This window comes from Metabacillus niabensis (assembly GCF_020524345.1).
Classification (GTDB): domain Bacteria; phylum Bacillota; class Bacilli; order Bacillales; family Bacillaceae; genus Metabacillus; species Metabacillus niabensis_B.
Genome location: NZ_JAIVLH010000001.1, coordinates 1 through 57,671, shown reverse-complemented (window position 1 = coordinate 57,671; position 57,671 = coordinate 1). Strand labels below are relative to the sequence as shown.

The 57,671-nt window shown below is 36.8% G+C and carries 57 protein-coding genes, 1 tRNA gene, 1 riboswitch and 3 other annotated features (1 of these 62 running past the window's edge); of the genes, 4 read left to right on the top strand and 54 right to left on the bottom strand.

All coding sequences use genetic code 11. The features are described from left to right. The 22 genes from tig to LC095_RS00185 all read right to left on the bottom strand — a co-directional run. Positions 1–213 carry the 5' end (the start) of a trigger factor gene (tig, locus tag LC095_RS00290; protein WP_226526303.1) on the bottom strand. The gene continues 1,077 nt to the left of window position 1, outside the view, so only the first 213 of its 1,290 coding nucleotides appear in the window; the start codon lies at positions 211–213; its stop codon lies beyond the left edge, outside the window. Between the two features lie 264 nt (positions 214–477). Continuing rightward, a complete protein-coding gene (locus LC095_RS00285) occupies positions 478–1,488 on the bottom strand; it encodes a tetratricopeptide repeat protein (RefSeq protein ID WP_226526302.1) in 1,011 nt (336 codons plus the stop codon). A 220-nt stretch (positions 1,489–1,708) separates the two neighbouring features. Continuing rightward, positions 1,709–2,302 carry a 3-isopropylmalate dehydratase small subunit gene (leuD, locus tag LC095_RS00280; protein ID WP_226526301.1) on the bottom strand — a complete coding sequence of 198 codons (594 nt, stop codon included), beginning with the start codon at positions 2,300–2,302 and terminating at the stop codon, positions 1,709–1,711. Between the two features lie 24 nt (positions 2,303–2,326). Next, complete coding sequence (gene leuC, locus LC095_RS00275; RefSeq protein ID WP_226526300.1) at positions 2,327–3,754, bottom strand: 3-isopropylmalate dehydratase large subunit; 1,428 nt, start codon at positions 3,752–3,754, stop codon at positions 2,327–2,329. A gap of 118 nt (positions 3,755–3,872) precedes the next feature. Then, the gene (gene leuB / locus LC095_RS00270; protein ID WP_226526299.1) at positions 3,873–4,985 is read right to left on the bottom strand and encodes a 3-isopropylmalate dehydrogenase; all 1,113 of its coding nucleotides are present in this window, start codon (positions 4,983–4,985) and stop codon (positions 3,873–3,875) included. A gap of 27 nt (positions 4,986–5,012) precedes the next feature. Then, positions 5,013–6,563, bottom strand: coding sequence for a 2-isopropylmalate synthase (locus LC095_RS00265; protein ID WP_226526298.1), 1,551 nt, complete (start codon positions 6,561–6,563; stop codon positions 5,013–5,015). Next, positions 6,550–7,581, bottom strand: coding sequence for a ketol-acid reductoisomerase (gene ilvC, locus LC095_RS00260; RefSeq protein WP_226526297.1), 1,032 nt, complete (start codon positions 7,579–7,581; stop codon positions 6,550–6,552). The genes LC095_RS00265 and ilvC overlap by 14 nt, the downstream gene beginning before the upstream one ends. A 102-nt stretch (positions 7,582–7,683) precedes the next feature. Then, positions 7,684–8,199 carry an acetolactate synthase small subunit gene (gene ilvN / locus LC095_RS00255; RefSeq protein ID WP_026561718.1) on the bottom strand — a complete coding sequence of 172 codons (516 nt, stop codon included), beginning with the start codon at positions 8,197–8,199 and terminating at the stop codon, positions 7,684–7,686. Then, positions 8,196–9,917, bottom strand: a complete 1,722-nt coding sequence (ilvB, locus tag LC095_RS00250) for an acetolactate synthase large subunit (RefSeq protein ID WP_226526296.1) — start codon at positions 9,915–9,917, stop codon at positions 8,196–8,198. The genes ilvN and ilvB overlap by 4 nt, the downstream gene beginning before the upstream one ends. Positions 9,918–10,032: 115 nt before the next feature. After that, positions 10,033–10,284 (bottom strand) — a binding site (T-box leader). Positions 10,285–10,296: 12 nt separating this feature from the next. Next, the gene (ilvE, locus tag LC095_RS00245; RefSeq protein ID WP_226526295.1) at positions 10,297–11,202 is read right to left on the bottom strand and encodes a branched-chain-amino-acid transaminase; all 906 of its coding nucleotides are present in this window, start codon (positions 11,200–11,202) and stop codon (positions 10,297–10,299) included. A 488-nt stretch (positions 11,203–11,690) separates the two neighbouring features. After that, a tRNA-Arg gene (locus LC095_RS00240) sits at positions 11,691–11,767 on the bottom strand. 111 nt (positions 11,768–11,878) lie between these two features. Next, positions 11,879–12,391 carry a metallophosphoesterase family protein gene (locus tag LC095_RS00235; RefSeq protein ID WP_226526294.1) on the bottom strand — a complete coding sequence of 171 codons (513 nt, stop codon included), beginning with the start codon at positions 12,389–12,391 and terminating at the stop codon, positions 11,879–11,881. A 23-nt stretch (positions 12,392–12,414) separates the two neighbouring features. Beyond that, positions 12,415–12,999 (bottom strand): XTP/dITP diphosphatase, encoded by a 585-nt coding sequence (locus tag LC095_RS00230; RefSeq protein WP_226526293.1) that lies wholly within the window; start codon positions 12,997–12,999, stop codon positions 12,415–12,417. Further along, positions 12,996–13,763 (bottom strand): ribonuclease PH, encoded by a 768-nt coding sequence (rph, locus tag LC095_RS00225; protein WP_226526292.1) that lies wholly within the window; start codon positions 13,761–13,763, stop codon positions 12,996–12,998. Before rph ends, LC095_RS00230 begins: the two co-directional genes overlap by 4 nt. Before the next feature lie 104 nt (positions 13,764–13,867). Then, a complete protein-coding gene (locus LC095_RS00220) occupies positions 13,868–14,926 on the bottom strand; it encodes a GerMN domain-containing protein (protein WP_226526291.1) in 1,059 nt (352 codons plus the stop codon). Between the two features lie 148 nt (positions 14,927–15,074). Further along, positions 15,075–15,884: a glutamate racemase gene (gene racE, locus LC095_RS00215; protein WP_226526290.1), complete on the bottom strand. Its 810-nt coding sequence runs from the start codon at positions 15,882–15,884 to the stop codon at positions 15,075–15,077. 15 nt (positions 15,885–15,899) lie between these two features. After that, positions 15,900–16,340, bottom strand: coding sequence for a MarR family winged helix-turn-helix transcriptional regulator (locus LC095_RS00210; protein WP_078433505.1), 441 nt, complete (start codon positions 16,338–16,340; stop codon positions 15,900–15,902). A gap of 175 nt (positions 16,341–16,515) precedes the next feature. Continuing rightward, on the bottom strand, positions 16,516–16,740 hold the full coding sequence (gene gerE, locus LC095_RS00205; protein ID WP_003184172.1) for a spore germination transcription factor GerE: 225 nt from the start codon (positions 16,738–16,740) through the stop codon (positions 16,516–16,518). A gap of 147 nt (positions 16,741–16,887) precedes the next feature. Continuing rightward, positions 16,888–17,340 carry an acyl-CoA thioesterase gene (locus LC095_RS00200; RefSeq protein ID WP_226526289.1) on the bottom strand — a complete coding sequence of 151 codons (453 nt, stop codon included), beginning with the start codon at positions 17,338–17,340 and terminating at the stop codon, positions 16,888–16,890. Positions 17,341–17,557: 217 nt separating this feature from the next. Then, positions 17,558–18,319 carry a succinate dehydrogenase iron-sulfur subunit gene (sdhB, locus tag LC095_RS00195; RefSeq protein ID WP_026561708.1) on the bottom strand — a complete coding sequence of 254 codons (762 nt, stop codon included), beginning with the start codon at positions 18,317–18,319 and terminating at the stop codon, positions 17,558–17,560. Further along, positions 18,320–20,083: a succinate dehydrogenase flavoprotein subunit gene (sdhA, locus tag LC095_RS00190; RefSeq protein WP_226526288.1), complete on the bottom strand. Its 1,764-nt coding sequence runs from the start codon at positions 20,081–20,083 to the stop codon at positions 18,320–18,322. 32 nt (positions 20,084–20,115) lie between these two features. Further along, positions 20,116–20,724, bottom strand: coding sequence for a succinate dehydrogenase cytochrome b558 subunit (locus tag LC095_RS00185; protein WP_026561706.1), 609 nt, complete (start codon positions 20,722–20,724; stop codon positions 20,116–20,118). A 496-nt stretch (positions 20,725–21,220) separates the two neighbouring features. Between LC095_RS00185 and LC095_RS00180 the strand changes: the two genes are divergently transcribed. Then, positions 21,221–21,652 (top strand): YslB family protein, encoded by a 432-nt coding sequence (locus tag LC095_RS00180; RefSeq protein WP_226526718.1) that lies wholly within the window; start codon positions 21,221–21,223, stop codon positions 21,650–21,652. Positions 21,653–21,688: 36 nt separating this feature from the next. Here LC095_RS00180 and LC095_RS00175 read toward each other — a convergent pair whose 3' ends face one another. From LC095_RS00175 to zapA, 13 genes are all read right to left on the bottom strand, one after another. Further along, positions 21,689–22,918 (bottom strand): aspartate kinase, encoded by a 1,230-nt coding sequence (locus LC095_RS00175; RefSeq protein ID WP_226526287.1) that lies wholly within the window; start codon positions 22,916–22,918, stop codon positions 21,689–21,691. Positions 22,919–23,081: 163 nt separating this feature from the next. Beyond that, positions 23,082–23,264, bottom strand: a riboswitch (Lysine riboswitch). A gap of 70 nt (positions 23,265–23,334) precedes the next feature. Beyond that, on the bottom strand, positions 23,335–25,113 hold the full coding sequence (uvrC, locus tag LC095_RS00170; protein WP_226526286.1) for an excinuclease ABC subunit UvrC: 1,779 nt from the start codon (positions 25,111–25,113) through the stop codon (positions 23,335–23,337). Between the two features lie 181 nt (positions 25,114–25,294). Next, on the bottom strand, positions 25,295–25,609 hold the full coding sequence (trxA, locus tag LC095_RS00165; RefSeq protein WP_026561701.1) for a thioredoxin: 315 nt from the start codon (positions 25,607–25,609) through the stop codon (positions 25,295–25,297). Between the two features lie 176 nt (positions 25,610–25,785). Further along, positions 25,786–26,763 (bottom strand): electron transfer flavoprotein subunit alpha/FixB family protein, encoded by a 978-nt coding sequence (locus tag LC095_RS00160; protein ID WP_226526285.1) that lies wholly within the window; start codon positions 26,761–26,763, stop codon positions 25,786–25,788. Between the two features lie 50 nt (positions 26,764–26,813). After that, positions 26,814–27,587 carry an electron transfer flavoprotein subunit beta/FixA family protein gene (locus LC095_RS00155; RefSeq protein ID WP_226526284.1) on the bottom strand — a complete coding sequence of 258 codons (774 nt, stop codon included), beginning with the start codon at positions 27,585–27,587 and terminating at the stop codon, positions 26,814–26,816. A 42-nt stretch (positions 27,588–27,629) separates the two neighbouring features. Continuing rightward, positions 27,630–28,406: an enoyl-CoA hydratase gene (locus LC095_RS00150; RefSeq protein WP_226526283.1), complete on the bottom strand. Its 777-nt coding sequence runs from the start codon at positions 28,404–28,406 to the stop codon at positions 27,630–27,632. 103 nt (positions 28,407–28,509) lie between these two features. Next, the gene (locus LC095_RS00145; RefSeq protein ID WP_226526717.1) at positions 28,510–29,097 is read right to left on the bottom strand and encodes a TetR/AcrR family transcriptional regulator; all 588 of its coding nucleotides are present in this window, start codon (positions 29,095–29,097) and stop codon (positions 28,510–28,512) included. 153 nt (positions 29,098–29,250) lie between these two features. Next, positions 29,251–30,933 carry an AMP-binding protein gene (locus LC095_RS00140; protein WP_226526282.1) on the bottom strand — a complete coding sequence of 561 codons (1,683 nt, stop codon included), beginning with the start codon at positions 30,931–30,933 and terminating at the stop codon, positions 29,251–29,253. 292 nt (positions 30,934–31,225) lie between these two features. Then, positions 31,226–31,630, bottom strand: coding sequence for a DUF350 domain-containing protein (locus tag LC095_RS00135; protein ID WP_226526281.1), 405 nt, complete (start codon positions 31,628–31,630; stop codon positions 31,226–31,228). 14 nt (positions 31,631–31,644) lie between these two features. Next, entirely contained in the window at positions 31,645–34,005 is a 2,361-nt protein-coding gene (locus tag LC095_RS00130) for an endonuclease MutS2 (protein ID WP_226526280.1), read from the bottom strand. A 59-nt stretch (positions 34,006–34,064) separates the two neighbouring features. Further along, positions 34,065–35,789 carry a DNA polymerase/3'-5' exonuclease PolX gene (gene polX, locus LC095_RS00125; RefSeq protein WP_226526279.1) on the bottom strand — a complete coding sequence of 575 codons (1,725 nt, stop codon included), beginning with the start codon at positions 35,787–35,789 and terminating at the stop codon, positions 34,065–34,067. 211 nt (positions 35,790–36,000) lie between these two features. Further along, a complete protein-coding gene (locus LC095_RS00120) occupies positions 36,001–36,540 on the bottom strand; it encodes a CvpA family protein (RefSeq protein WP_226526278.1) in 540 nt (179 codons plus the stop codon). Positions 36,541–36,549: 9 nt separating this feature from the next. Then, positions 36,550–36,822 (bottom strand): cell division protein ZapA, encoded by a 273-nt coding sequence (gene zapA / locus LC095_RS00115; protein WP_372496314.1) that lies wholly within the window; start codon positions 36,820–36,822, stop codon positions 36,550–36,552. A gap of 118 nt (positions 36,823–36,940) precedes the next feature. Here zapA and rnhC point away from each other — a divergent pair, with 118 nt between their 5' ends. After that, positions 36,941–37,873, top strand: coding sequence for a ribonuclease HIII (rnhC, locus tag LC095_RS00110; RefSeq protein WP_226526277.1), 933 nt, complete (start codon positions 36,941–36,943; stop codon positions 37,871–37,873). Positions 37,874–38,049: 176 nt separating this feature from the next. Here the strand turns inward: rnhC and pheT are convergent, their stop codons facing one another. From pheT to LC095_RS00095, 3 genes are all read right to left on the bottom strand, one after another. Beyond that, entirely contained in the window at positions 38,050–40,464 is a 2,415-nt protein-coding gene (gene pheT, locus LC095_RS00105; protein ID WP_226526276.1) for a phenylalanine--tRNA ligase subunit beta, read from the bottom strand. A gap of 18 nt (positions 40,465–40,482) precedes the next feature. Further along, positions 40,483–41,517, bottom strand: coding sequence for a phenylalanine--tRNA ligase subunit alpha (pheS, locus tag LC095_RS00100; protein ID WP_226526275.1), 1,035 nt, complete (start codon positions 41,515–41,517; stop codon positions 40,483–40,485). 67 nt (positions 41,518–41,584) lie between these two features. After that, positions 41,585–41,825: a binding site (T-box leader), on the bottom strand. A 56-nt stretch (positions 41,826–41,881) separates the two neighbouring features. Continuing rightward, a complete protein-coding gene (locus LC095_RS00095) occupies positions 41,882–42,634 on the bottom strand; it encodes a TrmH family RNA methyltransferase (RefSeq protein WP_226526274.1) in 753 nt (250 codons plus the stop codon). A 156-nt stretch (positions 42,635–42,790) separates the two neighbouring features. Here LC095_RS00095 and sspI point away from each other — a divergent pair, with 156 nt between their 5' ends. Then, entirely contained in the window at positions 42,791–43,009 is a 219-nt protein-coding gene (gene sspI / locus LC095_RS00090) for a small acid-soluble spore protein SspI (protein WP_078432509.1), read from the top strand. Between the two features lie 30 nt (positions 43,010–43,039). Here the strand turns inward: sspI and LC095_RS00085 are convergent, their stop codons facing one another. Then, on the bottom strand, positions 43,040–44,125 hold the full coding sequence (locus tag LC095_RS00085; protein WP_226526273.1) for a M42 family metallopeptidase: 1,086 nt from the start codon (positions 44,123–44,125) through the stop codon (positions 43,040–43,042). A gap of 76 nt (positions 44,126–44,201) precedes the next feature. Next, positions 44,202–44,690, bottom strand: coding sequence for a dUTP diphosphatase (locus tag LC095_RS00080; RefSeq protein WP_226526272.1), 489 nt, complete (start codon positions 44,688–44,690; stop codon positions 44,202–44,204). 118 nt (positions 44,691–44,808) lie between these two features. Here LC095_RS00080 and LC095_RS00075 point away from each other — a divergent pair, with 118 nt between their 5' ends. Beyond that, the gene (locus LC095_RS00075) at positions 44,809–45,204 is read left to right on the top strand and encodes a sigma-w pathway protein ysdB (RefSeq protein ID WP_226526271.1); all 396 of its coding nucleotides are present in this window, start codon (positions 44,809–44,811) and stop codon (positions 45,202–45,204) included. 36 nt (positions 45,205–45,240) lie between these two features. Here the strand turns inward: LC095_RS00075 and LC095_RS00070 are convergent, their stop codons facing one another. The 14 genes from LC095_RS00070 to LC095_RS00005 all read right to left on the bottom strand — a co-directional run bounded on the left by LC095_RS00070 (position 45,241) and on the right by LC095_RS00005 (position 57,373). After that, complete coding sequence (locus LC095_RS00070; RefSeq protein ID WP_226526270.1) at positions 45,241–46,137, bottom strand: nucleoside hydrolase; 897 nt, start codon at positions 46,135–46,137, stop codon at positions 45,241–45,243. Between the two features lie 26 nt (positions 46,138–46,163). Beyond that, positions 46,164–46,745, bottom strand: coding sequence for a TVP38/TMEM64 family protein (locus LC095_RS00065; RefSeq protein ID WP_226526269.1), 582 nt, complete (start codon positions 46,743–46,745; stop codon positions 46,164–46,166). Between the two features lie 69 nt (positions 46,746–46,814). Then, positions 46,815–47,084, bottom strand: coding sequence for a DUF1294 domain-containing protein (locus tag LC095_RS00060; RefSeq protein WP_226526268.1), 270 nt, complete (start codon positions 47,082–47,084; stop codon positions 46,815–46,817). A 98-nt stretch (positions 47,085–47,182) separates the two neighbouring features. Continuing rightward, on the bottom strand, positions 47,183–47,542 hold the full coding sequence (gene rplT / locus LC095_RS00055; protein WP_026560854.1) for a 50S ribosomal protein L20: 360 nt from the start codon (positions 47,540–47,542) through the stop codon (positions 47,183–47,185). Positions 47,543–47,574: 32 nt separating this feature from the next. After that, complete coding sequence (rpmI, locus tag LC095_RS00050; RefSeq protein WP_026560853.1) at positions 47,575–47,775, bottom strand: 50S ribosomal protein L35; 201 nt, start codon at positions 47,773–47,775, stop codon at positions 47,575–47,577. A 21-nt stretch (positions 47,776–47,796) separates the two neighbouring features. Then, on the bottom strand, positions 47,797–48,318 hold the full coding sequence (gene infC / locus LC095_RS00045; RefSeq protein WP_169908260.1) for a translation initiation factor IF-3: 522 nt from the start codon (positions 48,316–48,318) through the stop codon (positions 47,797–47,799). A gap of 79 nt (positions 48,319–48,397) precedes the next feature. Further along, positions 48,398–48,524: a sequence feature (ribosomal protein L20 leader region), on the bottom strand. 166 nt (positions 48,525–48,690) lie between these two features. Further along, entirely contained in the window at positions 48,691–50,631 is a 1,941-nt protein-coding gene (thrS, locus tag LC095_RS00040; protein WP_226526267.1) for a threonine--tRNA ligase, read from the bottom strand. Between the two features lie 561 nt (positions 50,632–51,192). Continuing rightward, positions 51,193–52,017 (bottom strand): putative sporulation protein YtxC, encoded by an 825-nt coding sequence (gene ytxC, locus LC095_RS00035; protein ID WP_226526266.1) that lies wholly within the window; start codon positions 52,015–52,017, stop codon positions 51,193–51,195. A gap of 153 nt (positions 52,018–52,170) precedes the next feature. After that, positions 52,171–53,109, bottom strand: coding sequence for a primosomal protein DnaI (gene dnaI, locus LC095_RS00030; RefSeq protein WP_226526265.1), 939 nt, complete (start codon positions 53,107–53,109; stop codon positions 52,171–52,173). A 3-nt stretch (positions 53,110–53,112) separates the two neighbouring features. Further along, a complete protein-coding gene (locus LC095_RS00025) occupies positions 53,113–54,567 on the bottom strand; it encodes a replication initiation and membrane attachment family protein (RefSeq protein ID WP_226526264.1) in 1,455 nt (484 codons plus the stop codon). 84 nt (positions 54,568–54,651) lie between these two features. Then, positions 54,652–55,110: a transcriptional regulator NrdR gene (gene nrdR / locus LC095_RS00020; protein ID WP_026560848.1), complete on the bottom strand. Its 459-nt coding sequence runs from the start codon at positions 55,108–55,110 to the stop codon at positions 54,652–54,654. Positions 55,111–55,158: 48 nt separating this feature from the next. Continuing rightward, positions 55,159–55,557, bottom strand: a complete 399-nt coding sequence (locus LC095_RS00015; RefSeq protein ID WP_226526263.1) for a cytosolic protein — start codon at positions 55,555–55,557, stop codon at positions 55,159–55,161. Between the two features lie 135 nt (positions 55,558–55,692). After that, entirely contained in the window at positions 55,693–56,073 is a 381-nt protein-coding gene (gene speD, locus LC095_RS00010) for an adenosylmethionine decarboxylase (protein ID WP_026560846.1), read from the bottom strand. A 280-nt stretch (positions 56,074–56,353) separates the two neighbouring features. Continuing rightward, the gene (locus LC095_RS00005) at positions 56,354–57,373 is read right to left on the bottom strand and encodes a glyceraldehyde-3-phosphate dehydrogenase (RefSeq protein WP_226526262.1); all 1,020 of its coding nucleotides are present in this window, start codon (positions 57,371–57,373) and stop codon (positions 56,354–56,356) included. Positions 57,374–57,671: the final 298 nt, after the last annotated feature.

Below are 57,671 nucleotides of genomic sequence, written 5' to 3'. Positions count from 1 at the left end.
AATGATGTCTAACGCATCCTGGTATAAAGATTCTACACCAAAACGTTGTTCGAACATTCCACGTGGAATTTTCCCTTTACGGAATCCAGGAATTGAAACTTGTTTTACTACTTTTTTAAATGCTTCATCAAGTGCTTGTGTGAAGTCCTCTGCAGAAACTTCAACCGTAAGAACGCCTTCGTTCCCCTCTAATTTTTCAAATTTAACTGACATATTTGCTGTCCCTCCAAAGATCTATCATGATTTGTGCGAATAAGTGATAGGTAAATTGTGGTTGCTTGTCACAGTTTAAACAATCGCCCACTATCATATACCTGTTTTTATGTACGGTAAAAGTAACCGAATACTAAACATGCTTAGGATTTCGCATAAAAAAGAAGGTCAATTTGTCCAAAATAAATTAGACCTTAATTACGATGATCACTATTTTGCAACCATTTTATTATAACATAGAATGAATTCCTTTCAACATATAGCTCATATTTGAAAATAAGAAATTTCTTCTATTTTATATATTTTTTCACAAGCTTCTTGTAATGATATCGCAGACTTACCATAAATTTGTTCAATTTCTTCATCTTCAATAGAAATTCCATGAAGTGAATAACCTACAACATGTAAAGCTGCAGCCCATAGCTTTACATCCTCAGGCTGTGGTAAAAAAGGGTACATCACATATAAATGTCTGATCCATACCTCTTTTACAGCTTCAAAAAGGGTAGGATTTTCACTGCCTAATGTATCATCTAAGTAATTTAATACTTTTTTTGCAAACGGGACATCAGCCGGATCCTTTAGTTTTGCAGGTACAACATTCATCGCTTCCCCAAACTTTACTACCGTTACTTCCTTCTCTAATTCATGCTCGATCATAACATGTAAGATCATCGATTTAATCGTTGGATGTACTTCTTCTCCTTCTAATAGGAGTCTGAGTGTATTCATATGCTTATTTATATTTCTGTCTCTCAACGAATGCACATATCCCATTTGTTTTTGGGGATCTTGTAATAAATCTTCTATGTAAATTTCTTCATTACTTTCTTCGTCTTCTTCCTCTATTAGTAGCTCTTCACTATTTTGATTCATTCTACGACTAAATTCCAATAACTTATAAAAGTGTTCGGCACTTTCTGCAGGAAGGTGGTTTTCTTCTAGAACTGCTTCAATTGTTGACTGGACTTCCTGGTATTCCCTAAGTTGAATTAAAATTGTTAAATAGATTTGTAGTACGGTAAAATAATGCCCGATATCCTCCTGGAGCATTTTTTTACAGATGTCTTTCGCTTCACTTAGTTCACCGAGTTCCATTAAACAAATAGCCATCCCGAGGTGGATTTCTGCTTTGTCTTCTTTTAATTTTTTTGCTTCTGCGAACATATCTAATGCTGCGTGAAATTTCTTTTCTTTTAAAAGAGCCATTCCTTTATCAAGATAACGCTCTTTTAAATTTGGAAATAATACAACATTGTTCTTTTTTTGTTTCATATATGGTCAACTCCAGCACCCTATCTTTGCATATTAGTGTATCAATCCAACAGGTGGAAAACAAGTTTGTGTGTCATTGAATACGACTAATTACAATGATTTTCAAACTTTATGGGTTTTAAAAAGTTTTTGGTGTGAATCATTTTTGCAAAAAAAGTTCTGCAAAAATGAGAATTAACATACAGCCTATTAAAAGAAGCCAAAAGAAAAAGAGCAATCATTATAAAAATGATGCTCTTCTTTCTTCAAACTGTTTAATTTTCTCATCATAATTTAAAGTTAGATCGATTTCATCTTTTCCATATAAAAGCATATCTTTCCAATAAGGGTCTACCTCAAATGATTTTGACAACCCTTGATTATCAGAAATTAATTGTTCTCCAAGATTAACCGTTAACACATAGTTGTCATCATTGTTTTTCTCACGTATCACATCTAAATCTGATTGCTCTAATGTGATAGGTAATAATCCGTTTTTAAGACAGTTTTGATGAAAGATATCTGCATAAGATGGTGCAAGAATGACTTGAAATCCATAATCAGACAGGGCCCATGGAGCGTGCTCACGTGATGATCCGCAGCCAAAGTTTTCGCCTGCAAGTAAGATTGTGGCTCCTTTGCTTTTTTCCTGGTTTAATTCAAATTCCGGATTTTCAGATCCATCGTCTAAATATCTCCAATCAAAAAATGCAAATCGGCCATAACCCGTTTTTTCTATTCTTTTTAAGAATTGTTTAGGAATGATTTGATCTGTATCTACATTTGCTCTATTTAATACAGCTACTTTACCTGTATGCGTAGTAAAAGGTTGCATGTTGTCCCTCCTAAAGTTGTACTTTTAGATGCTCATCGCATTTTTTTGAATATGACGGACATCCACAAATCGTCCATGTAAAGCTGCTGCTGCAGCCATTGCAGGGCTTACTAGATGTGTTCTAGCTCCTTTACCTTGTCTTCCTTCAAAGTTACGATTTGAAGTTGAAGCACAACGTTCACCTTCTGGAACAACATCATTATTCATACTAAGACACATACTGCATCCTGATTCTCGCCATTCAAAACCTGCTTCTTTAAAGATTACATCCAGACCTTCTTCTTCTGCTACTTTTTTTACTTTTTGAGAACCCGGTACAACAATGGCACTTACATTTTCCGGTACCTTTTGCCCTTTAAAGCTTTGTATGATTTCTGCAGCCTGTCTTAGGTCTGTTAAGCGGGAGTTTGTACAGGATCCAATAAAGACGTGCTCAATTGTAATATCTTCAATCTTAGTATTTGGTTGTAATCCCATATAACTGAAAGCACGATTTGCTTCATCAAGTTCTTCAGCATTTTGGAAATCATTTAAATCAGGAGTTTTCTCATCAACACCTACAGACATGCCTGGATTTGTTCCCCAAGTAACCATTGGTGCAATTTCTTCACCTTTTAACGTAATAACTTGATCATACTCGGCACCTTCATCTGTTCTTAACGTTTTCCAATATTCTACTGCACGATCAAACTCTTCACCTTTAGGAGCATACTTTCTACCTTTAATGTAAGAGAAAGTTGTCTCATCAGGTGCAATAAGACCGGCTCTGGCTCCTGCCTCAATTGACATGTTACAGATAGTCATCCTTTCATCCATTGAAAGACTTTCAATGACTTCGCCTGTATATTCAATAATATAGCCAGTACCAAAGCGAACACCATATTTACCTATTACAGCAAGAATAACATCCTTTGCTGTTACTCCCTTTTGAAGCTTACCTGGCACATGAATATTTAACGTTTTGGGACGCTGTCTCCATAATGTTTGAGTTGCTAGTACATGTTCAACCTCACTAGTTCCAATTCCAAAAGCAATCGCACCAAATGCACCATGAGTTGAAGTGTGGCTGTCTCCGCAAACAATTGTTTTCCCAGGTAGTGTTAGCCCTAGCTCCGGTCCAATTACGTGAACAATTCCTTGATCTTCACTTTGTAGGTCAGCTAACCGGATACCGAATTCTTGACAGTTTCTTTCCAAAGCACTAATTTGGTTTTTCGCTACCTCATCAGTGATCACAAAACGATTAACAGTTGGAACATTGTGATCCATTGTTGCAAATGTTCGGTCGGGTCTTCTTACTTTACGATTTTTCTCTCGTAATCCTTCAAAAGCCTGTGGTGATGTTACTTCATGAATTAAGTGTAGGTCGATATATAAAAGATCCGGCTTTCCCTGTTCTTGTTGGACGATATGTTCGTCATAGATCTTTTCTATGATCGTTCTTGGCTTCATGGTCATAAACCTCCTTTAATAGATGGAAAATGAGGGGCTGACAATAATAATTGTCATACCCCTCAGGTCCTGATGCAATATGCTGAATACCTGCACCCGGATTTTATAATCGGGAAACTTACTTAGAGTAAGCCTCCATAATATTAATAATTGCATGGTCATCGGATATTGCATTTTTTATTTCTTCAGCCATTTGTGTAGTTGAAATAGCTTTTTCGCCATTTGCAAGATCAGCTGTACGTGCACCTGAGTTTAAGACGTTATCAACAGCTTTTTCAATCGCCTTTGCTTCTTCTTCCATTCCAAAAGATTGGCGAAGCATCATGGCTGCTGAAAGAATTGTTGCAATTGGGTTTGCTTGATTTTTACCAGCTATATCTGGCGCTGAACCGTGAATTGGTTCATATAAATGCAAACCTGTTGAAGATAGACTTGCAGATGATAGCATTCCTAGGGAACCTGTAATCATGGATGCTTCATCACTTAAAATATCCCCAAACATATTTTCCGTCACAATGACATCAAATTGTCGAGGCGAGCGGATAAGCTGCATTGCCGCATTATCAACTAACATATGCTCTAACGTTACTTCAGGGTATCTTGCAGCTACTTCTTCTGCTACTTCACGCCATACTCTACTTGACTCCAGAACATTTGCTTTATCAACAGATGTCACATGCTTACGACGTTTCCCGGCGATCTCAAATGCTGTAACAAGAATTCTCTCGATTTCCTTTCTCTTATAGAACAAGGTATCAACAACTGCATCTTCACCATCTTTTACCACACGCTCGCTTGGCTTACCGAAATATAATCCGCCTGTTAGTTCTCGTACGATAACAAAATCCACTCCATTAACATACTCCCTCTTTAAAGGGGAAGAATCTAACAAACTCTCAAATGTTGTAATCGGGCGTAAGTTAGCAAATAAGTCTAATTCCTTTCGCAATGCTAGTAGACCACGTTCCGGTCGAAGTTCAACAGGATTTTGATCCCATTTCGGACCTCCAACAGCTCCAAGGATAATGGCGTCAGATTTTTTACAAACGTTGATTGTTTCCTCTGGCAGCGGATTGCCTGTTTGATCAATGGCACACCCACCGATCAAACCATAATTAAATTGAAATTGGTGATTAAAGTGTTCAGCGACAGCTTTTAAAATTTCTACTGTTACATCTACGACTTCTTTTCCAATTCCGTCACCCGGTAATAATGCGATTGTTTTTTTCATGTTCTATCCCCCTTCATCTTAGGTAGTTTAATTTTGTAGACTTGCTTCTAAGGCCAATTCAGGAATTTCTGAAAATAATGAGATACGATTTACCGCATTGATATAAGCTTTAGCGGATGCTTCTAAGACATCGTGTGCCATTCCCCTTCCGCTTGCTTCACTCTCACCAATTTTCATTTTGACATATACTTGTGCTAATGCATCTCTGCCACCACTATTTGATTGAATGCGGTAATCAATCAATTTAATTGATTTTCCAACACATCTTTCCAGCGTATTGTAGATCGCTTCAACACTTCCTGCTCCAGTAGCAGCTTCCTGAATAAGCTCATGATCAGGATTTAGTAAAGTTACCGTAGCTGTTGGGATTTGCGCTGTACCATATTGAACCTGTAATGCTTTCAATTCAAATGCAGCATCCTTGCTGGCTACTTTTTCTTCAATTAGGAGTGCTTTTAAATCATCATCAGAGATTTCCTTCTTCTTCTCTGTTAATTCTTTAAAGGCAATGAATAACTTGTTAACCTCTTCATCAGCGATTTCAAATCCCAGCTCATATAATCTATTTTTGAAAGCATGTCGACCTGAATGTTTACCAAGTACCATTGAATTTGTTGAAACGCCTACAAGCTCAGGAGAAATAATCTCATACGTTGTTTTTTCTTTTAAAACACCGTCCTGATGTATACCTGATTCGTGAGCAAATGCATTCCTTCCAACTACCGCTTTATTACCAGGTACAACCATACCTGTTAAACTACTAATTAAATCACTCGTACGCTTTGTTTCTTTTAAATATAAGCCCGTTTTTGCCTGATAATAGTCACTTCTAATATGAAGAGCAACGGCTACTTCTTCCAGAGCAGCATTTCCCGCTCTTTCACCGATACCGTTTACTGTACCTTCAATTTGTCCTGCACCGTGTTCAATAGCTGATAATGAGTTAGCAACTGCCATGCCCAAATCATCATGGCAGTGTGCTGATAGAATAATATTATCAATCCCATTTACATTTTCTCGTAGATAAGTAAAGATCTCCCCATACTCTTTTGGAGTAATATAGCCCACGGTATCTGGAATATTAATGACGTGTGCACCAGCCTCGATCACTTTCTCAACAATTTCAGCTAAGTATGGCAATTCAGTACGACACGCATCTTCTGCTGACCATTGGATAACCGGGAAAAATTGTGCAGCATATTTGACAGAATCAACCGCTGTCTGGATTACCTGTTCTTTTGATTTCCTTAGCTTAAACTCTCTATGAATAGGGGAAGTGGCTAAGAAAACATGTAATCTGGGAACTTCAGCATATTTTAATGCTTCCCATGCTGCATCAATATCTCCTTTAACAGATCTGGCAAGACCCGTTACAGAACTATTTTTCACCGCTTTTGCAATTTCCTGAACTGCTAATAAATCACCTTTTGATGTAGCAGGAAAGCCTGCTTCAATAACGTCCATGCCGAGTTTTTCTAGCTGTTTTGCAATCTCCAGTTTTTCTCTTGTATTAAGATTTACACCTGGAGATTGCTCACCATCACGGAGCGTTGTATCAAATAGGTTAATTTTTCGCACTCACACTCACCGCTTCTTTCTGTTTTTGTTTAGACTTTACAAACGGCATCATTGCGCGTAATTTTTTACCTACAACTTCGATTTGGTGCTCATTTTCATTGTTATTAATTGCGTTAAATTGTGGACGGTTTGCTTGGTTTTCAAGGATCCATTCTTTTGCAAATTTACCAGTTTGGATGTCTTTAAGAACTTCTTTCATCGCTTCTTTAGAGCTGCTGTCTACAACGCGTGGTCCTGAAACGAAGTCACCCCATTGTGCTGTATCAGAAATTGAATATCTCATTCCAGCCATACCATCTTCATACATTAAGTCTACGATTAATTTTAATTCGTGTAAGCACTCAAAGTATGCTACTTCCGGTTGGTAACCTGCTTCTACTAATGTTTCGAATCCAGCTTTTACAAGTGAAGTTAATCCTCCACAAAGTACCGCTTGCTCACCGAATAGATCTGTTTCTGTTTCTTCTTTAAATGTTGTTTCTAATACACCAGCACGTGCAGATCCAACACCTTTTGCATAAGCTAATGCTTTATCTTTCGCTTGACCTGTTACGTCTTGATAAATAGCGAATAATGCAGGTACACCAGCACCTTCTTCATATGTTCTTCTTACCAAGTGACCTGGTCCTTTTGGAGCAACTAAGAATACATCAACATCTGCAGGTGGTACGATTTGGCTGAAATGTACGTTAAAACCGTGTGCGAATACTAAAGAGTTTCCAGCTTCTAAACCTGGTTTGATTTCTTCTTCGTAAACTTTTGCTTGTTGCTCATCTGGAAGTAATACCATTACTAAATCACCAAGCTCTGCAGCTTCAGCAACAGATACAACATGATGTCCATCTTCTACAGCTTTATTGAAAGATCCACCTTGACGAACTCCAACTACAACGTCAACTCCGCTTTCTTTTAGGTTAAGTGCATGTGCATGACCTTGTGAACCATATCCAATGATTGCTACCTTTTTCCCTTGTAATGCTGCTTCGTTTACGTCACCGTTATAATATACTTTTGTCATTTTATACTCTCTCCTTCAAATCTTTTTTAGAATAAAATTAGGTTTCTTGCTATATATATGAATCTTTTAAACCTGGCTTAATCAGGCAAGATTGCAAACAAATTAAACAATTGAGATAGGAACTTCTTTTGATGCTCTTTGCGTACCACGCGTAAATGCAGTAGTTCCGGTACGAGCAATTTCTTTAATGCCATATGGTTTTAATAAGTCGATAAGCACTTCAATTTTCTCAGGCTCACCAGTAACCTGCACAACAACACTCTCTCGACTTACATCAATAACTGTTGCTCTAAATGGTTGAATAAGTCCTTGAATCTCCATTCTTGTTGCTGGTGTAGACATTACTTTTATTAATGCCAATTCTCTGGATACAATGGAGTGTGAAGTAATATCTGTTACTTTAAGAACATCAATTTGTTTATTTAATTGCTTCGTGATTTGTTCAACTTCTTTTTCCTCTTGGACATTTACAACAACTGTCATTCTTGAAACACCTTCTGTTTCAGCATGACCTACTGTAATACTTTCAATATTGTAATGTCTTTTTGTAAACAACCCTGTAATTCTATTTAAAACCCCGGTTTGATTCAAAACCGTTAATGAGAGGATTCTTTTCATAGTTTGACACCTACCATTTCATGTAACCCTTTGCCTGTAGCAACCATTGGATACACGTTCTCATCCTTACATACATGAATATCAAGTAATACTGGTTCGTCTGATAAAATTGCAGCTTTTAATTTTTCTTCCCAACCATCTTCTTTTACAATTCGAACCCCAGTCATGCCATAAGCTTCTGATAATTTTACGAAATCAGGTTGTGAAACAAACTTAGAATGAGAATATCTTTCTTCATAGAATAACTCTTGCCATTGTCTAACCATTCCAAGAGCACCATTATTTAATATCACAACTTTTATTGGTAAGTTTAATTCATGTATAACTGATAATTCCTGAAGAGTCATTTGGAATCCACCGTCACCAATAACAGCAATTACAGTGGAGTTACGGTCTGCAAGTTGAGCTCCAATCGCTGATGGTAAACCGAAGCCCATTGTTCCAAGGCCACCTGATGTTACCCATCTATTTGGATTATTAAAGTTGTAATATTGTGCTGCCCACATTTGATGCTGACCAACATCCGTTGTTACGATTGCTTCGCCATTCGTCCATTTGTGAATAAGCTCTAAAATGTTCTGAGGCTTTAACTCTGAATCACTTTCTTTATAAACAAGTGGAAATTCTTTCTTATTTGAAGCCAACTGTTCATTCCACTCTTTGTTATCACCTTGTTTACCATCTTGTTTTAATAATTGTTGAAGAACTAATTTAGCATCTCCCACAATTGGAATCTGAGTTGGAACATTCTTACCAATTTCAGCCGGGTCAATATCGATATGAGCAATGATTGCCTTTTTCGCAAAATGTTGAAGATTTCCTGTTACACGATCATCAAATCTGGCACCAACACTGATCAATAAATCACAGTCATAAATGGCCATGTTTGCTGTGTACGTTCCATGCATTCCGGCCATCCCTAAAAACAATGGATGATCTGATGGGAATCCACCTAAACCAAGTAAAGTATTTGCGATTGGAATTTGCTGTTGTTCTGCATATTGCCTTAATTCCTCATGGCCGTTTGCATGTAATACACCTGCACCAGCCAAAATAACAGGTTTTTTCGCTCGACTTACAGCCTCGACCAATTTACGGATTTGAAGGTAATTTGGCTCATTAGTAGGTTGATATCCTGGAAGATTTACTTCCATATCATATGAGAAATCCCCTTCAATTGTAGCGATATCTTTAGGGATATCGATTAATACCGGGCCTGGTCTTCCCGTAGTGGCAATATGAAATGCCTCTTTAACAATTCTTGGAAGATCATTCACTTCACGAACCTGGTAATTATGTTTTGTAATCGGAGTAGTAATTCCTAAAATATCAGCTTCCTGGAAAGCATCAGATCCAATCACAGAAGATGCAACCTGCCCTGTAAAAACAACTAATGGTAGTGAATCTATCATCGCATCTGCTAATCCGGTAACTAGATTTGTAGCACCTGGTCCAGATGTAGCAATCACTACTCCCGGTCTTCCCGAAACTCGTGCATAGCCTTCAGCAGCATGAATTCCGCCTTGCTCATGGCGAGTTAAAACATGGAATAAACCTGAATCATATAAGCTATCATAGATTGGTAATACAGCACCACCCGGATAACCAAAAATAACTTCAACCTTTTCCTGCTTTAAAGCTTCCACAAGCATTTGTGACCCTGACATTGTGTTTGTACATTTGGCAGTTGAGCTGTTCAACTGTACATTTGTACTCATTTTCTTTCCTCCCTTTCCTGGCATATTAGCCCTTTGTATTTTTCACAAAAATTCAATTAATTCAGCATATAAAAAACCTTCCCACCCCTCATAAGACTCCACATAAATTGTGTGCCAAAGGGGCGAAAAGGTTAATAAACTTTTTCGCGGTACCACCCTTCTTCATGGTCATTGTTGACCACCTTACGAACAGATCAGCTGTTCACTTTGATAACGAGTACCGAAGAATGGGACTCGGCTAACCCTACTATATTTCAGGTTAACACTCAGAGGCGAGTTCATCTTTGGTAATATCACCGGCTTCCAGCTACCCCGGTTCTCTGTAGATACTTTTCCAAAAACTACTTTTCCTCTTCACCGTTTTACTATATGCAAATAATTAGCTTACATGAAGATTTTCAGGTATATTTTCAACCTTGATACCTTCTTCAACAACTTTCTTACGAAAAGCTACTAGAAGCTTTTTCGTTTCCTCTCCAGGAACACCTTGACCAATCGTGCGTCCATCTACTTTAACAACAGCAATAACTTCTGCGGCTGTACCAGTTAGGAAAACCTCGTCAGCTGTATACACATCGTGACGGGTAAATGGCTCTTCGCGCACTTCATAGCCCATTTCAGCAGCTATATCAATAATGGCATTTCGTGTAATTCCTTCTAGAGCACCTATATATCCAGGGGGAGTTAATAACTTGCCATTTTTTAAGATAAAGACATTGTCGGCAGAACCTTCTGCCACATAGCCTTGGTCGTTTAACATTAATGCTTCACTGACGTTGGCCAAATGTGCTTCGATTTTCACCAATACATTGTTTAAATAATTTAGAGATTTTACTTTTGGACTTAATACATCAGGTCTATTTCTTCTCGTTGCCACCGTCACAATTTCAATACCCGTTTCATACAAATGCTTAGGGAAGATTGATAGTGGTTCGACAATAATAACTGTATTTGCCCGTTTACAATTATAAGGATCTAATCCTAGGTCACCAGTTCCTCTTGAGACAACTAATCGAATGTACGCATCGCTCAAACCGTTCTTTTTGACAGTTTCAACGACTAATCCAGTAAGTTCCTCTTGTGAGTATGGTATGGTTAGCATAATCGATTTTGCCGATTGATATAGCCGATCCATATGCTCTTTCATTCTGAAGATATTTCCACTGTAAACTCGAATACCTTCGAATACTCCATCACCGTATAAAAACCCGTGATCATACACTGAAATTTTGGCATCTTCTTTCTTTACAAAATTGTCATTAAGAAAGATCCACTGGTCACCCATAAGAGCACGCCTTTCTTTAAAAAGTTCAAAAATTAAACCACTGAACATTATATTTGTAAAGGAAATTATAAAAGAAATTTTGAATTTTCTATACTTTTTAAAATGTTCGTGTAACTTTTATTTGAACTTATATTACGCTCAATAAATCCAAGTGTCAACAGTGTTTCACGAATTATTTGATAATTTAGATTACTCTTTTTTGTTGTATCCGCTTACATCCTTGGTATGATTGGAAAGGCTATTTTCAAAAAAAATTGTGAATTTTTTAAAAATCCGCATATGTGTAGATCTTTTTATGGAGAATTTTTCAGGGGAACTTTTTCAAGTGGAAAATTCGGCTTTTAATATTAAGAACATCTTACAACTCTTTTTATTTAAACGAAACAAAAGTGTAAGATAATCTAACATATTTTTTGGTGGTGAATCTTGCAATAAAGAAAACAAAAAACCTTCCATCAAAAGATGAAAGGTTGTATGTATAATATGAATGGCGTCCCAGGAGAGATTCGAACTCCCGACCGACGGCTTAGAAGGCCGTTGCTCTATCCAGCTGAGCTACTGGGACATTGTATAAAGGTTAAACGTAAGTGGCAGCGACATTTATTATTATATTTCTCGTTATGATAAAAGTCAATAGATTTTTAAGATTTTTTATGATGAGGGAGAAACATCTCCCTCACTCTATTGAAAATTCTTTCGTAAGATCATTTACAATATGTCCATTTACTTCAAAAAACGTAACTTTAACAAGGTTATCCTTCATTTCCATTATAGCATATGTCTTCTGTCTGCGCAGCACTGGAAGCCGAATGCTGCCCGGGTTTATCAGTACTACTCCATCAATTAACTCAGCACCTGCAATATGTGAATGTCCGTAACAGGCAATTTTGGCATTGGTTTCGATCGCCCGGTATTTCAGATTCATGAGAGACATCTTTACATTATATAAATGCCCATGAGTCATATATAAAGTAGTTCCATGTAAATCTTCAATAATTTCATTTGGTAAATTTGAACCAAAATCACAATTCCCTTTAACACCTATAAACCCGCTTAACTCTTCACAATCATAAGGTAACTCTGAATCACCACAATGCAACATCAAGTCCACTTCATCTTGATGCCTATTTTTAATCTCTATCATTTCTGAGGTCAATCCATGACTGTCACTCATTATTAAAATCTTCATGCTACCTTCGCTCCGTTTTTAATTCATCTCATTAATTCTTTTATTTTTCTTAACGCATCTGCCCGATGACTAATCTTGTTTTTTTCTTCTTTTGTTAATTCAGCCATTGTTTTACCTGTGATATCTGTACAAAAAATCGGATCATAGCCAAATCCACCTTGACCTTTTCTTTCCTTCGCAATATATCCCTCACATGTTCCAACAACTGTTTTAGTTTTTAGCCCTGGTACTGATAAGGCTAATGCACAGACAAATCTTGCCGTTCGCTGATTCATCTCTACGTTCTCAAGCTTTTTGAGGACAGCATCTATGTTTGCTTGATCATCCTTCTCAGGACCTGCATATCTTGCAGAGTAGACTCCCGGCTCACCATTTAAGTAATCGATTTCTAATCCGGAATCATCGGCAATGGTTATTAGCTGATATTGCTTAGAAATAGCCTCAGCTTTTAGGATACTATTTTCTTCAAATGTCTGACCAGTTTCTTCAACATCAATTGAATCTGGAAAATCCAATAATGATTGAACATGATATCCAAGTGGAGCAAGCATAGCTTGAAATTCTTTAACTTTGCCTTGGTTTTTTGTTGCAATGATTATATTTTTCACTTTGACATAACCTGCTTCTTCTCATTTTCTTCGATAAGCAATGAAATGTCTCCCAGTACTTCCTTCTGATGTTCAATAAGTGATTTGATTCCTTTTTCAGCTAGATCTAACATGCTGTTTAATTCATTTCGAGTGAATGTTGCTTCCTCCCCGGTTCCTTGAACCTCAACAAGTTGACCTGAAGATGTCATAATTATATTCATATCTACTAATGCATTTGAGTCTTCTATGTAGTTAAGGTCTAAAATTTCACCAACTTGAGAATCTACTCCCACGGACACCGCTGCAAGAAAACCTGTAATTGGCAGTGATTTGATTTTCCCCGCTTTTACAAGTTTTTCTAGTGCGATAACCATTGCCACATATGCACCTGTTATTGAAGCTGTTCTTGTTCCACCATCTGCCTGAATCACATCACAGTCAACCCAAATCGTTCTCTCTCCAAGCTCATTTAAATTTACAACTGCTCTTAGTGATCTTCCGATTAAACGTTGGATCTCCATTGTACGACCCGTAATCTTCCCTTTTGAAGACTCTCTTATCGTCCGTTGTTCTGTCGCTCTTGGTAACATCGAATACTCGGCCGTAATCCAGCCCTTCCCTTCACCTCTCATAAACGGTGGTACACGATCTTCGACACTTGCATTACAAATTACCTTTGTATTCCCAACAGTGATTAATACAGAACCTTCAGGATGAATGACAAAGTCCTTTATAATGTCAACATTCCTTAATTGATCTGCTCTACGTTCATCATGTCTCATTTTTCTTTCCCTCCAATGAAACTTTTGTAAACAAGAAATAAGAGGTAGCCTTGTTAAAAGCATACCTCTCTATACCCTTTATATAGTATATCAAAAACATATGATTAAAAACTACCCGTATTCACTTTGGCCGGTCTAGTTACAGGTTCTGTTAGTTTTTCCCCATTTTCATTAATTAACTCTGCCTTTCCATTAACAGTCACGGCCACACTCTCAATACCTTCTTGTTCGGTTAATGTTAAGACTAAAGTATTTAATACGTCAGAAGAAATAATCTTTTGTTCTTCATCAAAGCTGCCGAAGATGGATTCATTAAAATCAAGTGTCACTTTTCCATCTTCATATTTCGGAGCACTTAGCAATTCTACACTGTCTTGGAAATCACTCATTAATCCTAATGAAGGAGATGGACCTTCGGTTAGTTCATTCACAGCAGAGACAATTGGATCTGTCTCTTCATTGCTTATACGCTTTGTTACAGGAACATAATACGGTTGACCATCTGACTCCGCCATATAGTATACAGTTAATGGCTTAGTATTTGTTATATCTACAACATCAGTCGAGTCGTGATTAATACCATCTTCTCTACTTACGCCATCCTGAATTGGTGTACTGTTAACAGGCATTTCTTTCTGTTCATGTCCGTTCACCCAAATTTTTACTTTTTCTACATTATCAAATTGTGTTAACGTCCATGTAATAGCTTGAAGGATTTTAGCTTCATCTTCTTTTTTGTAGTTATTAAATTCTTTAGAAAAATCTGCTACAGCAGTCCCATCTTTTATATTCACACCGAGAACTTGCGTATCAGCCGGTAATACCGCTTTGAATCCATTAGGAAGCATATTAGATACCGGCCCTCCCTCTACCAAATATTCTAGTGATTGCTTGGCAACACTATCAGTTTTGGGAAGGTTCATTGAATAAGGAACAACAAAACCACTCTTATCAATTAAATAAAGTTGACTTGTAATCGTTTCCTCAGCTTGATCAGATTTTGCATTTTCAGTTTCTACTTTGGCCCCTTCTTCTGTAATCGTAACATCTTGTGGTGGATCAATTTCTTTTGTTGCTTCTTCCGCATTGAACAATCCACAACCAGATAGGAGCAATGATGAGGCAAGTACAGTAACTGCAATCTGTTTGTTGTATTTAGACATTTCAATCCCTCCAAAGGCAGTTTGTACTACTATGTATACGAGCTATTCTCTATTTTAGACCGACTTTTTGTACAAACTTATTATTTACTTTTGGTGAGAAAAAATAAAAAACACAGTTTCATATTCGCACTGTGTTTTTCGATTCTTTTCAATTCATATTATCTAACGTAATGGACTCAACATGTTGAATCGGATGCTCAAACCATTTTGAAGCTATTTTTTCAAACAACTGCTTTGGACCTGTTGTTAGAAATTTGTGCTGTTTTTCTCCTGATGATTGGTTAAGGGTTTTATTAAAGGATAAAATTGTACTTACCTCACGAGCCGTTTCATCCCCGGAACAAATTATTTTCACAGCTTGTCCCATAAACTCTTCAATTTGGTTTTGAAGAATAGGATAGTGTGTACAACCTAAAATTAATGTATCAATTTTACTGCCCTTAAAAGGTGCCAGAGACTCCTCCACGATCGCTTTTGCTTCTTCCCCTTCATATTCCCCGCTTTCTACTAACGGGACAAATTTCGGACAAGCTAAACTTTCAATAGTAAGGCAATTATTTAATGTTTTAAGTGCTGTTTCATAAGCAGAGCTTTTAATTGTGTTAAACGTGCCAATAACGCCAATAAAATCATTCTTTGTAACCTTTACAGCTGTTCTGGCCCCAGGGAAGACAACGCCAACAACCGGGATATCTACAGTATCTTGAATTTCCTGCAGAGCAATGGCTGTTGCTGTATTACATGCGATAACAAGCATTTTAATATGATGATTTTCAAGTAAGTATTTTGTCATTTCCCATGTGAACTTCCGGACTTCTTCAGCCGGACGTGGTCCATAGGGACAGCGTGCTGTATCACCTAAGTAGATGATTTCTTCTTTTGGTAATTGTCTCATGATTTCCTTTGCAACAGTAAGTCCGCCTACTCCGGAATCGATGACACCAATCGGTCTTTTCAATTCATCGCCTCATTCTTAACTCATTTCTTGTTGTAGTTTAATCAATGATTTCTCTAGAGCATGCAATTCATCTTGATCGAAGTTAATAATCATATCATTCAGATAATGTTGCCTTTTTTGTATGACTTCTTCAATTATCCGTTCACCCTCATCTAACAAGTGAATTCTCACCACTCTTCGATCTTGGGGGTCTTTTACTCTTATCACAAGCTTATTTTTCTCCATACGGTCAATTAAGTCTGTTGTGGTACTGCATGCTAAAAACATTTTAGTAGAAAGTTCTCCAATTGTTAAGTCACCATTTTCCCACAACCATTGTAAGGCAACAAACTGTGGAGGTGTTATATGATAATCATTTAAAATGTCCCGACCCTTTTGTTTAATAATTCCTGATATATGACGAAGCGCCTTTTCAAGATCAGCTACTGTTTTCTTTCGATCATTTGCTTGATTTATGCTGCTCAATCTTTCACCCTCGCTTATATTATTCTTGTATGCATCATTTTTTGTGCACCTTTATATCAATTTTATTTTCCATGTTTTTTTCTTAAATTGCAAGTTAGAGATTTTTCTAGAAAAATAAGACAAAATAATAACCGGCTTCCTTGTTAAAAAGGAGAGCCGGTATTGGTTAGAGCTCGAGTTCACCCATTCGAAGGAGCTCAACAACCGCTTGAGAGCGTCCCTTAACACCAAGCTTTTGCATCGCATTTGAGATATGATTTCGAACCGTTTTTTCACTAATAAAGAGCTCACTAGCAATCTCTTTCGTTGTTTTGTCTTGCACTAACAATTCGAATACTTCTCTCTCTCTTTTCGTGAGTAGTGGCTTTGATTGAAACTCTTTCTCTTTCAAGTATTGTAACCCTCCTTGCTAAGGTGAGAGCTGGTCTAACGGATGGGTATATATTTAGTCAACATATACTATGTGAAACCGCGAAGCACTGTGACACAATTCATACGGAAAAGATGATTGACTACGTCCATTTTATGTAGTCATGTTCTATGCACCTCTTAGCATTTCTTTTTCTCTCTTTGTCCATGGAACACTTTTACCCGTATGCTTGTTTATTTGTACAATTGCTCCTCTGCCTGCAAAAAGACTCTCTCCCAGTTCGTTTATTCCTAAATAATGTAGATCAACGGATGATGTTCCAATTCGGTTAATTTTTACATTTAACGTGATCTTTTCATCAAAATAGGTTTGATGTAAGTATTCACATTGGAGATCTGCTACAACAGGAATAGTTTCTCCATTGGGATCTAACCATTTTTGCATCAATCCATTGTTTTTAAAAAATTCTATCCTTACTTCTTCAAAGTATGTAAAAGGAGCCGTATTGTTCATATGTCCAAACATATCTGTTTCAGAAAATCTAATTTTTATTTGATGGGAGAAGGAAAAACTTTTTTTATACTCGTCATTTAAATTTTCAATAAATGAAACTTTTTTCATTTTAGTCATCCTTTCAATTGGAAATTACTAGTGATTGTTGCTATGTAAAAAAGTGCTTGTGTGGTTGATTAACGCTCCAGGATGCTCGCTAATTACCCTAATCAGATTTGTTAAAAGAAACTTTTTTAAACATTATTAATTGAGAAAAGCATTTGAAAAGGTGCTTTTACAAAAAAGAGACTAACTATTAGATAGTCAGTCTCTTACAATCAATTTCTTATACTTGGTCACTACCGAAGAAATTACGGAAGGATTGGATTGCTGTATCTCTGTTTAGAGCTGCAATTGATGTTGTTAAAGGAATACCCTTTGGACAAGATTGAACACAGTTTTGAGAGTTACCACAGTTCGCTAAACCACCATCTCCCATAATCGCCTCAAGTCGCTCAGAACGATTCATTTCACCAGTCGGGTGTGCATTAAATAGTCGCACTTGTGATAATGGAGCAGGTCCAATAAAGTTAGATTTACTATTAACGTTAGGGCAAGCTTCCAAGCATACACCACAAGTCATACATTTCGATAACTCATAAGCCCATTGACGCTTTTTCTCCGGCATACGTGGTCCAGGCCCTAAATCATACGTCCCATCAACAGGGATCCATGCTTTAACTTTCTTTAATGAGTCAAACATACGTTTTCGATCAACTTGCAAATCTCGAACCACAGGGAATGTACGCATCGGCTCAAGACGAATCGGTTGTTCAAGCTGGTCAACTAATGCTGTACAAGATTGACGAGGCTTACCATTAATCACCATTGAACATGCACCACATACTTCCTCTAAACAGTTCATATCCCAGTTGATTGGTGTTGATTGCTTTCCATCAGCATTTACAGGATTTCGTCTGATTTCCATTAAAGCCGAAATAACATTCATGTTAGGACGATATGGTATTTCAAATTTTTCCTGATAAGGGGCTGCTTCAGGTGATTCTTGTCGCGTAATAATAAATTGAACTACTTTATTCTCGCTCATTTAGTTCTCCCCCTTTTTGCTTTTTGAATAGTCACGTTTTCTAGGTTTGATTAATGAAACATCAACATCATCATAGTGGAATTCAGGTGCAGTACGGTCACCTGAATATTTTGCCATCGTTGTTTTTAAGAATTCCTCATCATTACGATCAGGGAATTCAGGCTTATAATGCGCTCCGCGACTTTCATTACGGTTATAGGCACCAAGTGTCACAACACGAGATAATTGAAGCATATTTTTTAATTGACGTGTGAATGCCGCCCCTTGGTTACTCCACTTAGCAGTGTCATTAATATTAATGTTATCAAATCTTTCGATAAGCTCTTGAATCTTTTCATCTGTTTTTAAAAGTTTATCATTATGCCTAACTACCGTAACGTTATCTGTCATCCATTCACCTAATTCCTTATGAAGGATATAAGCATTTTCGTTACCATCTAAGCTCATAATATTGTTCCACTTATCTTCTTCCTGCTTAACGTGTGTATCAAACAGAGTAGAAGATAGATCATCTGCACTCTTTTCTAAGCCATTAATATATTTAACAGCGTTAGGTCCGGCAACCATTCCACCGTAAATAGCCGATAAAAGTGAATTAGCGCCTAAACGGTTTGCTCCATGCATAGAATAATCACATTCACCTGCAGCAAACAGACCTGGAATATTTGTCATTTGATCATAATCAACCCACAGTCCACCCATTGAATAATGAACAGCCGGGAAAATTTTCATTGGAACTTTACGCGGATCGTCACCCATGAATTTTTCATAGATTTCAATAATACCGCCAAGTTTAATATCAAGTTCCTTAGGATCTTTATGAGATAAATCTAGGTACACCATGTTTTCACCGTTAATACCAAGCTTTTGCTCAACACAAACATCAAAAATTTCACGTGTTGCAATATCACGAGGAACAAGGTTGCCATACGCAGGATATTTCTCTTCAAGGAAATACCACGGTTTTCCATCTTTATATGTCCAAACTCGTCCACCTTCTCCACGAGCCGATTCACTCATTAAACGCAGTTTATCGTCTCCCGGAATGGCGGTTGGATGGATTTGAATGAACTCACCATTCGCATAATAAACACCCTGTTGATAGACAATAGATGCAGCCGACCCTGTATTGATAACTGAGTTAGTAGATTTACCAAAAATGATTCCTGGACCGCCAGTAGCCATAATTACAGCATCTGAGCGGAATGATTCAATTTGCATCGAAGTAAGGTTTTGTGCTGTAATCCCTCGGCAAACTTGATCATCATCAATTACCGCACCTAAAAATTCCCATCCTTCGTACTTTGTTACAAGACCAGCAACCTCATAACGTCTTACCTGCTCATCTAATGCATAAAGCAATTGTTGGCCAGTAGTAGCACCAGCAAATGCTGTCCGGTGATGTTGTGTACCGCCAAATCTTCTAAAGTCCAACAATCCTTCAGGCGTTCTGTTAAACATTACACCCATTCGGTCTAATAAGTGAATGATGGCAGGTGCCGCCTCTGTCATTGCTTTAACAGGTGGTTGGTTCGCTAAAAAATCTCCACCATAAACTGTATCATCAAAGTGTTCCCACGGTGAATCTCCCTCACCTTTTGTATTAACTGCTCCATTAATTCCACCTTGTGCACACACTGAGTGTGACCGTTTAACGGGAACTAATGAAAAAAGATCTACTTGAACGCCGGCTTCAGCAGCTTTAATTGTAGCCATTAAACCTGCTAATCCGCCCCCAACAACGATGATTTTATTCTTACTCATAAAGCCCACTCCCTTTAATAGCTATTACTGGATTAGACGAAAGCAAATATTGCTCGAACACCTACATATGAAAGCGCCAAAAAGATTGCAAGCGTAACATATGTTGAAATGACTTGTGAGCGGGGAGTAACGGTAATCCCCCAACTTACTGCGAAAGACCATAAACCGTTAGCAAAGTGGAATACTGTTGAAATAACACCCACTAAATAGAAGACAAGCATAAATGGACTACTTAAAATCGAAGCCATCATATCATAATTCACTTCTGCTCCAAGTGCAGCAGCAATCCTTGTTTCCCAAACATGCCAAGCGATAAAGATAAACGTTATAATCCCTGTAACACGCTGCAGCATAAACAACCAATTTCGAAGATAGCCGTAATTACTTACATTGTTTTTTGCTGTAAATGCAATATAAACTCCGTAAATAGCATGGTATAAAATTGGAAGGAAAATGATGACGATCTCTAACACATACCTAAATGGCAACATCTCCATAAAATGTGCAGCTTTGTTAAAAGCCTCTGCACCTCTTGTGGCAAAATGATTGACAATAAGATGTTGAATCAAAAAGATTCCTACCGGAATGACTCCTAGTAATGAGTGCAGTCTACGATTAATAAACTCTCGGTTTCCAGCCATAAAAACTTACCCCCTAGTATCAATAATGCGCTCACTTTTGTAATAAACTCTTATTCTTACCTAATTAATCCTTTCCTAATAAAATTTACTATTCTACATAATGGTCAACTATTAAGATCAGTAAAAATTACTAGTATGAAGCTGACAGTCTATGAAATTATCTGTCTGATTAATCGAGATAATTGTAACAAGTACATTTTACTCCCTTAAAGAAAGAGCGTCAAGAAAACGCGTTCATAAATTAAAATTTTTCGACAACTGTTTTCCTTCACATTTTATTTTATCAATATACATTAAATTTTGATAACCAACTTTCGTAGCTTATTTTTAAAAATTAAGGAAAATGTATAGAACATTTGAACGATTGTTTCAAAATTTTGCTTAATATTACATGTGTTTAACGGTTGTGTTGATATATAATATTAATGAGAAAGAGGGGAATACCGTGAACAAACAATCAGCTTTATTAAATACCGATGAATTAGAACATATCCAAATGCCCGCTTTTGGATTCGAATTATTACGGGAAGTGTTAATTCCAGACTTGCTCGGTCAAGACTTCCCTCAGATGCTTTATTGGGCAGGAAAAGGCTTGGCAAGAAAATACCCAGTCACTTCACTTGATGAACTAGCCAATTTTTTTGCAGCAGCCGGTTGGGGAGACCTGGTTTTACTTCATAAGAAGAAAAATGAAATGGAATTTGAATTAAGCGGAGAGCTTATTTCAAACCGTTTTAAAAAAGTAAATGAATGTACGTTTCAATTAGAAGCAGGTTTTATTGCGGAACAACTGCAAATGATGAACAATCAAATTACCGAAACATATGAGCAAGTGAAAAAACGTGCGAATAAAGTTGTGTTTACAGTAAAATGGGATCATAAAGATGTTCTGGAAGAAGTTACACTTGGAAAAAGAAGTAAAAGATAGTGATAAGGGGGAACATCTCCCTTATCACTTAAAATATTATACCCTTGCAGTTGTTTTTGATAATTCAAACGCTGTGTGTAGAATATCAACTGCCGATACCATGTGCTGCTGAGAGATGACAGTTGACACTTTTATTTCAGATGTACTTACCATCTTTACTTCTATATTTTCTTTAGCTAATACATCAAACATTTCTGCTGCAACTCCCGGATTTGAAACCATACCGGATCCAACAATTGAAACCTTCGCTAGACCACTTTCCGATTCGATTCGTTCAAATTGAAGCTCATTCTTATGTTGTTCTAAAACTTGCAGGGTATCCTCTAAATCACTTGTTTTAACTGAAAATGATATTGTTGTTTTGTTATCACTTGTTGTGTTCTGAATAATAATATCAACATTTACGTTATTTTTAGCTAATGTCGTAAAGATTGTGGACAATGTCGTTAATTCATTCGGTAATCCGATAACCGATACTCTCGTCACTTGATCTTCAAACGCAATTCCTCTAACAATTAAATTTTGTTCCATTTCTGCTTCCTCCTCGATCATTGTCCCACGTTCATTTTCCATACTTGATCTTACCTCTAAGGGAACATTATAATTCTTTGCGAATTCAACTGCCCGAGGGTGTAAAACCCCAGCTCCCAAATTGGCCAGCTCTAACATTTCGTCATAGGAAATTGCTTCTAATTTTCTGGCACCTTTTACAAAACGGGGGTCAGTTGTGTACACCCCTGTTACATCTGTATAGATATCGCACTTATCAGCACCCAAAGCTGCAGCAAGAGCAACTGCTGTAGTGTCAGATCCTCCTCTTCCTAAAGTGGTAATTTGGTTATCAATAGATAGACCCTGGAATCCTGCAACTACAACAATTTTCCCTTTTCCTAACTCACTTTTTAGCTGTTCGGTTTTAATATTGGTTATTCTGGCATTTCCATGTGTTGATTCTGTTTCAATGCCGGCCTGCCACCCTGTAAAAGAAATGGCATCATATCCCTTTTCAATTAACGCCATGGACAACAACGAAATGGTCACTTGTTCCCCTGTTGTTAAAAGCATATCCATTTCCCGCTTACTTGGCTTTGAAGTTAATTGTGCTGCAAGTCTTACTAACTCATCAGTAGATTTCCCCATTGCTGAAACAACAACTACTACATCATTTCCAGCTTCTTTTTCCTGAATTACTCGGTTGGCAACATTTAAAATTCTTTCAACAGAGCCAACAGAAGTACCGCCAAATTTTTGTACGATAATACCCAATGAAATCTCACCTTTCAGTTGTTTTTCTATGATCGTTTATTATCTGTTTTAATAAATGAGCAAGAATTGGATCTCGAGATGTTTTTCTTAATCATTGCAAAAATAAAAAAAGCAATGAGACAAAAACATCCCATTGCTAATTAAACGAAAAATTTCGTTTATACAATGAGATAGCTCTCCAAGAACATATCGTTTCTTGACAATTTTACATCTCTTAAATGTAAAACCAGCGATAAAAGCAAATGGTGCAATTATCACTTCGGCGAACATTCCTTTCACCTGTTGTCATCGGAATCCATTTTTCCTCAAACCGGCTACTCTTAATGGTCGCACCTCTACCATCATTTACAAACTAACGATCAATATCAAATTAATAAAATCTTATCAAACATTCCTTTAAAAGGCAAGAATCTTTCTTAGCTTTCTTTGTGAAGATGTTCTAATATATTGTTGGCAATGTTATCAGGCATACCTGCTCTTTTAAGATCATCGACACTAGCTTCCTTCATTTTTTTTACAGAACCAAAATGCTTTAGTAATGATTTTTTCCGTTGCTCACCAACTCCTGGTATATCATCCAATATGGATTGAAATGCATTTTTCCCCCGAAGTTGACGGTGAAAGGTAATCGCAAACCGATGCACTTCATCCTGAATTCTCTGAAGTAAATAAAATTCCTGACTGTTTCTTTCAAGTTGTATAAATTCAGGAGGTGATCCAATAATAAGTTCAGATGTTCGATGCTTATCATCTTTTACTAATCCTGCTACCGGGATATCTAGACCCAGCTCATTTTCCAGCACATCTTGAGCAGCGGATAAATGTCCTTTTCCTCCATCAATAATAATGAGATCTGGTAGTGGAAGTTGTTCTTTTAAGACACGGCTGTAGCGTCTCCTCACAACCTCACGCATCGAGTCATAGTCATCCGGACCTTTTACATCTTTAATTTTATATTTTCGGTAGTGTTTTTTGGCAGGCTTTCCATCTTCAAACACAACCATTGCAGAAACAGGATCTGTTCCTTGTATATTTGAATTATCAAATGCCTCTATACGATTCGGTGTATGAATTCCTAATTTATCACCAAGATTTTCAACAGCCTTAATAGTCCGTTCTTCATCTCTTTCAATTAATAGAAATTTTTCCTTCAAAGCGATCTTTGCATTCTTATGCGCTAATAAAATCAGATCCTTCTTTTTCCCACGTTTAGGTTGAAGAGTTGTCACATCTAATAGCTGTTCCACTAGGTCATATTCAATACTATCCGGTAAAAGAATTTCCTTCGGAAGAAAATGATTAGACTTAGAGTAGAATTGTCCTAAAAACGTGAGGAACTCTTCTTCAGGATTATCATAAATAGGAAACATTGACACATCACGCTCTATCAATTTTCCCTGTCGAATAAAGAAGACTTGAACACACATCCACCCTTTGTCATAAGCATAACCAAATACATCCCGATCAATAAAGTCATTTAATGTCATCTTCTGTTTTTCCATTGTGGCTTCGATATGAAGGATTTGATCTCTAAACTCCTTAGCTCTCTCAAACTCCAGCCCTTCAGCTGCTTTTGTCATCTTTATCGACAATTCCTCTTTAATACCCTTATAGCCTCCATTAAGAAATTTCGAAATTCCCTCCACCATTTGCCTATTCGTTTCTTCTGAAACATCATTTACACATGGTGCTAAACATTGGCCCATATGATAATAAAGACATACACGATCAGGTAGAGTCGAACATTTTCTTAACGGATATAAACGGTCTAATAGCTTTATTGTCTCTCGGGCAGACTGAACGTTTGGATAAGGTCCGAAGTACTTTCCTTTATCTTTTTTTACTTGTCTAGTTACTAAAAGACGCGGGTGACGTTCATTCGTAATCTTAATAAACGGATAGGTCTTATCATCTTTTAGCATGACATTATATTTTGGATCATATTTCTTAATTAAATTTAACTCGAGAATTAATGCCTCTAAATTTGAAGATGTAATAATATATTCAAAATCTGTGATCTCATTTACCAGTCTTAGTGTTTTCCCATCATGGGAACCGGTAAAATAAGAACGCACGCGATTTTTGAGCACTTTTGCCTTCCCGACATAAATGACTGTTCCTTGACGATCCTTCATAATATAACAGCCTGGTTGATCTGGAAGAAGTGCAAGCTTTTCTTTTGTATGATCTCTCATAGCCAGACACTCCCCTTTTCTTTTCGCTACGATTAGATAGGCAGTAATTCCCCATTTTAATCAAATAAATAAATTAAAATAGCGAATTACTGCCTATATGTTTATTTTATCATGTTCTATATATTTCGTCGTTGTAAATAATTACATTGAAAAAGGATTGACTGCTGTCAATCCTTTCGAATTAGATATGCTTGTTTAGAACCTCAGCAAGAGCTTCTTTTGGTTGATAACCAACAGCTTTATCAACAACTTCGCCATTTTTTAGAACCAATAAAGTTGGAATACTCATAACGCCAAATTTTCCAGCTGTTTCCTGGTTTTCATCTACATCAACTTTGACGATTTTTACTTTATCTCCCATATCTGAATCAAGTTCTTCTAGAACTGGAGCAATCATTTTACATGGTCCACACCAAGGTGCCCAAAAATCGACTAATACAACGCCTTCGTTCGTTTCACTTGAAAATGTTTGATCTGTTACATGTGCAATTGCCATTTGAAATTCCTCCTAATTAATAAGGGTAAAATATGTTTAAAGTATAGCATCCAGCTGCAAAGTTAGCTAATAATTTGCTTCTACCTTACTTTTCCCTATGTACAAGAAGAAAAACATGTTTTTTAATATGATGTAGCTAATTAGAAAAAGCACGCAATAACGTGCTTTAGTTCTACCTATGCATGAATTTGTAATTTCCTGAATTCCTCCGTTAATAATGGGACAACTTCGAAGAGGTCACCGACAATTCCATAATCAGCTACTTTGAAAATATTCGCTTCTGGATCTTTATTAATCGCGACAATAACCTTTGAATTTGACATACCTGCCAAATGCTGAATAGCTCCGGAAATACCACATGCAATATATAAATCAGGTGTGACAACTTTACCCGTTTGACCAATCTGCAGTGAATAGTCGCAATAATCTGCGTCACAAGCCCCACGTGATGCTCCTACCGCTCCCCCCAAAACATTGGCTAGTTCCTTCAATGGCTCAAAACCTTCTTCACTTTTTACACCGCGTCCTCCTGCGATGACTACTTTTGCCTCCGATAAATCCACACCTTCTGATGCTTTACGGACTACCTCTTTTACAATTGTTCTAAGATCTTTTATTTCAACAGAAAGAGAAGAAGTCTCACCAGTTTTTGTTTCATCTTTTTTTAGTGGATTTATATTATTCGGGCGGATCGTAGCAAAAATTAGTCCATCAGTCACTATTTTCTTTTCGAATGCTTTTCCAGAATAAATAGGACGAGTAAAGACAATATTACCTCCTGCAATTTCAATAGCTGTTGCATCAGAAATTAATCCGGAATTTAACTTGGCAGCAATCTTTGGTGATAAATCCTTCCCTAAAGAGGTATGGCCAAAAACAATCCCTTCCGGCTTCTCTTCTTCAATGACCGATAAGAGTGCCTGTGAATAGCCGTCCGATGTATAGTGTAGCAATTTTTCATTTTCTACAGTCACGACTCGATCAGCACCATAGTGGAATAGCTCTGAAGTTAAGGAAGTTACATTTTCTCCTACTAAAACTGCGACAACTTCTCCACCTTCTGAAATCGTTTTTCCGGCAGCAATGGCTTCAAACGATACATTTCTTAACTGTTTATCACGAACCTCACCTAAAACGAGCACTTTTCTTGACATCTTTTTTCCCCCTGTTTCCGAATTTGACATTTTCCCTCTCCCCAAAACGTCTAGATGACTTTTGCCTCATTTCTAAGTAAAGATACCAGTTCTTTTACTTGATCTTCTACTTCACCCTCTAATACCTTTCCTGCTTCTTTTTTAGGTGGTAAATAGATTTCAATTGTCTTTGTTTTTGGTTCTACGTCATTGTCCGCTAAATCCAAATCATCGATTTCCAACTCTTCCAGCGGTTTTTTCTTTGCTTTCATAATTCCTGGTAATGATGGATAGCGAGGTTCGTTTAATCCCTGTTGAGCTGTTACCAGTAATGGTAAGGATGTTTCAATAACCTCAGAATCTCCTTCAACATCACGTACAACTGTTGCCTTGTTTCCATCAATATCGAGCTTTGTAATCGTTGTGACATAAGCGATATCAAGTAATTCGGCTAATCGTGGTCCTACTTGACCAGATCCTCCATCAATAGCCACATTTCCCCCTAAAATTAAATCTACATCTTTTCCCTTAAAATACTCAGCTAAAATTCTTGATGTTGTGTATTGGTCACCGTCTTCCACTTCATCTTCTGTATTAATCAATACTGCCTTGTCACACCCCATAGCTAAAGCAGTTCTTAATTCTTTTTCAGATTCTTCCCCTCCAATTGTGATAACGGTTACTTCCCCTCCATTTTTATCACGTAATTGGATTGCTTCTTCAATTGCGTATTCATCATAAGGGTTGATAATATATTCCGCACCATCTTCGCTAATTGCACCATTATTTATGGTGATTTTTTCTTCTGTATCGAAGGTTCTTTTCATCATGACAAAAATATTCATTTTCCCATCCCCCATTGTAAATAACATAGTTTCCCTTTTGTTTTAGTTGCCTTTGAAATTTGGCTTTCTTTTTTCAATAAAAGCTGAAATGCCTTCTCTTGCATCACCACTTTTAAAAAGTTCTCCAAAAAGTTTCGCCTCGAGATCCATTCCTTCCTGATAGGTTAATGTTTTATGTGAATGTAATAACGATATGACTGCCCTTACAGAACCTGGACTTTTTGCAGCAAATTTCTGTGCTAAACCTTTCGCTTCCGCTAACAGTTTTTCCTTAGGATAGGCATGACTGGCAAGGCCCAGTTTCACTGCCTCTTGACCTGAAATCGGTTCACTTGTAAGCATCATTTCTAAGGCACGGCCAGTACCAATATATTTCGGTAAACGTTGAGTTCCTCCAAAACCAGGTATAATACCAAGTTGAAGCTCAGGAAGACCAAGTTTTGCATCTTCAGCTACTAAACGCAGGTGACAAGACATTGCTAACTCAAGTCCCCCGCCTAACGCAGCTCCATGAATAGCTGCAATAATTGGGATTGGAAATTTTTCGATTCGTTCAAATAATTGTTGCCCTGATTCAGCAAGTTGAGAAAACACTCCATCACTTTTAGCAAATTCAACAAATTCTTTTATGTCTGCACCTGCCGAGAAGAATCTGCCTTCCCCGTGAAGAATGACAGCTCGAATTTCATTGTCTTCAAGAATATGGTCCAGCATAGTAGAAATATCTTTCAATACATTTGATGATAATGCATTTGCAGGTTCGTGATTAATAGATACAACTGCAACTCTGTTCTCTTTTTTTATTTGTAAATACTTCATTTTTTTCCTCCCTGCTTCATCATACATACTTAAAATGTATTTCATTTACAAACGAAAAATAACTTATATGAAGAGAATGACGATCGTGCTATTTCACTAGCTATTAATCTTTAGTTGATAGGGCGTTAACAAATAAGTCATGTACTTTCTTTGTTTGATCTGTTAACCTATATTTCTGATCATTCATAACCCATGTTGTGACAGTTTCATCAATTGTGCCGAAGATCATTTGTCTGGCCAGCCTAACATCAAGTTCTTCTCTGAATTCGCCATTCTCTTTTCCATCACTAATAATCTTATCCACTACATTTAAGTATCCCTTTAGCACTTCATTTATTCGAAGGCGTAAATCCTTATTTGATTGCCTTAATTCTAACTGTGTTACAATTGCTAGGTGATGATCTTCCGATAATAAGGTAAAATGCTTATCAATTAACGAATATAGTTTATCTGCTGCATTCGTTTTGCTTTTTATCTCTTCTTCAATTTTTTCAATAAAAACACCCATTTTTTCTTGAAAGAGTGATACAAGAATATCTTCTTTATTCTTAAAATATAAGTAGATTGTCCCATCCGCTACTCCAGCCTGCTTGGCTATTTTTGAAACTTGTGCTTGGTGATAACCATTTTCTGCTATGACAATCACTGCTGCATCAATGATTTGTATATATTTTGGTTTCTTCTGTCTCAATGTAATGTTCGACTCCCTTTCGGTTAATGAATGAATCATCATTCATAAATTAATCATAAAATTTCCTTTCCTTTCTGTCAAGCCCTCATCTGTTTTTTTTCGGTGCTTGCTTTTTTTATAATTGGAGAGACAAAAGCCCCTCCAATTATACGATCAATTAGCGTTCTTTAATTTTTCCTCTTCAATTAATGCACGTCTTAGTATTTTCCCCACAGCTGTCTTAGGCAATTCATCTCTAAATTCATAAATATGCGGCACCTTATACGCCGCTAAATGTTTGCGGGCATATTCATTAAATTCCTCTGAAGTGGCCTGTTGATTTTCTTTTAATACAATATAGGCTTTTACTGTTTCACCTCTATATGGATCCGGAATTCCTGCAACAACTACTTCCTTTACTTTTTCATGCTCATAGAGGACTTCCTCGATTTCACGTGGATAAATATTAAATCCTCCGGCAATAATCATATCTTTTTTACGGTCTACAATATAGAAGTACCCTTCTTCATCCATGTATCCAATATCTCCGGTCAAAAGCCAATCATTTTTCAGCGCTTCTTCTGTTTCTTCTTTTTTATTCCAATACCCAAGCATAACCTGTGGCCCCCGTACTGCTATCTCACCAAGCTCATTCGGCTCAGCTATCCCTCCATGTTCATATGACAGGATCACAGCATCTGTACTTGGCCAAGGAACACCGACACTTCCCTTTTTTCTTTTCTCCCAAATGAAATTAGCATGTGTAACAGGGGATGCCTCAGATAACCCATAACCTTCTACAAGTTTACCACCTGTCACACGCTCAAACTTCTCTTGTATCTCAGCGGGTAATGGTGCAGAACCGCTTATACAGCATTCAATTGATGACAAATTGTATTTTTGAAGATCGGGATGATTTAATAAAGCAATATAAATCGTTGGTGCACCGGGAAATAACGTTGGCTTTAATTTATGAATCGTTTTTAATGTGTCGGTTGGATCAAATTTAGGTAACAGAATCATTTTATACCCTTGCATAACTGATAGATTCATTACTGTCGTCATCCCATACACATGGAAGAATGGAATAATGCCTAATATAGATTCTTTTCCTCGCTTTGATTTATACATCCACGCAGAACACATTTTTGTGTTCAGAGCAACATTGTCATGTGATAACATAACACCTTTAGGGAAACCAGTTGTTCCTCCAGTATATTGAAGTAATGCAATATCTTCGGACGGAATGTATTTATATTCCTCAACAGTTGGTTCAGCTAATTCCATGATTTTTTGGAACAAATGAGTATTGCCTTGATGTTCTACTTTCACAACCATTTGATTTTGCTTTTTTTGTACAAATGGATATAAAAGATTCTTAGGAAATGGTAAATAGTCTTTTATACTTGTTACAATGATATGATTCAACTTTGTTAACGCTTTCATTTTAGAGACTCTCGGATATAATAAATCAAGCGTTACGATAAAAGTGGACTCGCTATCATTTAATTGATACTCCAGCTCTCTTTCCATATATAACGGATTCGTTTGAACAACGATTCCGCCAGCTAATAAGACACCATAATAGGAAATCACAGCTTGAGGACAATTCGGCAGCATGATCGAAACCCTGTCACCCTTTTGTAAGCCTAGAGACTGTAGATAGTTAGCCATTTTTAAAGACTGTTGATAAAGGTCTGTATAGGTTAGTTCTTTACCTAGAAAATGGATGGCGGTTCGAGATGGAAATTCTAAAGCAGATTGTTCGAGATAATAGTACAACGGTTTTTCATCGCTTTTCATGGTATGAGGGATTTCTGCTGGGTAAAGATTTAACCAAGGTTTTTGACTTTCCATTTTTTTCTCCTCCTTTTGAGGGAAATATAAAATGACAGATTGGTTAGAAAGGAATAAAAGAGGACATACATACATGTTAAAACCGATAAACAAATCATTTTTTCACGCTTATAAAAGAGTATATCAGGTTTTTTTGTTTTCAGAAATATAAAATAATAAAAAAGGGCCAGATTTTATGAATCAGGCCCTTTACTTGTATTTAAAAGAAAGCTAAATAAATAACGCCAATCAACACAAACAACCCGCATAAACCAAACATCACTTTCGCCAACGTCTCCACTTTACACTCTCCTTATAAAGCCTCACCGATAACAAATGATAAACCAACTGAAATAACAAGGGAAATAAATCCAACAGCACGGTTGTCTCTTTGAATTTCATCATCAATTCTAAACTTTGGTGTCATAAATTCATAAATGAAATAGCCTAACAAAAGTAAAACAAATCCATACACCCCGGACCCTAACATTTCTAAAAGACTCTCGTGTTTCTGAATAGAAAATCGAAAAATATTAGCAATTCCAAAGATTTTCCCTCCTGTTGCCATCGCAACAGCTAAATTACCAGTTTGAATTTCTTCCCAATTTTTATACTTTGTAACAAGTTCAAAAATGGTTAAAAATAAAATAATACTTAGAACTACAACGCTATAGTAGGCAGCAATTTGAACCCAATCATTCTCCCAAAATGTACTCACGCTCTTCCCCCCCACTATTTTAGTTCCACAATTGTGACGCCTGTTCCGCCTTCACTCGCTTCCCCAAAGCGAGTACTTTTTACACTTCGATGATTTTTCAACAATTCTTTCACACCGGTTCGAAGTGCCCCTGTTCCTTTACCATGAATAATTGAAACCCTTGGATAGCCGGCTAAAACAGCATCATCCAAGTATTTCTCAACTCTTAGTAACGCATTTTCAAATCGTTCCCCACGTAAATCTAATTCTAATGAGACATGGTAATCCTTTCCTTTAACAGCAGCTAAAGGCTTTTCTTGCACCTGTTGCTTAGGTCTCTTAATATACTCAAGATCTTTTTCTTTTACTTTCATTTTTAAGATTCCCATTTGAACCTGCCACTCCTGATCATTTACCTTTTCAACCAAATGTCCCTTTTGATCAAAACTAATGACTTTTACTTCATCACCAGGCAGAAGTTCATGTTTAACAGGCTGTTTCTTTTCACCTTTTTTCGATTTTTCGAATACAGGCTGTGCCTCTTCAAGACGCTTTTTCGCATCGATCAACTCATGCTCTTTTACTTGAGCATGCTGTTCTTTTCGAAGCTTCCTTAAATCTCTTATAATGTTTTCCGCTTCCTGGTTTGCTTCTTCTAATTTTTCTGACGCCTTTCGTTCCGCTTTTTCAAAAAGGGCATCACGTTGTTCATTGAATTCAATGATCTGTCTTTGAAGCTCCTTATGAAGTTTTTCTGCTTCATGCCGGATTTTTTCTGATTCCATTAACTCAATTTCAGCCGTTTTTTTGCTGGATTCTAATGAAGCAATCATCGTGTCTACTTCATTGCTTTCATCACTCATTTGTGACCTTGCCTTTTGTATAACATTTTCCTGCAGGCCCAGTCGTTTTGAGATTTCAAACGCATTACTGCGGCCCGGGACACCTATTAAAAGTTTATATGTTGGGCTCAAAGTTGTGATATCAAATTCTACACTTGCATTAATGACTCCATTTCGGTTATATCCGTACGCTTTTAACTCCGGATAATGAGTTGTTGCAACCACTCTCGCTCCACGGCTGTACACTTCATCCAATATGGAGATAGCAAGCGCAGCCCCTTCTTGTGGATCTGTTCCGGCTCCAAGCTCATCAAATAACACAAGACTTTGGTCATCTACTTTATGAAGGATATCAACAATATTAACCATATGTGAAGAAAATGTACTTAAGCTTTGTTCAATCGATTGTTCGTCACCGATATCTGCATAAACTGCCTTGAAGACCGCAACCTCTGATCCGTCAAGTGCCGGAATGTGTAAACCTGATTGCGCCATTAATGTACATAATCCAAGTGTTTTAAGTGCAACGGTCTTACCACCGGTATTCGGTCCTGTAATAACTATGGTTGTAAAGTCTGTACCTAATTCAATATCATTCGGAACAACTTCACTTTCAGGTAAAAGCGGGTGTCTTGCTTTAAACAAGCGAATAACACCTTCTTGATTGACGATAGGCTTTATCCCTTTTATTTGTTTTGCATACTTCGCCTTTGTGAACATAAAATCCATATTGGCCAAGCATTCTACATTCTGCAGGAGATCATCACTATTTTCGGCTACTTCATTTGACAATTTTGCTAGAATACGGTCAATTTCTACTTTTTCCCTCACTTTTGCTTGTTGAAGGGTGTTATTTAGGTCAACCACGACTTGCGGTTCGATAAAAAGAGTTGCCCCTGAACTGGATTGGTCATGAACGATCCCACCGTATGATCCTCTATACTCCTGTTTTACAGGCAATACAAAACGGTCATTTCGAATCGTAATGATCGCATCAGAGAGCATTTTTGATGCATTTGAAGAACGAATCATTGATTCTAGTTTATCTCTTACTCTTGCCTCGGTTGTTCTAAGCTGCTGGCGAATGCCCTTTAATGTTTCACTTGCACTGTCCAATACATACCCATTATCATCTATACATTCGGAGATCCTTCTCTCCAAATCATGAATGACAACAATTTGCTCGGCAAAGATTGGCAAATGAGATAATTCAATTTCTTCCTCTATCATTTTTTCAATAAAACGTTTCATTTGCCTGCCAGCATATAATGTGCCTGCAACTTCAATAAGCTCAACTGAACTGAGCATTCCGCCGATTTTTGCTCGCTTGACTGTTGCTCTAATGTCAACAAGTCCACCCAATGGGATATTCCCTTTTAATCGGAGTACTTTTGCCGCCTCATCTGTTTGCTCCTGAGAAACAGCCACTTCTTGGTACTCACTAGAAGGTACAAGCGCTTTTACTTTTTCTTTGCCAAGTGTTGATGAAGCATGCTTAATAAGCTGCTCTTTCACTTTTTCATATTCAAGTACATGCAAAACTTTCTGTTGCAATTCGGTCTACCTCCTAATAATTACACAGACCTTCAATATTCCATCATAAATATAGTTTGCTATTCCTTATGATGTCTGTTTAAAAATGCTTTTAGCTGGTCAATGTCCCATGTATTAATAACCGTATCACGTTCAATCCAGCCTTTTTTGGCTGTAGAAATACCAATACCCATATCATCTAACATTTCTATATTATGTGCATCTGTATTAATGACAACTTTCACACCCGCTTCTTGGGCTTTGCGAATATGTTCTGCACTCAAGTCTAAACGCTGAGGGTTCGCATTTAACTCTAATGCTGTGTCTGTTTCCTTTGCAAGTTGAATTAGCAAATCTATGTTTACATCATAACCTTTTCGTTTGCCGATGATTCGACCAGTTGGATGTGCTATGATGTCAACATGATGATTATGTAATGCTGTTTTTAATCGTTCCATAATCACTTCCTGTGATTGAGAAAAACTTGAATGAATGGAGGCAATTACAAGATCCATCTCGGCTAGCAATTCGTCATCATAATCCAATGTAGCATCAGGCAAAATATCCATCTCAACTCCGGCAAGAATTGTAATATCATCATATTCTTCGTTTAAGGCATCTATTTCCTGTCGTTGAGCTCTTAGTCTCTCAGGTGTTAATCCATTTGCTACCTTTAAATATTGGGAATGGTCCGTAATGGCGATATAACGATACCCTTTTTTGCGACACGCTTCAACCATTTCGCGAATAGTAAAAGCTCCATCACTCCATGTAGAGTGCATATGAAGATCTCCTTTTATATCCTCCAAGCGTACAAGCTTGATGTCATGATGGAAAGAATCAACCTCTGTTCCATCTTCTCTAATTTCTGGAGAGAAATGAGGAAGATTAAAATACTGATAAAATTCCTCTTCTGTTTCAAATGTTTTCATTTCATTTGTCGCAACATTTTCTACTCCATACTCACTAATCTTTTCTCCACGGTCTTTCGCAAGCTGTCTCATTCTGACATTATGATCCTTCGATCCTGTGAAATGATGCAGAGTCGTGGCAAATTCCGCTGGTTTAACTAGTCTAAAATCTACACTTACCTCATAGTCATATGTAAGCTGGACAGACACCTTTGTATCACCGCTTGCGATAACATCCGAAATATTTGGTATGTTCAACAGTTGGTCCCTTACATGCTTGGGTTCATTTGTCGATATAATAAAATCTAAATCTTTAATTGTTTCACGCATACGTCTCAGACTGCCAGCTCGTGAGTAGCTTTCAATATCCTTACATTTCTCAAGATATGACTCAATTTCCTGTGCAATTGGAAGCATAAATGAAATTGGTAAGCGTTCTGGACGACTTCCCATTTCTTCAATTGCAGCTAAAATCTTTTCTTCTGATTTTTTTCCAAATCCCGCTAAACTTTGTATTTTATTTTCTTCACAGGCTATTTTAAGCGCTTCAACACTATCGATGTGTAATTCCTTATATAGCTTTGCAATCTTTTTACCACCTAAACCTGGCAGTTTTAATAAAGGGAGAAGACCTGCAGGTACTTCCTCCTGTAATTGCTCAAGAACTTCTGATTTTTCCGTTTCGACAAATTCTTTAATGACAGCTGAAGTCCCTTTTCCTATACCGGGAATTTTCGTAAAATCATCAATTAAAGCTAAGCTTCTATCATCCACTTCTAAAGCGTTAGCTGCTTTTCGAAACGCAGATATCTTAAAAGGATTTTCCCCTTTTAATTCCATTAAAACAGCAATCTTTTCTAATAATCGGATAACATCTTTTTTATGAATGTTCATTTATTCCACCTCTTTATCTAGCACTTTCTATAAAAATGATACAAATATTTACGAAAAAGTACAATTTTACGTCACTTCTTACGGTAGTCGGAAAAAGAGACTGACTTAAACTAAGAGTACGTCCACCTGCACCATTATATATTCTACAAAACTTGGATGTAGTCAATATATACGAGTGATGAAGGAATTACCCTTTTTAAGTCAGCCTCTTTTAAGACATGTATTGAATCCAAAGTTCATTTACTTTATCAGAAAAATAAGGTGTGTGGTTCACAATAAGATTTGCTAATACCGAATGGTCTAAAGCACTTTGAATTTGTTCCATTGGAATAAGTGCTGCTATAAAAAGGATAATGAATAAAACAAGATATGACTCTAAAAATCCAAGTATTGATCCGGCAGCCCTATTTAATTGCTTTAAAATGGGGAGAAGTGCCACAAAGTCCAGCATTGATCCAATTATCTGCATAACTATTTTTGTCCCAATGAATAATAATACAAATGCAACAGCTCGGTAATAAGCACCCTCAAGGTCATCACCACTGAGTAGTGTTAATATTGTTGGACCTTCACCTGATACCGGGTAAGGAACCCACAGCTTTAATTTTGGTGCAAGTTCATCAAAATATTGGTATGCTACAATATAAGAAATGATAAACCCGGCTAAGTGGATAAACTGTAGAATAAAACCACGTTTTAAGCCGACCAATATTCCGAATAATAGAATAATAAACAAAACAAAATCTAGCATATTTCAGCTTCAATCCTTTTCAAATAATTGTTTCTCGAGTTTTTCATACTCTTCTTTTAGCTTTAAATAATCATGGACAACGTTAACAGCTGTTAACACTGCCAATTTATTTATATCAAGAGACGGGTTTTTACTATTAATCTCTCTCATTTTATCATCAACCATTGCAGCAACAGCTCGAATATGGCTTGTGCTTTCAGAACCAATAATTGAAAATTGTTGACCATATATGTCTACTGTTGTTTTAGACTTAGGACGTTTTGACAACGATAAATCCTCCATTTCCTGCAAATCCTAATTTATATCATAACATGAAGCTTTATCATATGGGAAGAAGGACAATTTTTTGAACAAATGCAAAAAATTCATAGTTAGTTTTTATTTAGAAAGGGTGTAAAAATTGGCGAATTCCGTTATAAAAGTAGGGCCTGAACAAATAAACAAAATGGAAAGTTATTATACCAAAAATAAAATAGAAAAAACTCCACCTGGAGCAGTTTTTTCTGCAAAAGTCAATGGCTGTACAATTACTGCATACAAATCTGGAAAAGTACTTTTCCAGGGAAATTCAGCTGAATCAGAGGCAGCACAATGGGGAACTGCTGCGCCAACAATAAAAAAGCAGCCTTCTCTAGCAAAAGCACCAAATGGTTATCAACCACCAGCAAATATATCAAGCTTGTCTATCCTTGGATCTGATGAAGTTGGTACAGGAGATTTTTTTGGACCGATAACAGTCGTTGCAGCATATGTTAAGAGTAATCAAATTGACCTTTTGAAAGAATTAGGTGTGAAAGACTCGAAGAATCTAAAAGATCCTCAGATTTGTGAAATCGCAAAAGATTTGATTCAAACCATTCCTTATAGCCTGCTTGTATTACATAATGAAAAATATAATGAACTTCAACAGCAAGGCATGTCACAAGGAAAAATAAAAGCTCTTTTACATAACCAGGCTATTAATCATCTACTCAAGAAAATTGAACCAGAAAAGCCTGATGGCCTGTTAATTGATCAATTTGCAGAACCTGGTGTTTATTTTAGGCATCTTCAAGGAAAAAAAGTATATAAAGAAAATATCTATTTCTCAACTAAAGCTGAAGGTATTCACCTTGCGGTTGCAGCTGCCTCCATTATCGCACGTTATTCATTTATTCAGGAATTTGATAAGTTATCACAAAAAGCTGGAGTAATCATTCCAAAAGGTGCTGGTGCACAAGTAGATATTGCAGCAGCAAAGATCATTCAGAAAAAAGGCAGTGAGTTTTTAACATCTATCACAAAAAAGCATTTTGCCAATACGGAAAAAGCAAATAAAATTGCCAGGAAGTAGCAAAAGATTAGATTTATCTTCGATTCTGTGGTTTTATCTACGATTATGAAAATTCATCTTCGATTTTTGAGTTTTTATCGTCGATTTTCAGGATTTATCTACCGTTCGACAACTTACGACATTTTCACTCACGCAAAAAAACGAATCACATCAAAGTGATTCGTTTTTTCATTATATTATCCTCTTAAAGTTGCACCAATCTTCTCTTCTACAGCATCTAAAACTTTCTGATGTGTCTTGGTAACATCTTCGTCTGTTAAAGTACGTTCCGGATCAAAGTAACGTAATGAGAATGCAACTGATTTTTTACCTTCTTCAAGACGATCACCTTCATAAAGGTCAAATACAGCTACTTCTTTTAGCATTTTGCCGCCTGCTGCAGTGATGACTTTCTCAATCTCACCTGCTACAACTTCCTTATTCACAACTAATGCGATATCTCTTGTGATGGAAGGATAACGTGGAATGCTTTCATAACGTGTTTCCTCTACATTAGTTGTTAATAAATCTACTAATGACAGTTCAAACACATATGTTTCAGTTAGGTCTAATTCTTTCTGAACAGTTGGATGTACCTGTCCTACAAAACCAACAAGCTTTTCACCAAGATAAAGCTCAGCTGTACGCCCTGGATGCATCCCCTCGCGCTTCGCTTGCTTGTATTCAACTTGAGAGGTTAATCCCAATAAATCGACAAGGCCATCTAAAATACCTTTTGCTACATAGAAATCTACAGGCTTTTTCTCAGCTTGCCAAGAGTGAGAATGCCATAATCCTGTAATAGCGCCTGATAGGCGTTCTTTTTCAAGTGGTTGAACATCTTTGCCTTGTGAAAGGAATACTGAACCAATTTCATATAATGCTACCTGATCAATTTGGCGAGCAAGATTGTAACGTAATGCATCTAATAAATGTGGAAGCAAACTTAATCGTAATACACTGCGTTCCTCACTCATAGGTAGAGCAAGTCTTGTTAGTTCAGCCGTTTCCAAAGCGAATTTCGCTGCTTTTTCTTCACTAGAAAGAGAATAAGTAATCGCTTGATAAAGGCCAGTTCCTTCTAAGTAGCGGCGAACTTTTCGGCGTTTTTCCTGGTACTCTGTTAGCTTTCCTGGAATTGCTTGACCAATAGGTAATGTTGTCGGAATATTATCATATCCGTAAAGTCTTGCAATCTCTTCTACAAGATCTTCTTCGATCGTAATATCACCACGGCGAGTCGGAACTTTTACTGATAATGTCGTATTATCAAGAACTACTTCAAATTGAAGACGCTCAAGAATGGATTTCATTTCTTCTGCTGAAATATCCATACCAAGAACTCGATTCACTTTTTCAACCGTTGTTCTTACTGTTTTTGGCTCAAAAGAAGCATTACGAACTTCTACATTTCCTTCCAACACTTCTCCACCGGCATATAGTGAGATTAATTGTGCAGCTCTCTCTGCAGCTGCAGGGACACGATTAAGATCAACTCCCTTTTCATAACGTGCACTTGCTTCACTACGTAAGCCATGATCTTTTGAAGCTGTACGAATACGACCCCCATTAAATAATGCAGATTCCAATAAAACGGTTTTTGTGTCAGATTGAACCTCTGAGTTTGCTCCACCCATAACACCCGCTAATGCAACAGGTTCAGTTCCATTTGTAATCACTAAATGTTCGGAAGTAAGTGTTCGTTCCTGATCATCAAGTGTAACTATGTTTTCGCCATCTTGTGCACGTCGAACTAGGATTTCCTTAGATCCTAACCGATCATAGTCAAATGCATGAAGAGGCTGACCATATTCTAATAAAACGAAGTTTGTAATATCAACCACATTATTATGAGGACGAATACCGGCTGCCATTAGGCGTGTTTGCATCCATAAAGGTGATGGTGCAATCGTTACGTTTTTAATGACCTTCGCAATGTATAATGGATTATCTTCCGGTGCATCTACTTTTACATCAACTACATCTGATGCTTTTTCTGAAGAATTTTGATATGAGATTTCTGGATATTTCACTTCACGACCTAATATTGCAGCTACTTCATGAGCAACACCAAGCATACTTAATGCGTCTGCACGGTTTGGAGTTAATCCAAGCTCAAGTACAGCATCATCTAGATTCAGCTTTTCTAGTGCATCTGCCCCTACTTCTACATCATTTGGGAATACGAAAATTCCTTCTGAATATTCTTTCGCAACTAGCTTCGACTCAATACCAAGCTCCTGAAGGGAACAAATCATTCCATTTGAAACTTCCCCACGAAGCTTTGCTTTTTTTATTTTAAAGTTACCAGGTAAAACTGCACCTACAGTGGCAACTGCAACTTTCTGACCTTTGTCTACATTTTTGGCACCGCAAATAATTTGTGTAAGCTCACCGTTCCCCAGATCAACTTGACACTTATTTAATTTATCTGCATCTGGATGTTGCTCTTTTTCAACGACGTGACCAATGACAACGCCTTTTATGCCATCGTTTAAAACGTCAACACCTTCTACTTCAATTCCGCTACGTGTAATTTTTTCAGCTAACTCATCAGGTGTGATTCCTGACAGGTCAACATATTCTGCTAACCATTTATATGAAACAAACATATTATTATATCCTCCTTTTTACGCTCGTTTAAATTGTTTTAAGAATCGTACATCATCTGTATAGAAATGACGGATATCATCAATTCCGTATTTTAGCATTGCGATACGTTCAGGTCCCATTCCAAAAGCAAATCCGCTGTATTTCTTAGAATCAAAGCCAGCCATTTCAAGTACATTTGGATGCACCATTCCAGCTCCAAGAATTTCAATCCAGCCTGTGCCTTTACACACATTACATCCTTTTCCACCACATGAGAAGCAGGATACATCAACCTCTACTGAAGGCTCTGTAAATGGGAAAAAGCTAGGACGAAGGCGAATTTCACGTTCTTCACCGAACATCTTTTTAGCAAATACTTCAAGTGTACCTTTTAAATCACTCATGCTGATATTTTCATCAACAACAAGTCCTTCAATCTGTGTGAACTGATGCGAGTGTGTCGCATCATCGTTATCACGTCGATATACCTTGCCAGGACAAATAACTTTAACAGGCCCTTTTCCTTCATGTTTTTCCATTGTTCTAGCCTGAACAGGTGAAGTGTGTGTACGGAGAAGCAATTCCTCTGTAATGTAGAAAGAATCCTGCATATCACGTGCCGGATGTCCTTTTGGAAGATTTAATGCTTCAAAGTTATAATAATCTGTTTCAACTTCAGGACCTTCTGCAATTTGATAGCCCATTCCAAGGAATAAATCTTCAATTTCTTCAATAACGGCCGTAATCGGATGATGATTACCAACTTTTACAGGACGACCAGGCAATGTTACATCGATCGTTTCTGTTGCTAATTTTTGTTCAACAGCAAGTTGTTCTAAATGCTCCTGCTTGCTTGAAATAGATGTTGCAATAGCTTCTCTTACTTCATTTGCAAGTGCACCCATAACAGGACGTTCTTCAGCTGAAAGCTTCCCCATCCCTCTTAGTACTTCTGTAATTGGTCCCTTTTTCCCTAAGTAAGCGACACGAATATCATTTAATGCTTTTAAATCCTGCGCTTGTTCCACTTTTTCAAGCGCCTCTTGTTGAAGCTGTTTTAATTGCTCCTGCATTTTGTTTTTCCTCCTTTATTTAAAACCTTAGTAGCGGTTTTTTTGCAAAATAAAAAACCCGCCCCATAAAAGGGACGAGTTGAAATCGCGTTACCACCCTCGTTAGCTATACTTTGATTTTGTCCTAAGTATAACTCACTTCATTTCCATAACGGTAAAAACCGGAACACCTTTACGTCTATTTGACGGTCTAAGTGTCAACTCGAGAGGTGAATTCATTCACTTCTATCCAAAAAATGCTTTCAGTCCCGGCATTTTCTCCCTGAATGGACGAACTGTAAATTACTAGTCTCTGTCATCGTTTTGTTTCATATATGTAATGTCTATCTTATTATAATCAAAACAATAAGTTCCCGCAACCTGCCTATTTTCGCAAATGGTAAAGAAGAATACCTGCAGCAATTGCAACATTTAATGATTCTGCTCCACCATAAATAGGAATGTACAGATTTTTAGTTGCTTGATCTAATAAATCTTTATTTACACCACTGCCTTCGTTTCCTAAGAGGAGACAAAACTGGTCAGCTTCTGGAACTTCTTTGTAACTTACTCCATTTTGCAAAGATGTGCCATAGACAGGAATATTGTTGTTCTTATACACATTGAGCCACTCATCTAGACTGCCTTTTACGATTGGCAAATGAAATAATGAACCTTGACTGGAGCGAATCACTTTAGAATTAAAGTGATCAACTGTTCCTTCACCTAAAATCACCCCGTCTATTCCAGCTGCGTCAGCTGTACGAATAATCGTTCCCAAGTTACCAGGATCTTGAACACTATCTAATAATAACACTTTTGTCCACTTTTCAGGTGTGTAAGTTGTCTGAAACTCACAAATGGCTGCCACTCCTTGTGGAGCCTCTGTATCACTAATTGCTTTCATGACCTCTTTCGTAACAAAAGTCATTCTAATATTATCGACATCCCAGGTATGTGGCAAACTTATTTCTTCTGAAACAATAAGTATTTTGATCATTTCTTTATTTTTTAAAGCCTCTTCAACTAAGTGAATGCCTTCAATTATAAATGTACCGGTATTTTCACGCTCTTTTTTTGTATGTAGCTTCTTCCATTGTTTCACTTTTGGATTTTTAACTGATTCAATTCGCTCCACTTTCATACTCCCTTTTTGAACTATTCCAATTTCTCTTTCCAATCATACATAATTCTTACGTAATTAACAAATTCTATCATTAAAAGCGGTTATCTAGTCATCATCTTCACAAACTAGATTTTTAGCTGCGACTACTTTTAAAAGGAGTGTAATACAGTGAATTTAAACCTTCGTCATGCGGTTATCTCAAATGTTTCAGGAAATACTCAAGATCAACTACAAGACACCATTGTGGATGCCATTCAAAGCGGTGAAGAAAAAATGCTGCCAGGTTTAGGAGTCCTCTTTGAAGTCATATGGCAGAATGCAAATGAAGGTGATAAAAAAGAAATGTTAACAACACTGGAGCAAGGCCTTAATAAAAATGTACAGTAAAAAAATGCTGGGGAATTCCCCCAGCATTTTTTAATCGAAAGTAATTTTATTTACTGTTTCACGATCTAATCGTTTAATTACTTCTGCTATAAGCTTAACAGCATTTTCATAATCATCACGGTGTAACATTGCTGCATGCGAATGGATATAACGAGTAGCGATTGTAATCGATAATGCCGGAACACCATTTGCAGATATATGAATAGCACCTGAATCTGTACCGCCTCCAGCAATTGCATCAAATTGATACGGTATGTTCAGTTCATCAGCAGTATCTGTCACTAAATCCCTTAAGCCTTTATGCGAAACCATGGAAGCATCATATAGAATAATTTGTGGACCTTCTCCCATTTTACTAGAAGCTTCCTTGTCAGAGATACCAGGCGTATCACCAGCAATACCAACATCTACGCCAAAAGCGATATCAGGCTGAATCATATTGGCAGAAGTACGGGCACCTCGTAAGCCAACTTCTTCTTGAACAGTTCCTACACCATAAACCACATTCGGATGATCTGTACCTTTTAATGCTTTTAAAACATCAATCGCGATAGCACAGCCAATTCGGTTGTCCCAAGCTTTCGCGAGAAGCATTTTCTCATTTTTCATCACTGTGAATTCAAAATAAGGAACAATTTGATCACCAGGCATGACACCAAATTCCATCGCCTCTTCACGGCTGGATGCACCGATATCAATAAACATATCTTTAATCTCCACAGGCTTTTTACGAGCTTCAGGAGGTAAAATATGTGGAGGCTTAGAACCGATTACTCCAGTAACCTCACCTTTTCTAGTGACAATGGTTACACGTTGTGCCAACATAACTTGTGACCACCAGCCCCCAACGGTTTGGAATCGAAGAAAACCTTTATCATCGATTTGTGTCACCATAAATCCAACTTCATCTAAGTGACCAGCTATCATTACTTTGGGACCGTTTTCTTGTCCTACCTTTTTAGCAATTAAGCTTCCTAAGTTATCCGTTACAACTTCATCAGAAAATGGAGATATGTATTTTTTCATAACATCGCGTACTTCGCGTTCATTACCTGGAATTCCTTTTGCATCTGTTAAGTCTTTTAGCATTGTTAATGTTTCATCTAGCTTCGTCATTTATGTAGGCCTCCTTCAATTAACAATCATGTTTATTATACAATAAAGGATCTATAGAAAGAAAATAACTCCCTTCTTAGTATCCTTGTTGTTGTCGTTTGTGATTCACTTCATTTTTTAATATGTATGCTTTTTCTATTTGTAGTGAAGTAAAACCTAATAATTTCCCGAGTAATAAATATTCCTCAAACATGTTTTTGTAGGTAGACAAAGATGATTCGTGTTTAAATGCCGATACGTTTTCATAGACAATTAAAAATTGCTCAGTTAAGGTTGCACTTGATTCTCGGTCTTCGAAGTTCATCGAAATATCTATATTCAATTCTAACCCTAAGGACAAGATAAAGTGGATACCATCTACATATTCTTCTAATATGATATCAGTATGTGCAGGCGGCTTTAGACTCCAAAATTTAAAGCACCTGGTTTCATTTGCCAACTCACCAATTTCAACTAATAAAGCAAGTATTTTTCGATCAACCAGATTCTCATCCTCAAGATTATGTTGCGCTTGTATTTTTGCATCTAATTCCTGTTGCATGTTAAATAGTACGGTAAAATTCATAAAGTATTCCTCCAACAATTTTCACTAAGAAAATTATAACAAATTTTTAAAAAAACTTGGAACCTTTTCCATCTCTCAATCGTATATAAGAAAAATTGCCCTCAGGAGGGGTTTTACGATGATTGTCATTTTATTACGTTTGTTGTTAATCGTCTTGATTGTCTTTCTTCTTTATACAGGAATTAAGTTTTTATTTAATCCAAAACGAAAGCTCGAATTAGCACATGAACAAAAGCAGTATTATTTTCTTGATGAAAAAGATAACGTTAGGAAAAACTTTTTACTTACGTACAAAGGTGCATTATTTGAAGGAGAAAAATATTTAGGAACAACAACAAACTCATTTGAAGTTGTCTCGATCTTTATATGGTCAAAATCAACAAATGAGTTACAGGGTCTGACGTTTGAGGATTTCGAACATATTCAAGAACAAGTGAAATTACGCTATCCTCATAGTAAGGTAGATTGGAAAAGTCCGATCAAGGAATTGATTTTGAAAAAAAGTCAGAATTAAAAGAAGAGCTTGAGATACTCCATCTCAAGCTCTTCCTCACATAGAATTAAGAACAACATGATAATAATGATCGAAGAATTTCTCTCGATCAACCCGTATGGCAATGTTTCTTTTTCCGTCAACTCTTTGTTGAAACTCCATCATCCCGAGTTGTTCCTCTTTTTCAACCTCAACTTCGATAGATCCTTGTTGATAGTCACAAATCTGTGGATCAAATAAACAAGCAGCGGCAAGAGGATCATGAAAAGTCATATCATTTGATTGCAGCCATGGTGAGCCAAAGTCTTCCACAGCTTCCATGAGCGGGGTAGAAAATAACTCTTCTTTTTCATTCTTTTTAAGAACTAATTGGGTAGTAACATTAAGACCAAAGGTAGTATGAACAGGAACATCAGTTTGATAAACTACCGCTGCTGCTTGTGGATCTACCCAAGAGTTCCAATTTGATATTGGCATTTCCATGTTTTTCTCCAATTCTTTTGAAAAAACACCACTCATGATATGGAGTTCTTTTAGGAGCTTCGGTATCTCTGGATCCGACAAAAATAATAAAGCAATGTTTGTTAAATGACCTACGGCTAATAGCGAAATTTCATTGGGATTTTCACGAATCGTTTGCCTCATAAAATCAACAGCTTTGTTTTTCACAAATGATTTTTCATGAGGCCAATTTGCCAGGTGTTTTGCTCCATCTGGTGTTGGATATAGTGAGCTTGGCATTAGCGTATAGTCTGCACCTGCTGCAATAGGAATGCTCATTCCAGCTGCTTTACATATGGCATCTGCTATCATTGCTCTTTTTTCGACTTCCCCGCCTATTGTTGTGATTCCCACTAGATCACATAGAGGCTGACTTAATAAATACGCCAAGCAAAGTGCATCATCAATATCGCCACCAATATCTGTATCAAGGAGAACTTTCTTTTTTACCATCAAATCATCAACTTTCTACGTTTTTATCATGCTTTTTCCCTTATAAAAAAGTCATTCCACTTAATCAATACTTGTTTTTCTCTAAAATAATAGATAAGAATAAATAAGGTGATCACAATCCCAATTAATACAACAGGAGGTAAAGTCTGAATTGATGCTCCTAAAAACGTAAACAAAAGAGTTGAAGGGATATGTGTGAGAAAAGATAGTTTTGTATAACGTCCAAATGTTTTGGCTTTGTCTAAAATGCATAACGAAATAAGCGAAAAGTTGATAAAAGGGATCATTCTTAATATCATAATTTGAATAAAAGAAAAATTCGTATAAGTTCCTAACCATTTTTCCTTCATTTTCATTAAGCGCTCCAACAGTTTAGGAAAGATTTTTGTAACGAAATAAAAGGTAATGCTCGAGCCTGTTAATCCAATGATTGAATACACTGATCCTAGTTGTGCACCAAATAAAATTCCTCCAGCTATACAAACGACCGCAACAGGAAGAAACAAAAACTGCCTGATCATATGAAACATAATAAAAGCAATTGGCGCAAAAAAGCCTGTCGTTTGAATGACGGTCAACACGGTAGAAGTGGCCAGTTGAATAGTCATCACCGCTTTCTAAGTTGTAATCCATAGATGAAAGTCGTATTGATTCCATTGTACGGGAGGATTTTACGTTTATGCCAAAGAATTTGCTATATTAACTAAAAATATAATGTGTCCAACTGCAATAAGTGGAAAGAAAACAATAAAAGATGTATGTTTTGTTTTATGACGATAAACTTTCATCCCAATATAACCGCCGATGGCTCCCCCCAAGAGAGCAAATAACCATAGTGTTGATTCTTTTATGCGCCACTCTCCCCTAACAGCGCGCTTTTTATCTGAGGCCATTAATAAGAAGCAAATCATGTTTACTAATAGATAATAGACGAATGCATAAAGCATTCTATTCACTTCCTTTCTGTATGTATATTACCTAAAATCACCTTGATATGAAAAAGAGCTGACTCTATCTACTTAGAGTCAGCTCTTATACCGTTCCATTATTTGTTAAGCTGTGCTTTAGCAGCATCTGCTAATTGAGCAAATGCTTTTTCATCAGCAATAGCTAAGTCAGCAAGCATTTTACGGTTCACTTCGATACCAGCAAGCTTTAATCCGTGCATTAAACGGCTGTAAGAAAGACCATTAACACGAGCAGCTGCATTGATACGTGTGATCCATAATTTACGGAAATCACGTTTCTTTTGACGACGATCACGGTATGCATACATCCATGATTTCATCACTTGTTGATTTGCAACTTTGTATAATCTATGTTTAGAACCGAAATAACCTTTAGCTAATTTTAAAACTTTTTTACGACGTTTACGTGAAACGATACCGCCTTTTACTCTTGGCATGTAAATTCCCTCCTATATTACGATGGTCCGAATTATTTAATATTGTCTAATAAATGACGAATACGTTTGAAATCGCCTTTGCTTACTACAGTTGATTTACGTAATTTACGTTTTGCTTTAGTAGATTTGTTAGCGAATAAGTGGCTTGTGTAAGCATGTGAACGTTTAAGTTTACCAGAGCCTGTTCTTTTGAAACGCTTAGCAGCTCCACGGTGAGTTTTCATTTTTGGCATAAGGTATTCCTCCTTAAGGGATTATTGCTTTTCATTTTTCGGTGCTAGAACTAAGAACATGCTGCGACCATCCATTTTTGGATGTGATTCAATTGTACTTAAATCTGCACATTCTGCTGAGAAGCGATCAAGCACCTTTTGACCGATTCCTTTATGTGTAATTGCACGTCCTTTGAAGCGGATAGAAGCTTTTACTTTATCGCCCTTTTCAAGGAATTTGCGTGCATTTCGAAGCTTAGTGTTAAAGTCATGCTCATCAATTGTAGGACTTAAGCGGACCTCTTTAAGATTGATGATTTTTTGATTCTTACGAGCTTCTTTGTCTTTCTTTTGCTGTTCAAAACGAAATTTACCGTAATCCATGATGCGGCAGACAGGAGGCTTTGCATTAGGAGCTACTAAAACTAAATCCAGGTTAGCTCTTGTCGCAATTTCTAAAGCCTCTTGGCGAGATTTAATTCCAAGCTGATCTCCGTTGGCACCGATTAGACGAACCTCACGTGCGCGGATTCCGTCATTTACCATCATATCTTTGCTAATAATTAGCCACCTCCAAGGTTTTATCAAAACTGAATAGTAATTCTTAACACCGTCATTGTAGATATTGGTCTTTTTATTTGGAACAAATAAAAAAGTGTGGATGCAAAACACCCACACTACGATTGTATACGTAAACTATATCATCGTTACCTGCCAACTACAAACGGATGTGTCAATCAGGTGAGAAGCGGGTGCTTCTGCTTGTTAAAATATAAGACTATTCAATTACCTAGAGAATTATACCATCTATACAAAGATCTTGCAAGCAAATAATATACTTTTAAAACAACAAATGTAATTCTATCAGAAGAATTCCCTTCTTGCAATAACTATTTTTGATTTCACATAACAACCTCTACTGAATAAAATCTCACATTATGATCTTTTTACTTCTTGTTGAATGTGTTGAATAAACTGCTCGAATGCGATTGTTTCTGATTTTTGTTCACCATACTTACGAACATTAACTGCATTTTCAGCAATCTCATTATCTCCAACAACGAGCATATAAGGTATTTTTTGAATTTGTGATTCACGAATTTTGTAACCAATCTTTTCATCTCGTGAATCTAACTCTACACGAAGTCCTGCCTCTTGAAGTTGTTCCTGAACCTTCTTCGCATAATCAAGATGAATAGCAGGTGAAACCGGAATAACCTGAACTTGTACCGGAGCTAACCAAGTCGGGAAGGCTCCTTTGTACTCTTCAATTAAGAATGCAACAAAACGCTCCATTGTTGATACAACACCACGGTGAATAACAACCGGACGATGTTGCTTTCCATCTTCTCCAACATAATTCAAGTCAAAGCGTTCCGGAAGTAAGAAGTCTAATTGAACAGTTGATAACGTTTCATCCTTGCCAAGAGCTGTTCTTACTTGAACATCCAGCTTTGGTCCGTAGAATGCCGCTTCACCTTCTGCTTCAAAATAGTCATGGCCTAATTCATCCATTGCACCCTTTAACATGCTTTGCGCTTTTTCCCACATGCTATCATCATCAAAGTATTTTTCTTTATCTTCCGGGTCACGGTATGACAATCTGAATGAATAGTTTTCAATTCCGAAATCTTTGTAAACTGCCTCAATTAATCGAACAACACGGATAAACTCATCTTTAATTTGATCTGGTCGCACAAAGATATGAGCATCATTTAACGTCATTCCTCGTACACGCTGTAAACCAGTTAACGCACCTGACATTTCATAGCGGTGCATCATTCCAAGCTCAGCAATACGAATTGGCAGTTCGCGATAGCTGTGAATATCATTTTTGTAAATCATCATATGATGTGGGCAGTTCATTGGACGAAGCACTAAATCTTCATTATCCATTTCCATAATTGGGAACATATCTTCTTGGTAATGTTGCCAGTGTCCTGATGTTTTATATAATTCAACACTTGCCAAAACAGGTGTATAAACATGCTGGTAGCCTAATCTTTCTTCCTTATCAACGATGTATCTCTCGACAATACGGCGTATAGTCGCACCCTTTGGAAGCCATAACGGTAAGCCCTGACCTACTTTTTGTGATGTTGTGAAAAGACTGAGTTCTTTCCCTAATTTACGATGATCACGTTCTTTCGCTTCCTCCAAAATACGAAGATGCTCATTTAAATCAGCTTTCTTGAAAAACGCTGTTCCGTAAATACGTTGAAGCATTTTATTTTTACTGTCACCACGCCAGTATGCACCTGCAACACTTAATAATTTAAATTCTTTAATTTTACCTGTTGAAGGAAGATGGACTCCACGGCATAAATCAAAAAATTCTCCTTGTTCATAAATAGAAACAGCTTCACCTTCTGGAATTGCTTCTAAAAGCTCTATTTTGAGAGGATCTTGGATTTCTTCGTAACGACGCTGTGCTTCTTCTCGACTCACTTCTTTACGAACAATTTCAAGATTTTCATTCACAATTTTTTTCATTTCTTTTTCAATGATTGGTAAATCTTCTGGTGTAATCGCCTGTTCCATATCAATATCATAATAAAATCCATTTTCAATAACCGGTCCAATTCCCAGTTTAACGGGTTGGTCTTTAAACACACGTTTAATCGCTTGTGCCATTAAATGTGCTGTTGAATGGCGCATAATCTCCAAAGCTTCATCACTATCTTGTGTAACAAGTTCAATTGCACCATCTTGTTGAATTGGTGTACGCAAATCAATTAATTGTCCATCTATTTTCCCTGCAAGTGACTTCTTTTTTAAACCAGGGCTAATGGATGCCGCAATATCTTCAGTTGTGGTACCTTTTGCAAACTCCTTCACAGCTCCGTCTGGAAACGCAATTTTTATAACGTCTGACATCCTTGTTCACTCCTTTTTTGAAATGTGGAAGCACCTTGATCAGCCTCTAGCAATTAAGAACGCGACGTCAATCGCCATGACTGCACTTATACTTCCTGTACTTCGGAACTAGACACCGACACTAATTACAACCTTAGCATCAAAGTTTTGCTCCAAAAAAAATAAATAAAACTCGCCCCCTCAAAAGGGACGAGTTTAATAAACTTAGTCAATGGATCGTGGTTCCACCCTTGTTCCCAAAGTCTGTAAAAATCCTCATTCATGCATTCATAAGTAAGCTGAATAAGACTTTGGCTCAACATCGATAACGGGAAAACCGTCAGCTATTAATAAGTTAGAATATAACTGTTCACAACTGAAGTTTAAAGGTGGTAAGTTTGCTCATCGTGTTAGGAAGGTTTCAGCATTTCCTTCCCTCTCTGGGAACCGTACAAACAAGCTCATGTCCTTATCATGACAGATCATTTGTTCAATTATTACGTATTATAAATTGTTTTTTTGATAAAATCAAGATGATATTTAAGTTATATTATGTACATGTACTTTTAATTACATCTATGTTTAATTGTAAAAATCCTCCAACCGATGGATTGTGACTCTCTCTTCAAATATATTTAAGATTGTCTGGATCATGCCATCTAGAGAATCATTTGCATAGAGAGAAATCTTTACAGGAACCATCGACACCAATGGCGCCAATAACTTTGTATCTATATACATGGGATGTTTGTATACAAAGTCCTTATCAATTAACCTCTTTAAATCCTCATCAGGTATCAAACACTTGTTTTCGTAATAAATCACATATTCTTTATCATACACAAGGTGAACCCTCGGGATTTTACTTTCATTTTCACATAAATATTCTCGTAAACTTTGTATAAAATTTTGGTATTCCTGTTCCATCTTGTATTCCTCAATCGCAATTTCCACATAGTCTCTTAAACTACTAAGGTATTTTTGTAATCGGAATTTTTGAAAGGACGAATAGGTGAAATATAAATCCGGTCGCAAAAAATCCTCTAATGCTTCTTTTACAAAGTGTTCTCTTGGTGCTAATCTTTGCACATTCGGGATTTCTTCCCTTTCTCCCTCAATTATAGATTGGGTAATATGTAAAATCTGTTGTTGTTCCTCTTCATCTGAAAAATAATAAAATTCTTTTAGCAAGTTCATAATCAAATGCTGCTCTTTATGACAAATAATAAATTGTGTAAGACCCGGTATAACAAATTGCTCTAGTGTGATATCCCAAGATTTCGGGGTGATTTTTATACACTGATTGTTTACTAATTGTAGCTCAGATAAAGCTGTTTCAGATATTGAACGAAAAATTGAATACATCGTCCTTGCCTCTTTCGGAGACCCAAATAATATCTCAAGCATGTTTGTCCCCCCTATTTGCCAGCACTTCAATCTATGTATATGGGGGGGATTTCTTATTTAGAAGTAAATAAATGGGCTTACATTAGAAAAAAAGACTACCTCATGTTTTGAGATAGTCGATTCGAGAATTAATCTATAAAAACAACTCTGTTATTACCCTCTTCGGTTTCTACCGATCAGTTCAATTGGAATGGTCATATGTTTTATCCGTTCCATAATCCTTGCTGCTTTAACCGGCTCTTCTTCTCCACGTTGTGAAATGGAAAGATGATGTTGAAGTTGCTTCAGGTTAAAATTTGATGAAATAAAAATGGGCAGATTTTCAAGCATTCGATACTGTAGAATTGTTCCCAGAACTTCATCACGTGCCCAGCTTGATACAGATTCTGCACCTAAATCATCCAGCATCAATACCGGTATTTTTTTCACCGCATCCAGCTTTTCATCGAGTGATGAATTCTGAAACGACCCCTTTAACTCCCTCATAAATTCCGGTACATAAACAAGCATTGAAGGTACTTTATGTGAGGCAAGTTCATTTGCGATAGCACCTAAAATATATGTTTTGCCGACTCCGAAGGATCCGTACAAGTAGATACCTTTTGGATGCCTTCCACTGTTATAGGCTTCAACAAAATCCTGAGCGATACTAATAACCTGAAGGCGGCTTGTTTCCTCGACCTCAACGTCGATCTTGTCAAACTGTGCTTCAAGAATGTCCTTAGGAATGTACATGCTTTTAATAAGTGCCTCATTTTTTTTCCTTTCATCTTGAAGCTCTTTTGTAGGGCATTTATCATATTGAATATCAATGATTCGACCTTGTATGATTAAACGGGGATGATAGCCTTGCAATAAATTTTTGCATTCAGCCAGAGATGGACACATTTCACAATTTTTGCTTTGATTAATAAATTCATAAAGCTTCATTAAACTCCTGTTAATCATCCCGTCTTCAATTTCTGTTGAGTGCTTAGTGATAAATGCTTGTACATCAGGATTATTTAACACCTGTTTCTTTAAATCGTTGTATCGTTCATTAAAATCAGGTCTGCTCGTTAATTTTTTTAATGATTTGCTCATATGTTCCATATTCTACTCATTCCTCCTTTCATTCATTTCACCGTTTTTATTATCCTTATATTTTTTTATCCGATCAAATAATTTCTTCTTTTCTAATTCGAATTGCTCTACTCCCTCTTTGTTTTGTTGCAGTTCTTCTTTGTCTGTATTACCTTCGTCATCTTTTAACCATTCGGGAAGGATTTCTTTTCGAATTGGTGTTTTCTTACTTTGAGTTTTTTTCTTTGATGTCGTTTTTTCCTCTGCCCATTGTTGATACTGACGATGTTCCTGTTTCGCTAAGTCCATTGCTTCCTTCACGGTTTTAACTTGTTTTCTTGTCCAATGACTTGCAATTTTTTGAACATAAGCTCTGGTAAGCTTCATATCCGTTTTCAGCATAACGTAATAAATCAATACATTCACAACACCCGGCTCAAGCTTTTGTTGAACCATGACCTCTTCAATAATTTGCAAATCACCCACAGCAGGCGGGACTCCTCCTGCAACATCTGTTAGAAATTGTCTTGGTGAAATGGTTTCTAATTGAACCATTAGTTCTTCCTCTTTTGATAACTGTTTTTTGTCAAACTTTGACCGTAACGTAATAGGCTGTTTCTTATCCACAAGGTTCGGTAATTCATCTCCCACTTGGAATTGATACCAATCTCTCGCTGATTTTCTGAGCAATTCTACATCTATCATATCATTCTGATCAAGACTTGACATGGCCACATTTTTCATATCAACTGCACCAATTCCATATAGATAAGACAGCTTTTTAATCACCTCTTTTATAGGAGGTGTAAAAGCTTTTGGAGAAATAAGCGCATCTGATAAACCGGAGAAAAATAAATCGAAGTCAAATGAAGCATCTGATATTTCCAATGTAGACTGACTATCTGATTGAAGGTATTCTCTCTCATTTTCAAGTGTTAGATCATCCATTGTTTCCTTATTTACTCTTCCCATCATTTCTGCAGAGCGAACGGAATCAAACACATCGTCAAACGATTTCGTAATCTCCTTCATTCCCTCTTCCATTTGATCATCTGAAAAAAACCTTTTTAGTTGTAAAAACTTATTCCGCCCAACACGATTATACAGATAAATATTTAATACACCATCTTGAAAAAACTCATTAGGTCGAATGGGTGTCTGTAACTCGTATACATATCTTTTCACACCATCAACTTCATCTAGATATGTTTTCAGCAATCCAAGTCCTTCTAATTTTATTCGTTCATGATAAATATCGCGCAAATTACTTTGCATAAGTGTCATTAAACTATGATGAGTCGTTTCAACACTCCAAATGCGATTTTGCTCTAATTCTCCCCATAAAGTCATATAAAGACTAAAAGATTTTGAACCTATTAACGGCTGATAAAGTAATGTCATGATTTTTCGATCCAAGTCTTGTAGAACTGATTTACTTTTAACTGTATATCGATCAATAGCAAGCAGTTCTTTCCAATGCTGTTCCATACCCCTCAACCTTTCATCCCTATTGTAAAACACCCGGACTGAAAAAAGAGCTGAAGGATTTCTCTCCATTAGCTCTTTCATCACTTATCTTACTTTCTTTATAAGATCTGTTAATTCCTCAATAAAGACATTTATATCTTTAAACTGTCTATAGACTGATGCAAATCGTACATATGCAACTTCATCTATTCTAGCCAGCCTATCCATTACCATTTCGCCTACTAATTCACTGTTAACCTCAGAAACACCTTGATTTCTGAGCTCTTTCTCAATTTCATGAACAATGTCTTCAAGCTTTTGCAAAGGAACAGGTCTCTTTTCACATGCTTTAATGAGACCTCTTAAGATTTTCTCTCGACTAAATTCTTCCCTTGTTCCTTCTTTCTTCACTACAATTAAAGGAAATTCTTCGACTTTTTCAAATGTTGTAAAACGATATTGACACTCTTCACATTCACGGCGTCTGCGTATTGATCTACCTTCATCTACAGGTCTAGAATCCAATACCCTTGTCCCATTATGCTGACACGAAGGACATTTCATATGACCAACTCCTTCTATACGTCATATCCAGGTTTATGACCCAGGTCTTTATTTTCCACTTTTTCCTGCACCAACAAATGTTTCTTTTTGATCAAGCTTCTTATATAAATCAAGAATGATTTTTTTACTGTAACCAAAGTCTGTTGGTAACACAGTATTTGTCGTGGCAGTCAGATCAACAGCTGTTTCAAAAGGACGCACAGAAATAACCGTTACAATTAAAAATGCCTTTCTGGGGCGCTCAATGTTCACGCTCATTTCTCCACGTTCTTCTGATACCGATGTCACTGTCATCCCGGGGTTTTGCTCAATTAATTCCTTTACTGACTGCAACGCTTTTTTATTTGTTGTTTTATAATAACGGCTTTGCAAGTCTGGATTATAATGTTTATCTCTTGTTTCTTGATGCGTGCTAAAAAAATCCTTTATTTTATTCACAAAACTCATTTTAGAATTCCCCTTTATTATTTATTTTTCCCTTTATGTATGAAAAGTTATTCTATTACTATCATACTGAAATTTTCCGATAATAAAAAGAGGTGCAGATTAATTAATCTACACCTCTGAATGTTTTGTTTCAAATTAAAGAGCTTTCGCTTCCGCTTGCTTTACTTGTACAGGTCCCATACCTCTTGGTATTTCAATATTTTCACGTGTTTGTGCACCTAAAGACTCTGCAATGTGGTCTGCAGCAATATTTGGATCTAAATCACCACAAGTGTAAACATCAATACTTGCATAACCATGCTCCGGGAAACTATGAATGGTTAAATGAGACTCGGAGATGATAACAACTCCACTTACTCCTTGAGGAGCAAATTTGTGGAAAGCAACCTCTCTAATTTCTGCACCTGACTTTAACGCCGCATTTACAAATGTTTTTTCAATGTAATCCATGTCATTTAACTTATCAAAATCGCATCCCCATAATTCTGAGATTACGTGTCTACCCATTGTTTCCATATTCATGGATCCCCCTTTAACTAGTTTTTACATGAATTCTTCGCGTATGGTATGTGTACTACCACGGGGGAAAGTTAGTCCAGAGAGGTCCTAACCCTTTAAGTAGCCTTAACACCTTGGCTTTGATAAGAAGTTCACGAAAAATAGTATACTTTGTTTGTATATGTTTTGCAACAAACTTTTGAAAAATTATTTGTCATATCTTAGTTAAAGGGTTTCATACAACATGATCATGCATTTATTACTTTTTCCGTAGGAATCTTAATTATCCGTTCCTTTCTCATACACCTAATAATTGTGACATACTTTTTTCTACCATTTTTGTTAAATCAACTACTCTGCATGAGTATCCCCATTCATTATCATACCACGCCAGTACTTTCACTTTATGTTGATCAATGACCATGGTTGATAAACTATCGACGACTGCTGAAAAGGGATTTGTATTATAATCAACGGATACGAGAGGCTCTGTAGAATAGTCAAGAATGCCTTTTAATGAAGTTTGTGATGCTGATAAAAAGGCATGGTTGATTTCTTCTGCTGTAACAGATTTATCCACATCAACAACCAAGTCAACCAGGGAAACATTTGGTGTTGGTACTCTTAGTGCCATACCATGAAGTTTACCTTTCATTTGAGGCAAGACCAGTTCCAGAGCTTTTGCAGCACCGGTTGTCGTAGGAATGATGGACTGTCCGCAGGCCCTGGCTCTCCTTAGATCTTTATGCGGATTGTCAATATTTCTTTGATCATTCGTGTACGCATGAACAGTTGTCATAAGACCATTTCTTATTGTAAACTCCTCATCAAGTATCTTTATAACTGGGGCTAAACAGTTCGTTGTACACGAAGCATTTGATATAATTATATGCTCATTCGCATGATAATTTTCTTCATTTACTCCCATAACAATCGTGATATCCTCATCCTTCCCCGGCGCTGTTAGTATCACTTTTTTTGCTCCAGCATTCACATGCAGCATTGCCTTTTCTTTATGATTAAATTTGCCTGTTGCTTCAATAACAATATCAATATTTAACTGCTTCCAAGGAAGCTCTTCAGGATTCCTCTCATCCAACAATAACACCTTATGCCCATTCACAACTAAATGATTGTCCATAGCGATCACACTACCCTCGAAAGCTCCATGATTTGTATCATAATTAATTAAATGTGCCAGCGTTTCTGCGGGATAGCTTGCATTGATCGCTTTTATGTTTAACCCTTCTGAAATAGCTCGTCGAAAAACCATCCTCCCTATTCGACCAAATCCATTTATTGCAATATTAGTCACCATAATAAAAATCCTCCCTCTTCATATGTGTTATACTAATTATGAATTAACTTTAATCAGTATAACACATTATATGTTAATATAGATCATTTTTTCATCCTTGAAAAGCATATTTTTAAAATGGGCTTTAATAATACTTATTGGTAAAACGTTAAGAAGTAAAAAAAAAGAGACATATATTAGAGGCCACTGAAAAAGTCTCTATATCGTTTTAAGCGAAGGCTTTCTCGATTTTATCGAGGAAGTCTTCGCTATTTTCATTTAAAATAAATATATAAACTCTAGGTGGTGTTCAGATGAT

Bases quoted from the DNA above. Each gene is read 5' to 3' on its own strand.
- LC095_RS00200 (WP_226526289.1), bottom strand. From the start codon at position 17,340: ATGAAAAAAGTTTCATTTATTGAAAATTTAAATGACGAGTATAAAAAA.
- LC095_RS00060 (WP_226526268.1), bottom strand. From the start codon at position 47,084: ATGCTTTATGCATTCGTCTATTATCTATTAGTAAACATGATTTGCTTC.
- trxA (WP_026561701.1), bottom strand. From the start codon at position 25,609: ATGGCAATTGCACATGTAACAGATCAAACATTTTCAAGTGAAACGAAC.
- LC095_RS00085 (WP_226526273.1), bottom strand. From the start codon at position 44,125: ATGACGAAGCTAGATGAAACATTAACAATGCTAAAAGACTTAACAGAT.
- LC095_RS00150 (WP_226526283.1), bottom strand. From the start codon at position 28,406: ATGAAGTATTTACAAATAAAAAAAGAGAACAGAGTTGCAGTTGTATCT.
- LC095_RS00005 (WP_226526262.1), bottom strand. From the start codon at position 57,373: ATGGTGACTAATATTGCAATAAATGGATTTGGTCGAATAGGGAGGATG.
- dnaI (WP_226526265.1), bottom strand. From the start codon at position 53,109: ATGGAACATATGAGCAAATCATTAAAAAAATTAACGAGCAGACCTGAT.
- LC095_RS00285 (WP_226526302.1), bottom strand. From the start codon at position 1,488: ATGAAACAAAAAAAGAACAATGTTGTATTATTTCCAAATTTAAAAGAG.
- zapA (WP_372496314.1), bottom strand. From the start codon at position 36,822: ATGGAGGATTTATCGTTGTCAAAACGTCCTAAGTCTAAAACAACAGTA.
- pheT (WP_226526276.1), bottom strand. From the start codon at position 40,464: ATGTTTGTTTCATATAAATGGTTAGCAGAATATGTTGACCTGTCAGGA.
- LC095_RS00075 (WP_226526271.1), top strand. From the start codon at position 44,809: ATGATTGTCATTTTATTACGTTTGTTGTTAATCGTCTTGATTGTCTTT.
- ilvE (WP_226526295.1), bottom strand. From the start codon at position 11,202: ATGGGTGACCAGTGGATCTTTCTTAATGACAATTTTGTAAAGAAAGAA.
- pheS (WP_226526275.1), bottom strand. From the start codon at position 41,517: ATGCAGGAGCAATTAAAACAGCTTCAACAAGAGGCGCTTGAAAAAGTG.
- rplT (WP_026560854.1), bottom strand. From the start codon at position 47,542: ATGCCAAGAGTAAAAGGCGGTATCGTTTCACGTAAACGTCGTAAAAAA.
- LC095_RS00160 (WP_226526285.1), bottom strand. From the start codon at position 26,763: ATGTCAAGAAAAGTGCTCGTTTTAGGTGAGGTTCGTGATAAACAGTTA.
- ilvB (WP_226526296.1), bottom strand. From the start codon at position 9,917: ATGAGTACAAATGTACAGTTGAACAGCTCAACTGCCAAATGTACAAAC.
- rpmI (WP_026560853.1), bottom strand. From the start codon at position 47,775: ATGCCAAAAATGAAAACTCACCGTGGAGCTGCTAAGCGTTTCAAAAGA.
- LC095_RS00155 (WP_226526284.1), bottom strand. From the start codon at position 27,587: ATGAATATTTTTGTCATGATGAAAAGAACCTTCGATACAGAAGAAAAA.
- polX (WP_226526279.1), bottom strand. From the start codon at position 35,789: ATGAACATTCATAAAAAAGATGTTATCCGATTATTAGAAAAGATTGCT.
- sdhA (WP_226526288.1), bottom strand. From the start codon at position 20,083: ATGAGTAAGAATAAAATCATCGTTGTTGGGGGCGGATTAGCAGGTTTA.
- thrS (WP_226526267.1), bottom strand. From the start codon at position 50,631: ATGTCAGACGTTATAAAAATTGCGTTTCCAGACGGAGCTGTGAAGGAG.
- sdhB (WP_026561708.1), bottom strand. From the start codon at position 18,319: ATGAGCGAGAATAAAGTAGTTCAATTTATTATTACGCGACAAGAATCA.
- LC095_RS00015 (WP_226526263.1), bottom strand. From the start codon at position 55,557: ATGAGTTTTGTGAATAAAATAAAGGATTTTTTTAGCACGCATCAAGAA.
- leuD (WP_226526301.1), bottom strand. From the start codon at position 2,302: ATGCAACCTTTTACTACGCATACAGGTAAAGTAGCTGTATTAAATAGA.
- LC095_RS00180 (WP_226526718.1), top strand. From the start codon at position 21,221: ATGCCCGCTTTTGGATTCGAATTATTACGGGAAGTGTTAATTCCAGAC.
- LC095_RS00220 (WP_226526291.1), bottom strand. From the start codon at position 14,926: ATGTCTAAATACAACAAACAGATTGCAGTTACTGTACTTGCCTCATCA.
- ytxC (WP_226526266.1), bottom strand. From the start codon at position 52,017: ATGCTTGAGATATTATTTGGGTCTCCGAAAGAGGCAAGGACGATGTAT.
- speD (WP_026560846.1), bottom strand. From the start codon at position 56,073: ATGGAAACAATGGGTAGACACGTAATCTCAGAATTATGGGGATGCGAT.
- leuB (WP_226526299.1), bottom strand. From the start codon at position 4,985: ATGAAAAAAACAATCGCATTATTACCGGGTGACGGAATTGGAAAAGAA.
- LC095_RS00070 (WP_226526270.1), bottom strand. From the start codon at position 46,137: ATGGTAAAAAAGAAAGTTCTCCTTGATACAGATATTGGTGGCGATATT.
- LC095_RS00140 (WP_226526282.1), bottom strand. From the start codon at position 30,933: ATGGAAAGTCAAAAACCTTGGTTAAATCTTTACCCAGCAGAAATCCCT.
- ilvN (WP_026561718.1), bottom strand. From the start codon at position 8,199: ATGAAAAGAATCCTCTCATTAACGGTTTTGAATCAAACCGGGGTTTTA.
- LC095_RS00235 (WP_226526294.1), bottom strand. From the start codon at position 12,391: ATGAAGATTTTAATAATGAGTGACAGTCATGGATTGACCTCAGAAATG.
- LC095_RS00185 (WP_026561706.1), bottom strand. From the start codon at position 20,724: ATGGCTGGAAACCGAGAGTTTATTAATCGTAGACTGCACTCATTACTA.
- leuC (WP_226526300.1), bottom strand. From the start codon at position 3,754: ATGAAGCCAAGAACGATCATAGAAAAGATCTATGACGAACATATCGTC.
- LC095_RS00065 (WP_226526269.1), bottom strand. From the start codon at position 46,745: ATGACTATTCAACTGGCCACTTCTACCGTGTTGACCGTCATTCAAACG.
- ilvC (WP_226526297.1), bottom strand. From the start codon at position 7,581: ATGACAAAAGTATATTATAACGGTGACGTAAACGAAGCAGCATTACAA.
- uvrC (WP_226526286.1), bottom strand. From the start codon at position 25,113: ATGAGAGATCATACAAAAGAAAAGCTTGCACTTCTTCCAGATCAACCA.
- LC095_RS00080 (WP_226526272.1), bottom strand. From the start codon at position 44,690: ATGAATTTTACCGTACTATTTAACATGCAACAGGAATTAGATGCAAAA.
- LC095_RS00120 (WP_226526278.1), bottom strand. From the start codon at position 36,540: ATGCTAGATTTTGTTTTGTTTATTATTCTATTATTCGGAATATTGGTC.
- LC095_RS00025 (WP_226526264.1), bottom strand. From the start codon at position 54,567: ATGGAACAGCATTGGAAAGAACTGCTTGCTATTGATCGATATACAGTT.
- rph (WP_226526292.1), bottom strand. From the start codon at position 13,763: ATGAGACATGATGAACGTAGAGCAGATCAATTAAGGAATGTTGACATT.
- nrdR (WP_026560848.1), bottom strand. From the start codon at position 55,110: ATGAAATGTCCTTCGTGTCAGCATAATGGGACAAGGGTATTGGATTCT.